Origin of the sequence: Paracoccus sp. (in: a-proteobacteria) (genome assembly GCF_030538755.1) — a bacterium.
In the GTDB taxonomy this organism is placed as follows: Bacteria; Pseudomonadota; Alphaproteobacteria; order Rhodobacterales; family Rhodobacteraceae; genus Paracoccus.
Genome location: NZ_JAUNTJ010000021.1, coordinates 1 through 50,347 on the forward strand (window position 1 = coordinate 1; position 50,347 = coordinate 50,347).

At 65.0% G+C, this 50,347-nt stretch carries 52 protein-coding genes; 25 read left to right on the top strand and 27 right to left on the bottom strand.

What is annotated here, in order from left to right; translation table 11 throughout:
- Window positions 1–224: 224 nt before the first annotated feature.
- The 4 genes from Q4G14_RS12200 to Q4G14_RS12215 form a co-directional block, all read right to left on the bottom strand.
- A complete protein-coding gene (locus Q4G14_RS12200) occupies window positions 225–413 on the bottom strand; it encodes a class IIb bacteriocin, lactobin A/cerein 7B family (RefSeq protein WP_303362029.1) in 189 nt (62 codons plus the stop codon).
- A gap of 199 nt (window positions 414–612) precedes the next feature.
- Window positions 613–822, bottom strand: a complete 210-nt coding sequence (locus Q4G14_RS12205) for a hypothetical protein (protein ID WP_303362030.1) — start codon at window positions 820–822, stop codon at window positions 613–615.
- Between the two features lie 59 nt (window positions 823–881).
- The gene (locus Q4G14_RS12210) at window positions 882–1,043 is read right to left on the bottom strand and encodes a hypothetical protein (protein ID WP_303362031.1); all 162 of its coding nucleotides are present in this window, start codon (window positions 1,041–1,043) and stop codon (window positions 882–884) included.
- 10 nt (window positions 1,044–1,053) lie between these two features.
- Window positions 1,054–1,188: a bacteriocin gene (locus Q4G14_RS12215; protein ID WP_303362032.1), complete on the bottom strand. Its 135-nt coding sequence runs from the start codon at window positions 1,186–1,188 to the stop codon at window positions 1,054–1,056.
- A gap of 335 nt (window positions 1,189–1,523) precedes the next feature.
- Between Q4G14_RS12215 and Q4G14_RS12220 the strand changes: the two genes are divergently transcribed.
- Together Q4G14_RS12220 and Q4G14_RS12225 are read left to right on the top strand one after the other, a co-directional pair.
- The gene (locus Q4G14_RS12220) at window positions 1,524–1,919 is read left to right on the top strand and encodes a LuxR C-terminal-related transcriptional regulator (protein ID WP_303362033.1); all 396 of its coding nucleotides are present in this window, start codon (window positions 1,524–1,526) and stop codon (window positions 1,917–1,919) included.
- 118 nt (window positions 1,920–2,037) lie between these two features.
- The gene (locus Q4G14_RS12225; RefSeq protein WP_303362034.1) at window positions 2,038–2,262 is read left to right on the top strand and encodes a hypothetical protein; all 225 of its coding nucleotides are present in this window, start codon (window positions 2,038–2,040) and stop codon (window positions 2,260–2,262) included.
- Here Q4G14_RS12225 and Q4G14_RS12230 read toward each other — a convergent pair.
- Window positions 2,247–2,519, bottom strand: coding sequence for a hypothetical protein (locus tag Q4G14_RS12230; RefSeq protein ID WP_303362035.1), 273 nt, complete (start codon window positions 2,517–2,519; stop codon window positions 2,247–2,249). The genes Q4G14_RS12225 and Q4G14_RS12230 overlap by 16 nt on opposite strands.
- 201 nt (window positions 2,520–2,720) lie before the next feature.
- Here Q4G14_RS12230 and Q4G14_RS12235 point away from each other — a divergent pair, with 201 nt between their 5' ends.
- Window positions 2,721–3,167, top strand: a complete 447-nt coding sequence (locus Q4G14_RS12235; RefSeq protein ID WP_303362036.1) for a hypothetical protein — start codon at window positions 2,721–2,723, stop codon at window positions 3,165–3,167.
- A gap of 50 nt (window positions 3,168–3,217) precedes the next feature.
- Here Q4G14_RS12235 and Q4G14_RS12240 read toward each other — a convergent pair whose 3' ends face one another.
- Window positions 3,218–3,571 carry an Hpt domain-containing protein gene (locus tag Q4G14_RS12240; RefSeq protein ID WP_303362037.1) on the bottom strand — a complete coding sequence of 118 codons (354 nt, stop codon included), beginning with the start codon at window positions 3,569–3,571 and terminating at the stop codon, window positions 3,218–3,220.
- A gap of 120 nt (window positions 3,572–3,691) precedes the next feature.
- Here Q4G14_RS12240 and Q4G14_RS12245 point away from each other — a divergent pair, with 120 nt between their 5' ends.
- Complete coding sequence (locus Q4G14_RS12245) at window positions 3,692–4,957, top strand: PP2C family protein-serine/threonine phosphatase (protein WP_303362038.1); 1,266 nt, start codon at window positions 3,692–3,694, stop codon at window positions 4,955–4,957.
- Between the two features lie 344 nt (window positions 4,958–5,301).
- On the opposite strand, the gene Q4G14_RS12250 is transcribed toward Q4G14_RS12245, so the two are convergent.
- Window positions 5,302–6,096, bottom strand: a complete 795-nt coding sequence (locus tag Q4G14_RS12250) for a VOC family protein (protein WP_303362039.1) — start codon at window positions 6,094–6,096, stop codon at window positions 5,302–5,304.
- A gap of 20 nt (window positions 6,097–6,116) precedes the next feature.
- Window positions 6,117–6,539, bottom strand: a complete 423-nt coding sequence (locus tag Q4G14_RS12255) for a DoxX family protein (RefSeq protein ID WP_303362040.1) — start codon at window positions 6,537–6,539, stop codon at window positions 6,117–6,119.
- Window positions 6,540–6,664: 125 nt separating this feature from the next.
- Here Q4G14_RS12255 and Q4G14_RS12260 point away from each other — a divergent pair, with 125 nt between their 5' ends.
- The 9 genes from Q4G14_RS12260 to Q4G14_RS12300 all read left to right on the top strand — a co-directional run bounded on the left by Q4G14_RS12260 (window position 6,665) and on the right by Q4G14_RS12300 (window position 13,766).
- The gene (locus Q4G14_RS12260) at window positions 6,665–7,573 is read left to right on the top strand and encodes a LysR family transcriptional regulator (RefSeq protein ID WP_303362041.1); all 909 of its coding nucleotides are present in this window, start codon (window positions 6,665–6,667) and stop codon (window positions 7,571–7,573) included.
- A 171-nt stretch (window positions 7,574–7,744) separates the two neighbouring features.
- Window positions 7,745–8,503 (top strand): tonB-system energizer ExbB, encoded by a 759-nt coding sequence (exbB, locus tag Q4G14_RS12265; protein WP_303362042.1) that lies wholly within the window; start codon window positions 7,745–7,747, stop codon window positions 8,501–8,503.
- Window positions 8,504–8,505: 2 nt separating this feature from the next.
- Window positions 8,506–8,925, top strand: a complete 420-nt coding sequence (gene exbD, locus Q4G14_RS12270; protein ID WP_303362043.1) for a TonB system transport protein ExbD — start codon at window positions 8,506–8,508, stop codon at window positions 8,923–8,925.
- A complete protein-coding gene (locus tag Q4G14_RS12275; protein WP_303362044.1) occupies window positions 8,922–9,755 on the top strand; it encodes a TonB C-terminal domain-containing protein in 834 nt (277 codons plus the stop codon). The genes exbD and Q4G14_RS12275 overlap by 4 nt, the downstream gene beginning before the upstream one ends.
- Window positions 9,756–9,883: 128 nt before the next feature.
- The gene (locus tag Q4G14_RS12280; RefSeq protein ID WP_303362045.1) at window positions 9,884–10,777 is read left to right on the top strand and encodes a siderophore ABC transporter substrate-binding protein; all 894 of its coding nucleotides are present in this window, start codon (window positions 9,884–9,886) and stop codon (window positions 10,775–10,777) included.
- Entirely contained in the window at window positions 10,774–11,730 is a 957-nt protein-coding gene (locus Q4G14_RS12285; protein ID WP_303362046.1) for an ABC transporter permease, read from the top strand. Before Q4G14_RS12280 ends, Q4G14_RS12285 begins: the two co-directional genes overlap by 4 nt.
- A 103-nt stretch (window positions 11,731–11,833) precedes the next feature.
- Complete coding sequence (locus Q4G14_RS12290; RefSeq protein ID WP_303362080.1) at window positions 11,834–12,721, top strand: iron chelate uptake ABC transporter family permease subunit; 888 nt, start codon at window positions 11,834–11,836, stop codon at window positions 12,719–12,721.
- Complete coding sequence (locus Q4G14_RS12295) at window positions 12,718–13,476, top strand: ABC transporter ATP-binding protein (RefSeq protein ID WP_303362047.1); 759 nt, start codon at window positions 12,718–12,720, stop codon at window positions 13,474–13,476. Before Q4G14_RS12290 ends, Q4G14_RS12295 begins: the two co-directional genes overlap by 4 nt.
- Before the next feature lie 11 nt (window positions 13,477–13,487).
- The gene (locus Q4G14_RS12300; RefSeq protein ID WP_303362048.1) at window positions 13,488–13,766 is read left to right on the top strand and encodes a DUF2218 domain-containing protein; all 279 of its coding nucleotides are present in this window, start codon (window positions 13,488–13,490) and stop codon (window positions 13,764–13,766) included.
- A 57-nt stretch (window positions 13,767–13,823) separates the two neighbouring features.
- Here the strand turns inward: Q4G14_RS12300 and Q4G14_RS12305 are convergent, their stop codons facing one another.
- Window positions 13,824–15,137, bottom strand: a complete 1,314-nt coding sequence (locus tag Q4G14_RS12305) for a short-chain fatty acid transporter (protein WP_303362049.1) — start codon at window positions 15,135–15,137, stop codon at window positions 13,824–13,826.
- 196 nt (window positions 15,138–15,333) lie between these two features.
- On the opposite strand from Q4G14_RS12305, the gene katG reads away from it, so the two are divergent.
- The 3 genes from katG (at window position 15,334) to glpK (ending at window position 20,681) form a co-directional block, all read left to right on the top strand.
- Window positions 15,334–17,493, top strand: a complete 2,160-nt coding sequence (gene katG, locus Q4G14_RS12310) for a catalase/peroxidase HPI (RefSeq protein WP_303362050.1) — start codon at window positions 15,334–15,336, stop codon at window positions 17,491–17,493.
- 116 nt (window positions 17,494–17,609) lie between these two features.
- A complete protein-coding gene (glpD, locus tag Q4G14_RS12315) occupies window positions 17,610–19,136 on the top strand; it encodes a glycerol-3-phosphate dehydrogenase (RefSeq protein ID WP_303362051.1) in 1,527 nt (508 codons plus the stop codon).
- Window positions 19,137–19,202: 66 nt separating this feature from the next.
- Window positions 19,203–20,681, top strand: a complete 1,479-nt coding sequence (gene glpK / locus Q4G14_RS12320; protein ID WP_303362052.1) for a glycerol kinase GlpK — start codon at window positions 19,203–19,205, stop codon at window positions 20,679–20,681.
- Window positions 20,682–20,923: 242 nt separating this feature from the next.
- On the opposite strand, the gene Q4G14_RS12325 is transcribed toward glpK, so the two are convergent.
- The 6 genes from Q4G14_RS12325 to Q4G14_RS12350 all read right to left on the bottom strand — a co-directional run bounded on the left by Q4G14_RS12325 (window position 20,924) and on the right by Q4G14_RS12350 (window position 31,388).
- Window positions 20,924–22,066: an iron-containing alcohol dehydrogenase gene (locus tag Q4G14_RS12325; protein ID WP_303362053.1), complete on the bottom strand. Its 1,143-nt coding sequence runs from the start codon at window positions 22,064–22,066 to the stop codon at window positions 20,924–20,926.
- 58 nt (window positions 22,067–22,124) lie between these two features.
- Window positions 22,125–22,694 carry a hypothetical protein gene (locus Q4G14_RS12330; protein ID WP_303362054.1) on the bottom strand — a complete coding sequence of 190 codons (570 nt, stop codon included), beginning with the start codon at window positions 22,692–22,694 and terminating at the stop codon, window positions 22,125–22,127.
- A gap of 32 nt (window positions 22,695–22,726) precedes the next feature.
- Complete coding sequence (locus Q4G14_RS12335; protein ID WP_303362055.1) at window positions 22,727–27,556, bottom strand: ExeM/NucH family extracellular endonuclease; 4,830 nt, start codon at window positions 27,554–27,556, stop codon at window positions 22,727–22,729.
- A gap of 74 nt (window positions 27,557–27,630) precedes the next feature.
- Window positions 27,631–29,766 (bottom strand): peptidase domain-containing ABC transporter, encoded by a 2,136-nt coding sequence (locus tag Q4G14_RS12340; RefSeq protein WP_303362056.1) that lies wholly within the window; start codon window positions 29,764–29,766, stop codon window positions 27,631–27,633.
- Window positions 29,763–30,887 (bottom strand): HlyD family efflux transporter periplasmic adaptor subunit, encoded by a 1,125-nt coding sequence (locus Q4G14_RS12345; protein WP_303362057.1) that lies wholly within the window; start codon window positions 30,885–30,887, stop codon window positions 29,763–29,765. The genes Q4G14_RS12340 and Q4G14_RS12345 overlap by 4 nt, the downstream gene beginning before the upstream one ends.
- 273 nt (window positions 30,888–31,160) lie before the next feature.
- A complete protein-coding gene (locus Q4G14_RS12350; RefSeq protein ID WP_303362058.1) occupies window positions 31,161–31,388 on the bottom strand; it encodes a bacteriocin in 228 nt (75 codons plus the stop codon).
- Between the two features lie 289 nt (window positions 31,389–31,677).
- On the opposite strand from Q4G14_RS12350, the gene Q4G14_RS12355 reads away from it, so the two are divergent.
- Complete coding sequence (locus Q4G14_RS12355) at window positions 31,678–32,079, top strand: helix-turn-helix transcriptional regulator (RefSeq protein WP_303362059.1); 402 nt, start codon at window positions 31,678–31,680, stop codon at window positions 32,077–32,079.
- A gap of 46 nt (window positions 32,080–32,125) precedes the next feature.
- On the opposite strand, the gene Q4G14_RS12360 is transcribed toward Q4G14_RS12355, so the two are convergent.
- Entirely contained in the window at window positions 32,126–33,040 is a 915-nt protein-coding gene (locus Q4G14_RS12360; protein ID WP_303362060.1) for a LysR substrate-binding domain-containing protein, read from the bottom strand.
- 160 nt (window positions 33,041–33,200) lie between these two features.
- On the opposite strand from Q4G14_RS12360, the gene Q4G14_RS12365 reads away from it, so the two are divergent.
- Window positions 33,201–34,433: an aromatic ring-hydroxylating dioxygenase subunit alpha gene (locus tag Q4G14_RS12365; protein ID WP_303362061.1), complete on the top strand. Its 1,233-nt coding sequence runs from the start codon at window positions 33,201–33,203 to the stop codon at window positions 34,431–34,433.
- Window positions 34,433–35,494, top strand: coding sequence for a hybrid-cluster NAD(P)-dependent oxidoreductase (locus tag Q4G14_RS12370; protein WP_303362062.1), 1,062 nt, complete (start codon window positions 34,433–34,435; stop codon window positions 35,492–35,494). Before Q4G14_RS12365 ends, Q4G14_RS12370 begins: the two co-directional genes overlap by 1 nt.
- Window positions 35,495–35,586: 92 nt before the next feature.
- On the opposite strand, the gene Q4G14_RS12375 is transcribed toward Q4G14_RS12370, so the two are convergent.
- Both Q4G14_RS12375 and Q4G14_RS12380 read right to left on the bottom strand, forming a co-directional pair.
- The gene (locus Q4G14_RS12375; RefSeq protein WP_303362063.1) at window positions 35,587–36,417 is read right to left on the bottom strand and encodes an aldo/keto reductase; all 831 of its coding nucleotides are present in this window, start codon (window positions 36,415–36,417) and stop codon (window positions 35,587–35,589) included.
- 219 nt (window positions 36,418–36,636) lie between these two features.
- Window positions 36,637–36,771 (bottom strand): hypothetical protein, encoded by a 135-nt coding sequence (locus Q4G14_RS12380; protein ID WP_303362064.1) that lies wholly within the window; start codon window positions 36,769–36,771, stop codon window positions 36,637–36,639.
- A gap of 39 nt (window positions 36,772–36,810) precedes the next feature.
- On the opposite strand from Q4G14_RS12380, the gene Q4G14_RS12385 reads away from it, so the two are divergent.
- The 3 genes from Q4G14_RS12385 (at window position 36,811) to Q4G14_RS12395 (ending at window position 38,865) form a co-directional block, all read left to right on the top strand.
- Window positions 36,811–37,137, top strand: coding sequence for a hypothetical protein (locus Q4G14_RS12385; RefSeq protein ID WP_303362065.1), 327 nt, complete (start codon window positions 36,811–36,813; stop codon window positions 37,135–37,137).
- 67 nt (window positions 37,138–37,204) lie between these two features.
- Window positions 37,205–38,476, top strand: a complete 1,272-nt coding sequence (locus tag Q4G14_RS12390; RefSeq protein ID WP_303362066.1) for a lytic murein transglycosylase — start codon at window positions 37,205–37,207, stop codon at window positions 38,474–38,476.
- A 140-nt stretch (window positions 38,477–38,616) separates the two neighbouring features.
- Window positions 38,617–38,865 (top strand): GlsB/YeaQ/YmgE family stress response membrane protein, encoded by a 249-nt coding sequence (locus tag Q4G14_RS12395; protein ID WP_303362067.1) that lies wholly within the window; start codon window positions 38,617–38,619, stop codon window positions 38,863–38,865.
- 85 nt (window positions 38,866–38,950) lie between these two features.
- On the opposite strand, the gene Q4G14_RS12400 is transcribed toward Q4G14_RS12395, so the two are convergent.
- The 6 genes from Q4G14_RS12400 to Q4G14_RS12425 all read right to left on the bottom strand — a co-directional run bounded on the left by Q4G14_RS12400 (window position 38,951) and on the right by Q4G14_RS12425 (window position 47,068).
- A complete protein-coding gene (locus tag Q4G14_RS12400; protein ID WP_303362068.1) occupies window positions 38,951–39,445 on the bottom strand; it encodes an RNA pyrophosphohydrolase in 495 nt (164 codons plus the stop codon).
- Window positions 39,442–40,875 carry a S41 family peptidase gene (locus tag Q4G14_RS12405; protein ID WP_303362069.1) on the bottom strand — a complete coding sequence of 478 codons (1,434 nt, stop codon included), beginning with the start codon at window positions 40,873–40,875 and terminating at the stop codon, window positions 39,442–39,444. The genes Q4G14_RS12400 and Q4G14_RS12405 overlap by 4 nt, the downstream gene beginning before the upstream one ends.
- A 12-nt stretch (window positions 40,876–40,887) precedes the next feature.
- Window positions 40,888–42,072 carry a murein hydrolase activator EnvC gene (locus Q4G14_RS12410; protein ID WP_303362070.1) on the bottom strand — a complete coding sequence of 395 codons (1,185 nt, stop codon included), beginning with the start codon at window positions 42,070–42,072 and terminating at the stop codon, window positions 40,888–40,890.
- Window positions 42,069–43,586 (bottom strand): 2,3-bisphosphoglycerate-independent phosphoglycerate mutase, encoded by a 1,518-nt coding sequence (gpmI, locus tag Q4G14_RS12415; RefSeq protein ID WP_303362071.1) that lies wholly within the window; start codon window positions 43,584–43,586, stop codon window positions 42,069–42,071. Before gpmI ends, Q4G14_RS12410 begins: the two co-directional genes overlap by 4 nt.
- A 395-nt stretch (window positions 43,587–43,981) precedes the next feature.
- Window positions 43,982–45,655 (bottom strand): PAS-domain containing protein, encoded by a 1,674-nt coding sequence (locus tag Q4G14_RS12420; RefSeq protein ID WP_303362072.1) that lies wholly within the window; start codon window positions 45,653–45,655, stop codon window positions 43,982–43,984.
- A 78-nt stretch (window positions 45,656–45,733) separates the two neighbouring features.
- A complete protein-coding gene (locus tag Q4G14_RS12425) occupies window positions 45,734–47,068 on the bottom strand; it encodes an ActS/PrrB/RegB family redox-sensitive histidine kinase (RefSeq protein ID WP_303362073.1) in 1,335 nt (444 codons plus the stop codon).
- Window positions 47,069–47,158: 90 nt separating this feature from the next.
- On the opposite strand from Q4G14_RS12425, the gene Q4G14_RS12430 reads away from it, so the two are divergent.
- The 3 genes from Q4G14_RS12430 to Q4G14_RS12440 all read left to right on the top strand — a co-directional run bounded on the left by Q4G14_RS12430 (window position 47,159) and on the right by Q4G14_RS12440 (window position 48,800).
- Window positions 47,159–47,791 carry an SCO family protein gene (locus Q4G14_RS12430; RefSeq protein ID WP_303362074.1) on the top strand — a complete coding sequence of 211 codons (633 nt, stop codon included), beginning with the start codon at window positions 47,159–47,161 and terminating at the stop codon, window positions 47,789–47,791.
- 66 nt (window positions 47,792–47,857) lie between these two features.
- Window positions 47,858–48,412, top strand: coding sequence for an ActR/PrrA/RegA family redox response regulator transcription factor (locus tag Q4G14_RS12435; protein ID WP_303362075.1), 555 nt, complete (start codon window positions 47,858–47,860; stop codon window positions 48,410–48,412).
- A 76-nt stretch (window positions 48,413–48,488) separates the two neighbouring features.
- Window positions 48,489–48,800: an H-NS histone family protein gene (locus tag Q4G14_RS12440; protein WP_303362076.1), complete on the top strand. Its 312-nt coding sequence runs from the start codon at window positions 48,489–48,491 to the stop codon at window positions 48,798–48,800.
- Window positions 48,801–48,836: 36 nt separating this feature from the next.
- On the opposite strand, the gene Q4G14_RS12445 is transcribed toward Q4G14_RS12440, so the two are convergent.
- The 3 genes from Q4G14_RS12445 to Q4G14_RS12455 all read right to left on the bottom strand — a co-directional run.
- Complete coding sequence (locus tag Q4G14_RS12445) at window positions 48,837–49,454, bottom strand: HD family hydrolase (protein WP_303362077.1); 618 nt, start codon at window positions 49,452–49,454, stop codon at window positions 48,837–48,839.
- Window positions 49,455–49,466: 12 nt separating this feature from the next.
- A complete protein-coding gene (gene secB / locus Q4G14_RS12450) occupies window positions 49,467–50,003 on the bottom strand; it encodes a protein-export chaperone SecB (protein WP_303362078.1) in 537 nt (178 codons plus the stop codon).
- A 73-nt stretch (window positions 50,004–50,076) separates the two neighbouring features.
- On the bottom strand, window positions 50,077–50,347 hold a 271-nt coding region (locus Q4G14_RS12455; RefSeq protein WP_303362079.1), incomplete at its 5' end, for an FxsA family protein.

Here is a 50,347-nt window from a genome sequence, read left to right on the forward strand (position 1 = left end):
ACACAATCAAAACCCGCATCCGAAGCGACAGTGACAACAAAACCTCGCCATCCAACCCACGCGACTGATGCAAAACAGCCGCGCGGCGGAAAAGGGGAATCGGCTTTTTGCCTTCCTCTTGATCGCTCATTGAAAATCCATCCCTGTTGTGATAGAGGTGGCGTCAGAGGATGCACCCTCTGACGCCTTGAGGGCGGGTCGGCCCGCTTTGGTGGGCCGACTGATTAGCGGCGACCGCGATTGGCCAAGTCTTTGCCAAACGTGTAACCTGCGGTAAAACCACCGCCAAATACAGCGGAAAGACCGAGCCCAATGGCCCACGCTACCGGCAAAGCCGCACCCGACACCTGCTCGATCGCATCATCGTTCATTTCAACGCAAAGCGCCTGATCTTCTTTGTATTTATCATACATATTTCAGTTCCTTTCTTTTGCCAATGTGGCACATGATTTCACCGCTGCTGATGTTCGATCTGAGACCGATCCCGCTTTGATTTATCTGCCAGGTCAGATCCAAAGATGTATCCCTGCCAAAACCAAAATGCGAAAACCAGAGTCAATCCTGCGGTGATAAAGGCTGACGTCGAGGTCATCTCAAATCTCCTCTTTAAGATTAGCGATTGGCGAACCAACTGGCCAGGGCCCCCGCGCCAAACCCGGCAGCACCAGTCCCGATGATAGCTCCGGCCACCTTCACGCCAAGCGGGATCGCAACCCAGGCAATACCGCCCGACACTTCTTCCACGTCACCAGCACCCAGTTCGACGATAGCGTTCTCGTTCAGGTCTTCGACCAGTTTCAGCTCAGTTTTTTCAGCAAACATGATATCCTCCTTTGTTGCTGTGATTTGCCCGGAATGGGCGGTTTTGCCCGAATGGGCATTCAGCGTGCGCGGAGCGCAGCCCAAGCTGCACGCAGAATTTGATATGGGATTATGGGCACGATAAAGCGCACACCACCGGAAACATCTTCGACCTGCCGGTCATTCAGCGCAACGACAGAACTTTCGTCCATGTGATGCGCCAGCATTTCTTTCCGCTGCATGCTGCACCCCTCAGCGCTTGAGTTTACCGGCCAGCCAGGCAGCAAGGCGAACCACAATCGGGTTCGGCACGACAGGGCGGATAATGCACCCACCCGAAACCTGATCCAGTTCCTTCTCGTTCAGTTCTTTCATATCAGTATTCATCACAGTCCTCCTATGGATGATTTTGGTTACGCCGAAAATCTTTCGACATCTTCATCAAACCACAACATCGCACATCTGAAAATCAGGACAGATAGCTTAAAAGATAGAACACAGGGGCTAAACACACGCGGTTTTTCGCCGATCACACATCCAAAAGGCATGCGCCTCGATTCGAATCATCGCAAGGCTAAACATAACCCCCGCTTTTTCGACCCACACAAATGCGGGGGCCACATCCCGCCCCATCTGATGGGCGGTTATTCACACAGGCGATTTCGGAACAGGCTTTCACCGTTACCATCAGATCGCGCCCGGAACCGGAGGAGACCGAAGCCATGACCGCCGATCATATGCAGGACATCAAAACCAGAATTATCGTCACCAATGCCAATCCGGCCTATCAGGACGATATGCGCCACATTATCCGGCAGCTTAACCCCGGCGCGGATATCGTCATCATGACGGCGCCGCCCTCACCCGAATCACCACAGACGACAACGCCGGACAATCCGCTGCAAAGACTGTCGGTGCGGCAGAAAACCGTGCTGAAACTGATCGTAGAAGGGCGCACGAACAAGGATATTGCGCGCGACCTGGCCATTTCGCCGTCCACCGTGCGCGTTCATGTTTCCGCCGTGCTGCGCGTGCTGGGGGTCAGTTCGCGCACGGCGGCTGCGGTGATGGCCGCGGGTGCGATGACCACCGCTGCCGCGCGAATCGCTGCGGAATAGGCGGAAATTCGGTGCGTTTGGTCGATGTTTAGCACATCCGACCGAATTGCCGCGCCGGCCCTGCCCACCGATCATCAAGGCTGCGCACATCCGCGCTGACAAAAGAAAGGCTGACACAATGACGAAAGAAACCAATGACATCCGCGCGCTCTCGCCACAGGAATGCGATCAGGTCGGCGGCGCGCTGCGCGGCTCTGGCTGGGCCACGACCCTGGCCGTCGGCGAAGAGGACGGCGGCTGGCGCGGCCCGATCATGACCACCATGGCCATCGGCGAAGAGGATTCGGGCCGCCAGACCCACATCAAACTGCCGCTGGATGCGGCGTTTCACAGCCGCGCCTGATCTGGCGCACAGAGCGGGGCACCTTGGCGGGTGCCCCGGCCATAATCTGAAAGGGGGGTCAGATGATCTTGATGACAGGCGGACAGGGCGACCCCAACATGGCGGTTCTGGTCAACCGGCTGCACCAGCGCGGGATTGATTATCACGATCTGCTGCTGGGGCCGGACAGCAATTTTCATATTAATATCGACATTCAGGAAAACAGTTTTTCGATAGATGGCAATGCCATTTCCCCAACCGGATTTTTCGGTCGCCATGATGTATTTCTATATCAAACTGCTGACCCCGAACTTGCCCAGACAGCGGCCCTGAACTGGTATCAGGCGATTCGCGGCTGGGTCAGCGCACAGCCCTCCATCCGTATTTTCAACCGGCATACGCATTTGCGGGAAAACAACAAAATTGAAAACCTTCTGCTTGCGCAGCAGATCGGCCTGCCGGTTCCGCAAACGCGCGTTATGACCGATTTTTCCGGCCTTTCCGCATATGATACCCTGATTCAAAAGCCCGTCGCAGGCGGAGAATATACGGCCCTGATCGCAGACCTGCCGCAGGGGGCGCATTATCCGCGCTTTGTTCAGCGGCGGCTGAACCGGCCTGAACTGCGGGTCTATCGGATCGGTGATGCGGTCATGGGGTTCTGGCTGAATTCGCCCGATCTTGATTACCGGCGCGCCCAGACGGCGGAACTGACCGTCGCCGAAGTGCCCTGCGATCTGGCGGATGGTCTGGTCGCGCTATGTGACCGGCTGGAACTGGACTTCGCCGCAGCCGATTTCATGGCCGACGACGCGGGCGAACTGCTGTTTCTAGAGGTAAACAGCCAGCCGATGTTTGCCGCCTTCGACCGTGTGGCCCAAGGGCTGTTGTGCGACGCGATCATCGACCATTTACAGGCGGGCTGAACGGCACAACCCATGCCACCCGGCTGGCGGCATGGGAAACGCCGCACCCGTCAGGCAACGCCGGTTTCGTCCAGATCCTCCCCCACCGCGCAGGCCAGATCGCGCATGAAGATCTGCTTGGAAGTGGAATAGCAGGCCACGAAATCTTCGGGCTTCAGTTCATCCATCCGGCCCCGCACGGCCAGCGTTTCGCCGCGCTGGCACAAGGCGCCGAATTCGGAAAAGCCCAGATTCCATGCGCTGCCCTTGAGAAAGTGCATATCGCGCGCCATCCGGGCCGGATCGCTGGCGTCAAGGCGCATGACGATTTCTTCCACCTCGTCCATGAACAGTTCCAGAACCGGGCCGAATTCATCAGGCCCCACTTCGCTGCGCAGTTCGATTACGCGATTCCAGTCAATCATCCTTGCCCATCCCGAGAATCTCTTTCCGGCACGATAGCACCCATCGCTTACGAAAACCTTAAACCATGAGAATTTGTCCTATTTACCTGATCTTTACGCCCGCCGGGTTACGTTCGGCCCATGAAAAACACGAATCGTTCCTTTGACATACCGGCAGATTGCGCCCCGGTGCGGGCGTGCCGGCAGGTTTTGCTGGTAGATGACAGCCGCGCCCAGCGACGCACGCTGGCGATCCAGTTGCGCCGCGCCGGTTACGAGGTGGTCGAGGCCGCATCCGCGTCCGAGGCGTTGGCCATCTGTCAGGCGCGTCAACCCGACATGATCCTGTCGGATTGGGTGATGCCGGGCATGTCGGGGCCGGAATTCTGTCAGGCATTCCGGGCAATGAAGCGTGAAGGTTACGGCTATTTCATCCTGCTGACCTCGAAAACGGACAAGGCCGACATCGCCTATGGGCTGGCCGCAGGGGCCGACGATTTCATGACCAAGCCGGTTGCGGGGGCCGAATTGCTGGCCCGTCTGGCCGCTGCCGAACGCATCCTGCGATTCGAGGAACAGTTGCGCGCCACAAACGCGCAACTACTAAGCGCGTGGGAAAAGCTGAACGCCGCGCAAGAGGCGATGGACCGCGACCTGATCGAGGCGCGCAAGCTGCAACAGGGGCTGGTGCGCGAACGCAGCGGCCGGTTCGGTGCCTTTGACATTTCCCTGATGCTGCGTCCTGCCGGCCATATCGGCGGCGATCTGGTGGGTTTCTTTCCCATCGACGCGGATCGGGCGGGCATCTTTGCCATCGACGTGTCGGGGCATGGCGTCACGGCGGCTTTGCTGACGGCGCGGCTGGCGGCGCATCTGTCGGGGTCGGCGGAACAGAATCTGGCGCTGCGCCATACGCCCGGTGGAGTCGATGCCGTTCCGCCCAAGCGGCTGGCCCGCATCTTTAACGCCATGATGCTGGATGAAATGCAGACCGACACCTATTTCACCATGGTCTATGCCGAACTGAACCACCGCACCGGCAGCGTGAATCTGGTGCAGGCCGGGCATCCGCATCCGGTGCTGCAACGCAGCACGGGCGAGGTGGTGCCGCTGGGTAATGGCGGCATGCCGATCGGGCTGTTTGCCAAGCCTCAATTCGACGAAATCTCGGTGCAGCTTGGGCATGGCGACCGGCTGCTGATTACCTCGGACGGCATCACCGAGGCTGAAAACCCCGATGGCCGCCTGCTGGGCGAGGAAGGGATGTCGATGATCCTGCGCACCAACCAGATGCTGCGCGGCCATAACCTGCTGGAATCCATGTCATGGTCGATTGCCGAATATACCAAGGGCAAATACGGCGACGATATGTCGGCGGTGCTGATCGAATGCGGCGCGACGCCATAACCCGCCGGGGGTGCGCAAACGGCTGGGCATCCGGGGGCGGCGATACGGAATAATGGCGGGCATTCATCGCCATATACGGGCCGGACTGGCGGGCGCGGCGGCATTCATCTGACAGCCTGCCCTGCGCCTGCCGGTATCACTGACAGCAGAACCGGGGGGTATCAAACGCGCCCCCTATGCCCGACCGGTCGGCACAGCAACATGGCCCGTCTGACCTCCGCCTGCCCCCCGCGCTTGCCGGCCAGACCATTCCTCGGGTCCAGCCGAACAGGCTACGGTTTACCGGCCCCGCACCGCCCGAGCGCCAGACGGGCTTGCGCCCGCCCGGCGGCAGGTGGCCGCGCTCAGCCCGCGCGGGGCGCGATCACGATCCGGTTGCCCCATGGATCAGACGTTTCGCGGCGGTCGATCCGGGCGATGCTGTCGGCATCGGCGCTCAGCACCAGTTCGGCCAGACCGGCGGTATCGGCACCGCGCGGGCCTGCGCCACGGCTGTTCCAGATATTCGTCGCCAGATGGTGATGATAGCCTCCGGTCGCATAGAAACTGGCCCCGTTGACCCGCGACGTCAGGTCAAAGCCAAGTTCCCCGGCATAGAACGCCTCGGCCTGCGGGATGTCGCCGACTTGCAGGTGGACATGGCCGATCACCGTGCCATCCGGCGCGGCGGTCCAATCGCCCGGCGCACGCATCAGGCCGGGCACGTCCAGCGCAACCGTATCCATCTGCACCCGCACCCCGTCGGTTTTCCACGCGGACCGGGGGCGGTCGGCATAGATCTCGATGCCGTTGCCTTCGGGGTCGCGCAGATACACCGCCTCGCTGACCAGATGATCGGATGCACCGTCCAGCCGCAGGTCCAGCGCCATCGCATGGCGCAGCCAGCGGCCCAGATCGTCGCGATGCGGCAGCAGAAAGGCGTTGTGGAACAGCCCCGCCCCACGCGGCTGCGGGCGCGCATGGGGATCGCGGCGCAGCTCCAGCAGGCGGGTGTCGCCCTGCCCCAGCGTCAGGCTTTCGCCGTCCGAGGCCAGGTCGTTCAGCCCCAGCACGCGGCGATAGAAATCGCCGCTGCGGGTCAGATCACGGACGGTCAGTGCCACATGGCTGATCGAAACGGGGGCATCACTGGTTGCCATCTCTTGTTCTCCTTTCAATGTCAGTTGCGGGTCAGCGCCATCGCGCCGCCACCCAGCATCGCCTGCACCAGCAGGGTCACGGCCCAGAATGCCGGGTATTCCCAGCCGCCGCCCGGATTGTTGAACCAGAAGCCGTTGCCGCCATGGCCCAGAACAGCCGCCCCCAGCAGCACCGGGATCAGCATCAGCGCGACAAGGCTGGTCTGGAACCCGGCGATCAGCGCCAGCCCGCCCAGTGTCTCGGCGGCGATGGTCAGATAGGCCACCGCCCCCGGCAACCCGAGCGAGGCGAAATAGCCCGCCGTTCCCGAAGGGGTGAACACAAAGATCTTCAGCCCGGCATGGGCCAGAAACAGCGCCCCCAGCGTGACGCGCAAGATCAGCGCCGCATGGGCGGTGGCATTGGCGCCGCCAAAGCCGAAAGAGGACAGCAGATTCGTCATCGGTCATATTCCTGCAAGCAAGGCGCCCAAAGCGGCGCGATCTGTGATGCCCCGCAGATAGGTCTGTTCTTTATGCCGGTTAATGGGCAATATTTGCGCCATACTGTCGCAAAAATGGGGATAATATGGATTTCATCGACGGGATGCGCACCTTTGTGGCGGTGGCGGATGCCGGTTCGTTCACGGCGGCGGGGCAGAGGCTGGGTATCTCGAACAAGCTGGCGGGCAAGCATGTTTCGGCGCTGGAAACCCGGCTGGGCCATGCTCTGCTGTATCGCAGCACGCGGGCCTTGTCGCTGACGGCGGCGGGTGAACGCTGGCTGCCCCATGCGCGCGAGGTGCTGGCCGCCGTCGAGGCCGCCGCCACCGCGCTGGATGGCGATGGCGCGTTGTCGGGGCGGCTGCGCATCGCCTGCGGCACCACCATGGGCGAGCTGATCGTGGCCGATGTCGTGCGCGATTTCACGGCCCGGCATCCGGCGGTGCAGGTTGATCTGGTGCTTGGCGACAGCCCCGCCGATCTGACGGCGGGGGGCTTTGATCTGGCGGTGCGGCTGGGGGTGCCGCGCGATTCCAGCCTGCGGATGCGGCGGCTGTGCGCCACCCGCATCCGAATCGCCGCCAGCCCTGCTTATCTGGCCCGCGCGGGCACCCCGCGCCAGCCCGCCGATCTGGCGGCGCATCAGGCGATCATCGACCTGAACGAGGAAACGCCGGGCCGCTGGCCGTTTCGCGTGAACGGACAGGACATCACCGTCAGCCCGCAGACGAATATCGCCGTCAACAGCGCCTCGGTCACGATTCGCGCCGCCGTGCAGGGGCAGGGGCTGGTGCGTGCGCCCGACATTTTCCTGGCCCCGCATCTGGCCAGCGGCGCGCTGATCGCGGTGCTGGATCAGGCAGCAGTGATCGAACGGCAGGTCTATCTGCTGAGCCATGCCACCAGCTTTCGCCAGCCCCGGATCGCCGCTTTTGCCGATTTGTTGCGCCACCGCTTTGCCGCGATGGCCGGGAATCACCCCGCTGTTAGTTGACAAATTTGATCTGAATTCTTAACAGCCCCCTGATTGCGCAAGCCTTCGCCAGCGCACACGCCTGATTCTGACACTGCGGATTTCATCCGGGGATCGTGTCGCCGCGCGGATGGCCTGACCCTTCGCCCCGACAGATCGCCCGCCCCGCGCCTGCCGCCGAAAGAGATTGTAATGACACCGACCCGCACCGCCGTTCCTGCCCTTGCCCTGCTGATCCTTGCTGCCGCCGCCCCCGCGCAGGCGCAGGTCGCGATCGACAGCGGCCTGCCGCATGACCTGTCACCCATGGGCATGTATCGGCAAGCGGACATCGTGGTGAAAGGGGTGATGATCCTGCTGCTGGCGGCTTCGGTCGTGACATGGACGGTGCTGGTGGTCAAAGCGGCCGAGATGTTCGGCGCCAACCGCCGCGCCAGCGCCAGCCTGCGCCGCATCACCGCCGCACCCAGTCTGGATGCCGCCGTCAGCGCCGCGCAGGGCAAAAGCGATCCGGCCAGCCATATGCTGCGGCTGGCGCAATATGAACGCAACATCGCGGCGGGCGCTGCCACCGGCGGGCTGAAGGATCGTGTGGCCTCGCAACTGGATGGCGTCGTCGGGCGCGCGGGCCGCGCCGCCGGGATCGGCACCGGGGTTCTGGCCACCATCGGTTCGACCGCCCCCTTTGTCGGGCTGTTCGGCACCGTCTGGGGCATCATGAACAGCTTTATCGGCATCGCCGAGGCGCACACCACGAACCTTGCCGTCGTCGCCCCCGGCATCGCCGAGGCACTGCTGGCGACCGCGCTCGGCCTGGTGGCGGCGATCCCGGCGGTCATCATCTATAACCTGTTCGCACGCACCATCACCGGCTATCGCCTGCGGCTGAACGATGCCGCGCAGGCGGTGATCCGGCTGGTCAGCCGCGATATCGACCGGCGGGGGGTGTAATCATGGCGGGCGGTCTGCACTCTGACGAGCTGGACGAAAGCCACGATATCAACGTCACGCCCTTTATCGACGTGATGCTGGTGCTGCTGATTATCTTTATGGTCGCCGCGCCTTTGGCCACGGTGGATGTGAATGTCGATCTGCCGGTATCGGGCGGGGCGGCCTCGTCTCGGCCCGATCAGCCGGTCTGGCTGACCGTTGGCCCGGATCTGGCGATGAGCCTTGGCAATGATCCGGTGGGCGAGGGTGCCCTGCCCGCCGCGCTGGAAACCGCCACCAGCGGCGACCGCGAGGCGCGGATCTTTCTGCGCGCCGACCGCAGCATCGCCTATGGCGAGGTGATGGAGGTCATGAACCGCGTGCGCGACGCGGGCTGGACCCGGATTGCGCTGGTCGGGCTGGATCAGGGGGCCGCACCATGAGCGCGGCGCGCTTTCTGCAAGACACCGCCCGCTGGGCGCTGGCCGCCGGGGCGGTGATCGCCGCGCATGGTGGCGTGGCTTGGTGGGCGATGGCGCAGGAACGTCAGGTCGCCAGCATGTCGGCGCCGGTCTTTGTCGAACTGCTGGACATGGCCCCCCCCCCCGGCCTGCCGGGCGAAGCTGCCCCGGCACAGGCCGAGATGCCGGAAACCGAAACCGCCGAGGCTGATCCAGAACCGGAACCCGAGCCGGAACCCGAACCCGAACCGGAACCCGAATTCGCGGAACAGCCGCCCATTCCGCTGCCGCCCATGCCCGAGATGCTGACTCCGCTGCCCGATGCGGCGCTGTTGCCGCCTCCGCCGCCGGAAAATGCGCTGGCCAGTTCCGAGCGCCCCGAACGCCGGCCCGAACGCCGCACCCCGCCGCGTGAAACCGTGCAGCGGGAACGCCCCCGGCAGCAACAAACCCAGCAACCCACACGCACACAGTCGCAGCCCCGGCAGGCGCAGTCTTCGCGCGGAGGGGGCGGCGGTGGTCGCGGGGCGCAGCCCTCGGCCAGCCCGCAGCAGATGGACCAGTGGAAAGCGCGCGTCGGCGCACAGATCACCCGCCACATGTCGCGCGCCCGCGGGCGTGGCGGCTCGGGGCAGGTGCAGGTCGCCGTGACCATTTCCCCCAACGGCTCGGCCAGCGGGCGGCTGGTCAGTTCGACCGGCGATGCCCGCACCGATCAGGCGCTCAGCCGGCAGGCCGCGCGCCTGCCGCGCATGTCGCCGCCCCCCAGCGGGCGCAGCGAAAGTTTCATCCAGCCGATCAGAATCAGGTGATCTCTGGCACCCTGATTTCCGACTTTTTCGCACGGAAATCTGGCCATTCCCCGGCAAAAGGTCTAAACACGCCGGGGCGTGACGCCAGTCGGACAACCTCACGCCCCATATCGCGAAAGGATCTTATCGTGCGACATCTCATGCTGTCCGCCGTTGCGGCGATCGCCTTGGCCGCGCCCGCTCTGGCCGAAGACGTCACCATCGCCACCGCACAGGGCGATGTCACCCTGCCCGCCAATCCGGCAACCGTCGCCGTTTACGACATTGCCGCGCTGGATTCGCTGACCGCGCTTGGCGTGCAGGTGCAGGGCGTGCCCGACAACCTGTATCTGCCCGCGCTGAAAGAGACGGTGACGGCGGAACCTGTCGGCACGCTGTTCGAACCCGATCTGGAAAAGCTGGCGGCGCTGAACCCCGACCTGATTATCGTCGCGGGCCGTTCGGCCACGCAGAAACAGGCGGTCGAGCGGGTCGCAACCGCCATCGACATGACGCTGGGCACCGATGTGCTGGCTGCGGCGAAAGATCGCATCACCGCCTATGGCACCCTGTTCAGCCGTCAGGATCGCGCCGCCGAACTGAACACCGAGCTGGACGGCAAGATCGCCGCCCTGCATGCCGCCGCCGAAGGCAAGGGCACCGCGCTGGTCATCATGACCAACGGTCCCAAGATGGCGGCCTATGGCGAAGGCTCGCGCTTTGGCTGGCTGCACAGCGTCACCGGGATGCCGCAGGCGATCACCAGCCTTGACCCCACCGCCAATCACGGCAGCGCGCTGTCGCCGGAACTGATCGCCGATGCGAACCCCGACTGGCTGTTCGTGCTGGATCGCGGTGCCGCCATCGGGGAAACCGGCCAGTCGGCGCAGGCCACGCTGGACACGCCGCTGATTCAGGGCACCACGGCATGGTCCAACGGGCAAGTGGTCTATCTGCCCTCGTCTGAAATCTATGTCGCGGCCGGCGGCTATCACGCGCTGAACACCGTCATCGACACCCTGACCGAGGCGCTGACCAAGTGAGCCGTGGCGCGCGTCTTGTTCTGGCGGTTCTGGCCGCCCTTGCACTGCTCAGCCTGTGGACAGGCGCGGCCAGTGTTGACGTGACGCGCGCATGGCAAGACCCCGGTGCCGCGATGATCCTGATGGAATCGCGGCTGCCGCGCACTTTGGCGGTGATGCTGACCGGCGCGGCGCTGGCCGTGGCGGGGGTGCTGATTCAGGCGCTGGTGCGCAACCGCTTTGTCGGTCCCGACACCGTGGGCACCAGCGAAAGCGCGGCTCTGGGGCTGCTGCTGGTCACGCTATGGGCGCCCGGCGCACCGATCTGGGCCAAGATCGCCGTCGCCGCCATCACCGCCATGGCCGGGACAGCACTGTTCATGGCGGTGATCCGCCGCCTGCCCGTGCGCGAGGTGATGCTGGTTCCCATCGCCGGGCTGGTGCTGTCGGGCGTTATCGGCGCGGTCGTCACCTTTATCGCCTGGCAGGCCGATCTGATGCAATATATCGGCACCTGGCTGATGACGGGCGAGTTTTCGGGCATCGTCGCCGGGCGCTATGAATTTCTGTGGATCGCGGGCGGGGCCGCCGCACTGGCCTTTTTCGCCGCCGACCGCTTTGCCATCCTGTCACTGGGCGATCAGGTCGCCACCGGGCTGGGGCTACGTCGCGCCGGCGTGATGCGGCTGGGGCTGGTGGTGATCGGTATCGTGTCCGCGATGGTCGTCACCACGGTCGGCATGATCCCCTTTGTCGGGCTGGTGGTGCCCAATATCGTGGCACGCCTGATGGGCGACAACCTGCGCCAGACGCTGCCGGTCGTCGCGCTTGGCGGAGCGGCGCTGCTGATGGCCTGCGATATTCTGGCCCGCACACTGGTTCACCCGTTTGAAATTCCGGTGGGCACCGTCATGGGCTTTGCCGGGGCCGGGATTTTCTTGTGGCTTCTCTATCGCAGGCCCGCGCATGGCTGACGTAATGAACACATCCACCCCGGTTTCCGCCCCCGCATTGTCGCGCCCGGACCTGCTGATCGGCGGGCTGGCACTGTTGCTGGCCGGGCTAAGCTGGCTGTGGATGTTTCAGGGCATCGGCGGCGGCAACCGCGCCTTCATCCTGGAACTGCGCGCGGTCAAGCTGGCGGCGCTGATAACCGTGGGCGCGGCGGTCGCTGTTTCGACCATGCTGTTCCAGACCGTCGCAGCCAACCGGGTGCTGACCCCTTCGATCATGGGCTTTGACGCGCTGTATGTGCTGTTACAGACGGCGCTGGTTGCCGGGCTGGGTGCCTCGGCGGTGGCGGCGCTGCCGCTGGCGGGCAAGTTCATCGGCGAAATCGCATTGATGAGCGTGCTGGCCGCGCTGCTGTTTGGCACGCTGCTGGGTCAGGGCAGCCGCGATATTCCCCGCACCATCCTGACCGGCATCATTCTGGGGGTGATGTTTCGTTCGGCCAGCGGGCTGATCGCGCGCGTGATGGACCCCAACGAATATGCCGTGGTGCAGGCGGCCAGCTTTGCCAGCTTTGCCCGCGCCAATACCACGCTGCTGCCCTGGGCGGGGGCGATCTGCGCCACCGCCATCGTGATCGCGCTGCGCCTTGCGCCGCGTCTGGATGTGCTGGCCCTGGGGCATGATGCGTCAATCTCGTTGGGGTTGCGGCGGTCGCGCATGGTGATCGGCACGCTGTGTCTGGTGGCGGTGCTGGTGGCGGTTTCGACCGCGCTGGTCGGGCCGGTGGCCTTCTTTGGCCTGATCGTGTCAGGCGTGGCGCATGGGCTGGCGCGATGCCACCGCCACGCCGTTCTGCTGCCCGCCGCGGCGCTGATCGGGGCGGTGATCCTTGTCGGCGGGCAATTCCTGTTCGAGCGCCTGCTGGGCCAGCAGGCCACGCTGTCCGTCGTGGTCGAGTTCGGCGGCGGGCTGTTTTTCCTGTATCTGCTGTTGAAGGGGCGCATCCGATGATTCGGCTTGACCATCTCAGCCACCGGATCGCAGGCACGACGATCCTTGACGACATCACCGCCACCCTGCCCAAAGGCGGCGTGACGGCACTGATCGGGCCGAACGGCGCGGGCAAATCGACGCTGCTGCGCCTGATCGGGCGGCTGGAGCCGTTGCAGACCGGCAAGATCAGCATCGACGGGCTGGACGTGGCCAGCACCCCCACCGAAACGCTGGCCCGCACCGTCGCCATTCTGGGCCAGCAGACGCTGATCGCCAGCCGGTTACGGCTGCGCGAACTGGTCGGCTTTGGCCGCTGGCCGCATCATCAGGGCCGTCCCGGCCCCGCCGATCTGGCGGCGGTCGATGAGGCGCTGAACTGTTTCGGGCTGATGCCGCTGGCCGACCGCTTTCTGGACGAGCTGTCGGGCGGGCAGGCGCAGCGCGGCTTTCTGGCGATGACATTCGCGCAGGATACCGACTGGCTGCTGCTGGACGAGCCGCTGAACAATCTGGACATGCGCCACGCCCGCGCGCTGATGGGCGAACTGGCCGGTCTGGTCCGGCGCACCGGCAAAAGCGTCGTCGTCGTCGTCCACGAGGTGAACTATGCCGCCGCATGGGCCGATCATATCGTCGCGCTGAAAGATGGCCGCATCACGCTGCAAGGCACCCCCGACGAGGTGCTGACCGAAACCGCGCTTGCTGCGCTGTATGACACGCCGATCACCGTGGCGCGGCACAATGACCGCCCGCTGGTGCTGCATCACCACTGAAAGGATCACCGATGGACGCGCAGGCATTTTACCCGACTGAACATGCAGCGAAATATGTGCGGCAACTGGCCAGCCATTTCGCCCACAAGATCGAGGTGACGGACACCGAAGACGGTGCCTCTTTCGCGCTGAAAGCCGCGCAGGTCCGCCTGACCGCCCGCCCCGACGGGTTGCACGCGGCGATGACGGCCGAAAGCGCCGGCGATCTGATCGAGGCGCGCTTTGTCATCGACAAGCATCTGGTGAGTTTCGCCTTTCGCGAAAACTTCATCGGCATGAACTGGGTCTGATGCCTGCCCGACAGACCCGGCGCGCCCACAGGCAGCGCCGGGTCTGCGCTGCTCAGGTCAGATCACCCACAGGATGCCGCCGATGATAAGCCCCGAAATCAGCAGCACCACCACGCAATAGCCCATGATGTCGCGCGGCTTCAGCCCCGCGATACCCAGCATCGGCAGCGCCCAGAACGGTTGCAGCAGGTTTGTCCAGGCATCGCCCCAGGCTACACCCATCACCACTTTGGACATGTCGGCACCCAGTTCCTGCGCGGCGGGCAGCATGATCGGGGCCTGAACCGCCCATTGTCCGCCACCTGACGGGATAAAGATGTTGATGATCCCGGCTGAAATAAAGCTCCAGAACGGCAGGGTGCGGTCGGTGGAAATGGCGACGAACCATTCCGACATGGTGGCCGCCAGGCCGGTGCCGGTCATGATCGCCATGATCCCGGCATAGAACGGGAACTGGATCACGATCCCCGCCCCGCCCTTGACCGCATCATCCAGCGCCGCCAGCAGGCTGCGCGCGGTGCCATGCAGCACCAGCCCAAGGAACAGGAAACCAAAGTTCACCACGTTCAGGTTGATGCCGCCGCCGCTGGCCGCATACATCACCAGCCAGACCAGCCCCGGAATGCCGATGGCCCACATCAGCAGGCGCGAATGCTCCATCCTCTGGGCCGGGGTGGCATCGGCGGGCAGCGGCGGGATTGGCGTATCGTCGCCCAGTTTCGCCGGATCGACCAGCACGGTTTCGTCGCGCGGCGGCATCATCATCAGGTTGGCGATGGGGATGGCCACGACCAGCGCCGCACAGATCAGCAGGTTCCAGCCGGCAAAGATCGTCTCGCCCGTGGGGATGACGCCGATGATCCCGGCGGTGAAGTGGTCAGGCGTCGCCACCGTCAGCGGGATCGACCCCGACAGCCCGCCATGCCAGATCACAAAGCCCGAATAGGCGGATGCCACCAGCAGCCGGTAATCCACCCGCACCTGCCGCGCCAGCTCGCGCGCAAAGATCGCGCCGACGACCAGACCAAAGCCCCAGTTGATCCAGCTTGCCAGCAGCGACACCAGCGTAACCATGAGGATGGCCGCGCCCGCCGATCCGGCCCGCCCCGCCAGTGCCCGCAGCAGCCGCTTGACCGGCGGCGAGGACGCAAGGATATAGCCCGTCACCAGCACCAGCAGCATCTGCATGGAAAAGGACAGCAGCCCCCACATGCCATCGCCCCAGATGCGGATCAGCTCGTCCGGGCGGGTGCCCTGAATACCGATGGCGGCCAGCATCGCCACCAGCGTCAGCACGATCACAAAGATGAATGCGTCCGGCAACCACCGCTCCATCAGGCGGGTGGCGGGACGCGACAGGATACGCAGCATGATTTCCTCCCTTTTTTTGGTGATCGTGGGGCAAGCGCGGGGGCGCGGCAAGGCTTGACGGCCTCCATCAGAGTTTCTGATTGGATCGGTCAAAATATCATAATTCCAATGATGACGCAGGGCTGTTACCCTGTCCGGGTCATAATCACTCAAAGACCATATGCGGGGCCACCCCGCCGCCACCCAGGAGGAAGCAATGGACGGAAACGATCTGCCCGCAGGCAAGTGCCCTGTGCTGCACGGTGCCAATACCGAAAACAGGGAATCGGTCACGCGCTGGTGGCCGAAAACCCTGAAACTGGACATCCTTGCCCAGAACGACACCAAAACCAATCCGTTAAGCGGCTTTGATTACCGCGCCGCCGTCAAGACGCTGGATTACGAGGCCGTCAAGCGCGACGTGCTGGCGCTGATGACCGACAGTCAGGGCTGGTGGCCCGCCGATTATGGGCACTATGGCGGCAGCATGGTGCGCATGGCGTGGCACGCCGCCGGCAGCTATCGGCTGGAAGACGGGCGCGGCGGTGCGGGCACCGGCAACCAGCGGTTCGCGCCGCTGAACAGCTGGCCCGACAACAGCGGCACCGACAAGATGCGCCGCCTGCTGTGGCCGGTTAAGAAAAAATACGGCAACAAGCTGTCCTGGGCCGATCTGATGATCCTGGCCGGAACGCTGGCCTATGAATCCATGGGGCTGAAGACCTATGGCTTTGCCTTTGGCCGCGAAGACATCTGGGCACCCGAAATCGACACCTATTGGGGTGACGAAATGGAATGGCTGGCCCCCAGCGACGAACGCTATGGCAATGTCGATCAGCCCGAAACGCTGGAAAACCCGCTGGCTGCGGTGCAGATGGGGCTGATCTATGTGAACCCCGAAGGCGTAAACGGCGTCCCCGACCCGCAAAAGACCGCCGATCAGGTGCGCGAGACCTTCCGGCGCATGGCGATGGATGACGAAGAAACCGCCGCGCTGACCGCAGGCGGCCACACCGTCGGCAAGTGCCACGGCAACGGCAGCGCCGACCTGCTTGGCCCCGCGCCCGAGGCCGCGCCGATCCACGATCAGGGCCTTGGCTGGCTCAATCGCGGCAACAAGGGCATCGTCGTCGGCGGGCCGGAAGGGGCGTGGACGACCGATCCGATCACCTTCGACAACGGCTTCATGTCGATGCTGCTGGACCACGAATGGGAACTGACCACCTCGCCCGCCGGTGCGAAACAGTGGCAGCCGGTCAACATCGCCCCCGAAGACATGCCGCGCGATGCGCATGATCCTTCGGTCAAGCGGATGCCGATGATGACCGATGCCGACATGGCGATGAAGGTCGATCCGATCTATCGCGGCTATATGGAAAAATTCCGCGCCGATCCCGAATATTTCCGCGATACCTTTGCCCGCGCCTGGTTCAAGCTGACCCACCGCGACATGGGGCCGAAGAACCGCTATATCGGCCCCTGGGTGCCGGCCGAGGATCTGATCTGGCAAGACCCGATCCCCGCAGGCCCGGCCGGCTGGGACGTGGATGCCGTCAAGGCCCGGATTAAGGACAGCGGCCTGTCGCAATCCGACCTGATCGCGACGGCATGGGACAGCGCGCGCACCTATCGCGGTTCCGACATGCGGGGCGGGGCCAATGGCGCGCGCATCCGTCTGGCACCGCAAAAGGACTGGGCAGGCAATGAACCCGACCGTCTGGCCCGCGTGCTGTCAGTGCTGGAACCCATTGCCTCGGATGCGGGTGCCAGCATTGCCGATGTGATCGTGCTGGCGGGCAATATCGGTGTCGAACAGGGGCTGCGCGCCGCCGGGTTCGACATTCAGGTGCCCTTCCACCCCGGTCGCGGCGATGCCAGCGACGAACAGACCGACGCCGCGTCGTTCGAACCGCTGGAGCCGCTGGCCGATGGTTTCCGCAACTGGCAGAAACAGGACTATGCCGTCCAGCCCGAGGAAATGCTGCTGGATCGCAGCCAGTTGTTGCGGCTGACCGCCCCCGAAATGACCGTGCTGGTCGGCGGGATGCGGGTTCTGGGCACCAACCACGGCGGCACCCGGCATGGCGTGTTCACCGATCGCGTGGGCGCGTTGACGAATGATTTCTTCGTCAACCTGACCGACATGAACAACGCATGGGTGCCGGTGGATGGCGGGATCTATGAAATCCGCGACCGCGCTTCCGGGGCGGTGAAATGGACCGCGACGCGCGTCGATCTGGTGTTCGGATCGAATACGATCCTGCGCGCCTATGCAGAAATGTATGCGCAGGATGACAGCGCCGAACAGTTCGCCCGCGACTTTGTGGCGGCATGGGTCAAGGTGATGGAGGCCGACCGCTTCGACCTGCGCGCCTGAACCAGACGGCGCGGCGGGTCGCCCCTGCCGCGCCGCATATTGCGGTGACGCAAGGAACCTCGTTGACAGCCGGGCCTGCCCGTGGCCCCATCCGCCCGTTACACAAGGGGCGGCATATGACCGGGATCACCGATCTGTTCATCATTGGCGGCGGCATCAACGGCTGCGGTATCGCGCGCGATGCGGCGGGGCGCGGCCTGTCGGTGCGGCTGGCCGAACAGGGCGATCTGGCGCAGGCGACATCGAGCGCCTCGACCAAGCTGTTTCACGGCGGCCTGCGCTATCTGGAATATCTGGAATTCCGTCTGGTGCGCGAGGCTTTGGCCGAACGCGAGGTGCTGCTGCGCGCCATGCCGCATATCGCCCGGCCGATGCGCTTTGTGCTGCCGCTGGACCCGCAGATGCGCTTTGACAGCGATACGCCGGTGTCGCGGATGCTGGGGCGGGTGATGCCATGGGCGCGCGGGCGGCGGCCTGCGGCGCTGATCCGCGCCGGGCTGGCGCTGTATGACAGCCTTGGCGCGCGCAAGATCCTGCCCGGCACCGCCGCGCTGGACCTGACGCACGCGCCCGAGGGGGCCGTGCTGCAACCACGGCTGACGCGGGCCTATGAATACAGCGATGTCTGGGTGGATGACGCCCGGCTGGTGGTGCTGAACGCCCGCGATGCGGCGCTGCGCGGGGCCGATATTCTGACCCGCACGCAAGTGGTGTCGGCGCAGCGGCAGGACGGGCTGTGGCAGGTGACGCTGGCCGATGGCCGCCGCTTTGCCGCCCGCGCGCTGGTCAATGCCGCCGGTCCGTGGATCGGCGATGTGATCCGCGATGTGGCGCATCTGGCCAGCCGCGAAAGCGTACGTCTGGTGCGCGGCAGTCATATCGTGGTGCCGCGCCTGTTCGACCATGACAAGGCGTATTTCTTTCAGGGCACGGACGGGCGGATCATCTTTGCGATCCCTTACGAGGGCGATTTTACCCTGATCGGCACCACCGATGCCGAACATCACGGCGCTCCGGGCGCGGCGGTCTGCACGCCTGAGGAACAGCAATATCTGTGCGATTTCGCATCCGGCTATTTCCGGGTGCCGGTGACGCGGGATCAGATCGTCTGGACCTATTCCGGCGTGCGGCCGCTGTATGATGACGGCGCAAAATCGGCGACGGCGGCCACGCGGGATTATGTGCTGTCGCTGGATAGCGGCAGCGGCGCGCCCTGCCTGAACATCTTTGGCGGCAAGATCACCACCTATCGCCGGCTGGCGGAATCGGCGCTGTCGCGGCTGGCCCCGTTTTTCGCCGGGATGGGGCCGGGCTGGACAGCGGGTGCCCCCCTGCCCGGCGGCGATTTTCCGGTGGACGGCGTGCCGGGGCTGGTGGCCGACCTGCGCCGCGCCCATCCGGCGCTGGACGGTGCCACCGCGCTGCGGCTGGTGCGCGCCTATGGCACCGAGGCGGCGGCGATGCTGTCGCAGGGGCCGGGCCGCGATTTCGGTGCCGGTCTGACCGAGGCCGAGCTGAGCTGGCAGATGACGCATGAATATGCGCGCGAGGTTGACGACGTGATCTGGCGGCGCAGCAAGCTGGGTCTGCGGATGACGCCGGATCAGGTGGCGGAACTGGGCGACTGGATGGCGGCACGTTAGCGCGGCTTGCGCGGGATCGCCCGAAGGTGCGTATTTAAGCAAACAGGAAGCAGCGGGGGAGCGCAGATGAGCATTCTGGCCATGGATCAGGGGACGACCTCGTCCCGCGCGCTGGTCTTTTCCGAGGATCTGCGGGTGCTGGGGCTGGATCAGCAAGAGTTTGCGCAGCATTTCCCGCGCTCGGGCTGGGTCGAGCATGATCCGGGCGACATCTGGGCATCCAGCGCCGCGACCGCGCGGGGGGCGTTGGAAAAGGCGGGCAACCCGGCGATTGCCGCCATCGGCATCACCAATCAGCGCGAAACCGTGCTGGTCTGGGACCGGCGCAACGGCAAGCCAATCCATCGCGCCATCGTCTGGCAGGACCGGCGCACCGCCGATAGCTGCGCCGCGCTGCGCGAGGCCGGGCACGAACCGGCGGTGACAGCGACAACGGGTCTGTTGCTGGACCCCTATTTCAGCGCCACCAAGATCGGCTGGATTCTGGATCATGTGGACGGCGCGCGGGATGCGGCGCAGGCGGGGCATCTGGCCTTTGGCACCGTGGACAGTTTCCTGATCTGGAAGCTGACCGGCGGGCGGTCCCATGTCACCGATGCGACCAATGCGGCGCGGACCTTGCTGTATGACATTCACGCCGGGTGCTGGTCGGACGAGATGTGCGACCTGTTCGGCATTCCCCGCGTCATGCTGCCCGAGGTGCGCGACAGTGCCGATGCGTTCGGCATGACCCGCGCCGATCTGTTCGGGCGCGAGATCCCGATCCTTGGCGTGGCGGGCGATCAGCAGGCCGCGGCCATCGGGCAGGCTTGTTTCCAGCCGGGCATGATGAAGGCGACCTATGGCACCGGCTGTTTCGCCCTGCTGAACACCGGCGATCAGGCGGTGGTTTCGGGCAACCGGCTGTTGACGACCGTGGCCTATCGGCTGAACGGGCGCACGACCTATGCGCTGGAGGGGTCGATTTTCATCGCCGGGGCGGTGGTGCAATGGCTGCGCGACGGGCTGGGGCTGGTGCGCCATGCCGCAGACACCGGCGCGCTGTGGGACAAGGCCGATCCGGGGCAAGAGGTCATCATGGTGCCCGCCTTTACCGGGCTTGGCGCGCCGCATTGGCAGCCGCAGGCGCGTGGTGCGGTATTCGGCCTGACCCGCGCCACCGGCCCGGCCGAGATGGCCCGTGCCGCGCTGGAAAGCGTCGGCTTTCAGACCCGCGATCTGTGGCAGGCGATGGCCTCTGACTGGTCGGGCGCGGGCGATACGGTGCTGCGGGTGGATGGCGGCATGACGGCATCGGAACCGGCGATGCAGTTTCTGGCCGATATTCTGGGCGCGCCGGCAGATCGCCCGGTCAACACCGAAACCACCGCGCAGGGGGCCGCATGGCTGGCAGGCTGGCGCGCGGGCATCTGCCCCGGACCCGATGAATATGCGGCGATGTGGCGGCTGGACCGCCGCTTTGATCCGCAGATGGACGCGGCCGCCCGCGATGCCCGTTACGACCGCTGGCGCCGTGCGGTGCAGGCGGTCATCGCCATGGGCTGACGCAAAAGCCCGCGCTGTATCGCAACCTGTGGCGGCGGCAGGTCGAAATGCGCCTGCGCGGCGGCCTTTTGCCGTTTGATACGCCAGCCTGACCATCGGCTTGCGCACCAGAGATCACGGCAGGCAGGAGCCGCCGATATGGCCATCACTACCCCTGGCGCCCGTGCCCAACTGACCGCGCGCGGGGGCAGGCAGGGGCAATCATCCCATCAGCGCGGCAGGTTTGGCGGCAGGGCGCGCCCCTATCCCGCCGCTGCCATGATCCGTTCCAGCGCATCGGCATCCAGCGCCGCCGGATTGGCCCTCATCGAGGATGACGCCGCCGCCGCATCTGCCGCAGCCCGCCGTGTGGCCTGATCCAGCCGCAGCGGTGGCAGGCCCTGCGCCCGCGCCCATTGTGCCAGATGCGCCGCTGCCTGCGTCAGCCCGATCTCGGCGGGCAGGCCGAAGGCCGCCGCGATCCACGCGCCCACCTGATCCAGCCGCGCAGCCAATGCCGGGTCGGTCACACCGGCGCGGTTGGCGGTCAGCACCGGGGCCAGCAGCGCGCCGCAGATCGCCCCATGCGCCGCGCCGGTCAGCCCGCCCAACGGCCCGGCCAGCCCATGCACCGCCCCCAGCCCGGAATTGGCCAGTGCCAGCCCGCCGCACAGGCTGACCCAAGCCAGTTCGTCGCGGGCGCGGGTGTCGTCCTGAACCTGCATCAGCCGGATCAGCGCCGCCAGCCCGCGCGGGATCGCATCGCGGCACAGCGCATCGGTCAGCGGATTGGCACGGGTGCAGCAGAACGGCTCGATCACCTGCGTGACGGCATCCAGCCCCGAGGCCAGCGTGACGCCGCGCGGGCAGCCATCGGTCAGTGCCGGATCGACGATGGCCAGACGCGGCAGCATGGCGGGGTCGCGCAGGCTGACCTTGCGGCGGTGGTCGGGCACGGTGATGACGGCGTTGCGCGTGACCTCGGCCCCGGTGCCGGCGGTGGTGGGGATGGCGACAAAGGGCAGCGGCGGGCGATCCAGAGGCAGGCCCGCGCCCACGACCTCAAGATGATCGGTGATCGGGCGGGTGGCGGGGATCAGCGCCGCAATCGCCTTGCCCGCGTCAATGGCCGAGCCGCCGCCAAGCGCAACCACCGCCACCACCCCCGCCGCACGGGCGGTTTCGGTGGCGGACCGGATCAGCGGCAGGTCGGGTTCGCCCGGCACGGCCAGCCGCAGCGGCGCATCCAGCACAGCGGCCAGCCAGTCGGCCCGCCGCCCGTCCGCGCCGTGAACCAGCAGCACCCGCCCGCCGCCCGCCATGGCGCGGATACGGTCGGCCGCGGTCAAGGACGAACCGCGACCAAAGGCAATCTCGGTCGCGGTCATAAAGCTGAACGGTGTCATCGGCGCCCCCGGCAGGTTTGCCCCCTGATGCCGGGCGCGCCGTTCTTGTGCAAGCCTCTCAGGCAGTCTGACGACGGCGGCGCAGGACCAGCAGCCCCAGCCCCGAGGCCAGCAGCACCCCCCCGGCAGGCAGCGGGATCGGCGCGGGAACCGCCATGATCGCCACGTCATAGCTGTTGCCCGCCGTCAGCGCGCGCAGCGGATCGGTGCCCATCGGGTCAAAGAAGAACATCTCGACGCTCAGCCCGTTCAGGAACTGCGCCGCCAGCGGGCCGGTGATGCCGCCAAAGCCAAGGCTCAACTGATCCGCGCCCGCCGTCACCGAGGTCAACAGCCCCGACAGCAGTTCGCCCGTGCCATCTTGCAGGGTGAAAACGCCGTCCACATCGGCATAGGGGGCATCCTGCGCAAAGGTGATCGCCAGATTGACGAACAGATCGCCGCTGTGGGCAAAATCCATGCCGGTGGCCGGGGCATCGAAGATCAGCAGATCGCCGGTGCCGCCAAAGGCGGCGTAATCCGCCGTCGCGGCAGGCACGTCGATCACCGGCACGGTCGCCGCCGTGGCCGGCTGGGCCAGCAGCGGCAGCAGGGCGACCAGCGCGGCGGGCAGATATTTCTTGAACATGGTTTTTTCCTTTTTACGTTTCACAGGGTCGCTCAGGCCAGCAGCAGCGGGTTTTCATAATCGGTCAGGAAGGTCAGGTTATCCACCGTCACACCGGCACCGCGCACATAGATCGCATCATGCGCGCCCGACGGATCGTTCAGATAGACCACGACCTGCGCCCCCGCCTGCTGGACCGAGGCGACGCCGACCCCAGAGCCAAGCGCGATGGCATCGACGCCGGTTTCGTAATCCATGATCGTCGCCCGTTCGCGCATCCCGTTCAGGGCGGCATCGCCAAAGAAGAACACATCCGCCCCGGCACCGCCGGTCAGCACGTCGAAATTGCCGCCCGCGCCGACGATCAGATCATCGCCATCGGTGCCGGTCAGGTTGTCGCGCCCTGCGGTGCCGACGATCAGGTTCAGCGCCGGTTCGGGCAGTTCGTCGATGACGGTATCTTCGCGCCAGGTCAGGTTCTGGATGCGGTCATCGCTGCCATAGCCGCCATCGGCCTTGTCATAGGCGGTGTCGGGCGTGGCAAAATTCGCGGCCAGATATTCGGCAAAGGCATCCTGTTCGGTGCCGTTATCGGCAAAAGTCGCCGCGCCGCTGCGGTCGCCCGCCATCGCCTGCGCCAGATCGACACGATCAATGCCTTGGTGCTGCGGGAAGGGATAGCCGTCGCCACCATCGGCCATAAAGCCAAGCGTGACGATGCGCACCGGACCATCGGCATTGCCGGCCAGCTCGCCACCGATCACCAGCACATCCAGATCGCGGCCATCGGCATCGGTGATCGCCGCGCTGACGATGCGATCCCCCGCCGGACGCGACGGATCAAAGCTGAACTGGATGCCCGAGACCTGCGCAAACTGCCCCGCCGCCGCCGGAGCCGCCGCGACGGCATGTTCCAGCACCGCGACCAGTTCGGCGCGGGTGACGGTTATCAGCGACAGATCGTTGTTGAACGCCAGCGCGGTCTGAATATCGGCCTGACTGATACCGCCCTGCGGTTTGACGACATTGCCCTCGCTGTCCAGGATTTCGCCGTTGGGCAGGCGCTGGTAATCGGTCGCCCCGGCCGGAACGGTGATTTCCCCGATAGATGCCCGGATGCCGCCGCCGTTCTTGATCGACACCGTAACCGTTTCATCGAACGCCTGCGCATAGGCAAGGTTCGCATCCGCCGTCAGGTTGCCAAGATTGGTTTCCTGCGTGCGCACGCCATCGGGGTTGCCATCCTCGGCCACGCCGGAACGGTTGCCGTTCAGATAGACGCTGGACACGCCGAACACATTGCTTTGGGTGGCGATGATATGGCCCTCGATCGCATCGACGATAGCCTGAATTTCCGGGTCGGCCATATCCTGCGCGCCCAGATCGGCCACGCCCTGATCGTCGGTGGCATAGGCCCCCGACACCGTGGCGTCATAGCTGTCGGGGATGATCCGGCCATCGGCGTCGAAATCCAGCACCAGACGGCCGACGTATTTATAGTTGCCATCGGTGTTGACCACGGCGGTCGTGTGACCATCAGCGCCGGTGACAAGGATCGGATACGGACCCTGCGCCACATCGCCGTCAATCGCGCGGTCGGTTTCATCCATCAGCCGCGTGTTCGAGCCGCCCGCGATGATGACATCCACATCCGTCAGCCGCGAGGCCAGCTCCAGCTCGATGTTCAGCACCTGCATATGGGTTTGCAGAACGATCTTGTTCAGGCCGGGGTTGTCGGCCAGCAGGCTGTCCACCTCGGCCTGAATGATCGCGGCCAGCGCGTCCAGTTCGGCGGCGGTCGGCGTGGTGCCCTGCCAATAGGGCGAGATGGTCACATCGCCCGAAGACGAAATCCGCGCCAGCGTCGGCGTGGTCGCCCCGATGATGCCGATCTGTTCGCCCTGGTTTTCCACCACCACCGACGAAGTGATGCTGCGCGGCATCGGGGCCTGACCGCCCTCGACCGCCAGACCGGCCATATAGGGATCGGTCGTCACATCCAGATTGACCGACAGATAGGGCATGTCGGTGCCGGTGAACGCCTGCCCCGCCAGCGTGCTGCCCGTCAGCACGTCGAAATTGCCGCTGACGGTGCCGCCGATCAGCCCGGCCAGTGCCGCCGTGCCCTTGTCGAATTCGTGGTTGCCAAGGGTGATGGCGGCAAAGCCCAGCTCGTTCTGGATCTGGATGTCGGCGATCCCGCCCGCGCCGAACAGCGCCTCGGACGCATCGAAGAACACGCCGGGAATGAACGCATCGCCCGAGGACAGCCGGATCGTCCAGTCGGCCACGCCCTGCGATTCCAGCGCGTTCATCACCGCCGAGGCATTGGGCGCATAGCGAATGGACGAACCATTGCCTTCCTGATCGGCCAGATGCAGGATTTCCAGCGTATAGGTCATCGGCGCGGTGCCGAAATCCATCCCGACGACAATCGGATCATGGTCCGAGGCGCGATAGATGTCGGCCGTCATCAGCGAACCATCGCGGCCGAAATCCAGATTGTAATCGAACGCATCCGCTTCGTCGGCATTGATGGGCACATAGCTGGCCCCGGTGACAAAGCCCGTCAGCGGCGCGGTGCCAAAGGCATAATCCAGCGTGCCGGTCATGCCGTCGAACACATAGCTGATCCCCTGACCATCGAACATCGCGCCCAGATCGGTCAGATCGTCATCGGTGCCGATAATGCCATCCGCGCCCGCGATCAGGTTCTGGATCGCGTCCTCCATCCGGTAGGCGTTGAAATCGCCCAGAACCAGCACCTTGTCTTCGCCGGTGCCAGTGGGGTCGCTGGAAATCCATTCGGCCAGCGCGATGGTGGCATTGGCGCGGATCGTGGCGCTGTGGCCCTGCCCGTCGCCCTGATCGCTGTCACCCATGGCCGCCGAGCCTTTGGATTTCAGGTGGTTCACCACGGCGGTGAAACTTTCGCCGCTGGCCTTTTCGGTGAAGGTCTGCGCCATCGCCGGGCGCTGAACGCCGGTGGTCGGGAAACGCGCATCCACCGATTCATCCAGATAGGCCACATCGCCGTTCAGGCTGATGGTTTCATGGTTGTAGATAAAGGCGTTCTTGATCGCGTCACCGCCGACCGGACCGCCCTGCACATTCAACATCGGCCCGGCATCGACATAGGCCCAGGTGCCGCCCGCCGCATTCAGCGCCGCCGTCAGCGCCATCAGCGAGGCAGACCCCGACGGGTCGTTCTCGATTTCCAGCAGGCCGACGACATCGGCCCCAAGGCTGTTGATGGCGGCGACGATCTTGGCCTCTTGCCGTTCGAACTCGGCCAGACTATCGGCGCCGCGCGGCGACAGGTTGTTCGCCGGGCCGGTGGTGCCATTAAGGGTGGTGAAATAGTTCAGCACGTTGAACGCCGCCACCTTGACGGTGCCGCCCACATCCGGCGCGCTGTCGGGGCGGGGATTGTTCTGGATCAGGTCGCCATCGCCGGGCAGGTGGATGCGGTATTCGGGTTCCTCGCTGCTGGCGGCGCTGTCATGGGAAAAGGACAGAACCCCGGTCAGCCCGCGATAGGCATCGCCCATGCGGAACTCATCGCCCGCGCGCAGCACGCCATCCTCGCCCAGAAACGGCACCAGCAGTTCCGCCGGGTTCTGCGCATTCGACCCGTCGTCGATCACCAGCGACCGCGCGGCGACCTGTTTCAGAAATTCCTGATACCCCTCGACGCTGGGGGCATTGGTCTGGGTAAAGGTCGGAATCCGCCCGTCCGAGGTCAGCCGCATGGTGCCGAACCGATCCAGCTGGAACAGCTCGCTGACGGTCATATCCTGCGGGATCGTGACCAGCATCCCTTCATACATTTCCAGATTGGCGACGTAATCGCCCTTGGAATCCAGCAGAACAGAGGCGGTCGGGAATTCGATCACCGCCGCCGTGGGCAGCGGATTGCCACTGGAATCGACGCTGACATCATCGGCGGTGATGCGGGTTTCACCGCCCACCTCGGCCACCCGGCCCTGAACCGTGACCAGATCGCCAACAGCCACCGGCGCCGATGACGCGATGAACACCCCTTCCGAGGAATAGGGGTTGTCATCGGCATCGCGGTCTTCTTCCTGAATATAGAACCCGCCCAGACCGGGCAGAACCTGCGTGACGATGGCCTGCACGCGCACCTGTTCGTTCAGCATCGGGCTTTCATCGGCGGCACCGGGCACGCCGACCAGCGTGCCATCGGCCAGATTGGTCTCGCCCTGCACCTCGTGGATCCTGACCGACTGATAGGCATCGGGGTCAACGGCATAACTGCCCGCGCGCGGATTGTTGATCTCGGCGCTGTTGTTGAAATCGGCAAAGGTGAAATCCGTCGCCTGCCCGGTGGATACGCCGTCCTGCACCCGGATCACACCGGCAGGCAGGAACGCCCCCTCTGGCCCGACGACCGGCGCATCGAAGTGGAAATATTCGGCCCCCTCGCCATCGCTGACACCGATGGCATCCACCGCCGTCAAGGCGTCGGTCACGCGATTGCCGCTGATCCCGGCGGTCGGCACCAGCGCGATGGTATAGCTGGAGTTTTCGATGAAATTATCGGCAAAGGTCGCATTGGCGGTCACGCCATAGGTGGTCTGCGCCAAAGCGTTGGCGATCAGGAAAAAGCCGTTATCCCCGATCACATGTTCGGCGGTGAAATCGAACCGGGCGTCGATCATGCCGTTCTGGGCGATATTGTCTGATTCCACCACGATCAGGCTTAGCCCCGCCAGCGACTGACCGGGCGCGCCGATCAGCTCCACGAACTCGCTGTCCGGGCCGACGGTTGATCCCAACACCTTGTTAATCAACAAGGATTGTTCGGCCAGGGCATTCAGCGGATTAACGTTCAGGTCAGCGGGGTTGATCTGGATGGTCATCTGGGGTGCCTGCTTTGGTTAACAAGGATCACCCCCGGTTAACCGCCGCGCGTAACAGCCCTGTTACAGCCCCCTCACCCGACTTTATGTATATTCTTATGTTTATTTTGTATTTCGGTTATTTTTGCGTTTTGGATGCGGATGTTTCGTTTAGCCCTGTTGATGAGGGCTGGTCTGTGGGCGATGATGATGCGGGTTATGGGCAGTTGGGCGATCAGGTCTGCGATGGCGCTTTCGGTCTGTTCGTCCAGGTTGGCGGTGCCCTCGTCCAGCAGCAGCAGGCGCGGCTGGCGGTAAAGGGCGCGGGCCAGCAGCACGCGCTGGCGCTGGCCGCCCGACAGGGCCGAGCCCATATCGCCCACCAGCGACAGGTATTGCATCGGCATCCGCAGGATGTCCTCGTGGATCTGGGCGGCGGCGGCGGCGGTGGCCACGCGCTCCATATCCATGTCGGGGTCGAAGAAGGCGATGTTATCCGCGATCGAGCCGGACAGCAGCTGGTCATCCTGCGCCACCACGCCGATCTGGCTGCGCCAGGCGCGCCACAGTTCCGGCGTGGCGGGCTGGCCGTCCAGCAGGATCTGCCCCGATTCCGGCGCGTTCACCCCCAAAAGCAGCTTGGACAGCGTGGTCTTGCCCCCGCCCGAGGGGCCGGTGATCGCCACGAAATCCCCCGCCTCGATGTCCAGCGACACGTCATCCAGCACCAGCGGGCTGGCATCGCCATAGCGGAACGACACGCCGCGCACCGAAATCGCGCCCTGAACGTCGATCATCCGCGCCGGGGCGCCGCTGTCGCGGATGTCGGGTTCCGCCGTCACGATGTCGGACAGGCGTTCCAGATGCAGCCGCAGCAGCCGGAACTGCATCACCTCGCCCACCAGCGACAGCGCCCGGTCGCTGAAGGTCTGCCGGAACGACAGGAACGCCATCAGCATCCCCACCGAAAACCCCTGCGCATCCAGGATCATCACCGCGCCCAGATAGATCACCAGCACGGTCTGGATGCCGATCACCGCGCTTTGCAGAAACGACAGGGTGATTTCATATTTGCCGACCCGGACCGAACTGTTGATGACCGCGGCATAGCGGCTGCGCCATTTGCCCTCGCGCCCGGTTTCCCCGCCCATCAGCCGGATGGTGGGCATGGCGCGCACGGTTTCGATCAGATGCGACTGTTCGGCAGCCATGTTGACGATATTGTCCTCGGTCGCGGCGCGGGTGACGGGGTAAAAGGCAAAGCCCAGTCCCAGCACGATCAGCAGCGAGGCGACCACCACCGTCCCCAACAGCGGCGAATACAGAAACAGGATCGCCGCCGCGATCACCGCCATCAGCCCGTCCACCATGGCCGAGATCATCCCCCGCGTCAGCGCGTCCTGGATGGCGTTGGTCGATTCGATCCGTGACATGATGTCGCCGACGTGGCGTTTCTCGAAAAACGACACCGGCAGGCGGATCATGTGGCGCACGATATTGCCCACGATCTGGAACGACATCATCGAGCCAAGCAGCCGCAAGACCCAGTTGCGCAGCGCCTCGAGCCCCGCATGCAGCAGCGTCAGCGCCCCAAAGCCAAGCGCCAGCACCACCAGCAGGTCGCGATCGGATCGCCCGATCGCCTCGTCCACCACCAGCTGGATGTGAAACGGCAGCGCGAAGGTGGCGATCTGGAACACCAGCGACAGCGCCAGCACCTGAAAGATCGCCGCCCCCATCCCCTGCGTCCGCGACCACAGGCTGGACAGCCTGACCGACACCCGCGCCGTGGCCTTGCGGAAATCGCCCGCCGGGGTCAGTTCCAGCACCACCCCGGTGAAATGGTTCGACAGCTCCGCCATCGACAGCTTGCGCGCGCCCCGCGCCGGGTCGTGGATCACCGCCCCGCGCCGGCTGATGGATTTGAGCACCACGAAATGGTTCAGATCCCAGTGCAGGATCGCCGGCAGCCGCACCTGCCCCAGCGCATCCAGCCCCACCCGCAAGGCGCGCGGCGCCAGCGACAACTGTTCGGCCAGCTGCATCAGATGCCGCAGCGTCGCCCCGGTCAGCGACAGCGAAAACCGCTGCCGCAACCCGTTCAGATCAATGTCATGGCCGTAATAGCGGCCCACCATCGCCATACAGGCCAGCCCGCATTCCGCCGCCTCAGCGGCGCGGATTTCCGGCAGGCGGCGCAGCCCGGAAAAGTTCAGATCGGTAATGCTCATCCCAGACGCCCCACAGCATAGATCGGATCCAGAAGCCATTCGACCAGCGTGCGCCGGTCGATCACGATACCCGCGGTCAGCAACATGCCGGGCTGGACCTGAATGTCCTGCCCGTAGGCGCGCACCTGATCGCTGGCCAGTTCCACCTTGACCCGGAACACCGGCTCCTGGATCTCCAGCCCCGGTATCGCCACCTCGGACGGGGCCAGCACCGTGCGCGACACGCTGCGCACCACGCCGCGGGCGGTGCCGAATTTTTGATACGGGAAGGCCTGATACATCAGCTGCACCTCTTGCCCGGCCTTGATGAACCCGGCCGAGCGCGACGGCACATAAAGTTCCGCCTCAAGCGACGAGCCTTCGGGCGTCAGCACCGCCACCACCGATTGCGGCGCCACCGTCTGGCCGCGCGACACCGGCACCGCCACCACCCGGCCCGCCACCGTGGCCCCGGCGTGATAGACGTTCTGGGTTTCCATCTCGGTGCCCTGCAAGGCCAGTTGCGCCTGCCCGGCACTGGCGCGGGCATCCGCCGCCCGGATCGACAGCGGCAGGCTGCGCAACTGCGCGTCGATCTCGCTGATCTGGCGGTCCATCGCCAGCACGCTGCTGCGCACGCCCGACAGTTCCTGCTGCGCCACCAGCACCGCCATCTCGCTTTCCTCGACGGTCTTGCGGCTGGCGATGCCGCGCCCGGCCATCGCCCGCACCCGTTCGGCATTCGCCTCGACCAGCGCCAGCCGTTCGGCGGTGGTCTCGATCCGGGCGCGGCCCTGATCGCGTTCGGCCACCAGCCCCTCGCGCTGGGTTTTGAGGTTGGTCTCGTCGGCGACCAGCATCTCGCGCTCGGCCTCGGCCTGCGCGCGCGCCGCGTCGATCTGGGCGTGCAATTGCGTCAGCAGCGCCTGCCCGGCACTGCCCCCGGCCAGATCCGCCGACAGCCGCAGCTCTGCCAGAGACTGCCCGGCCGAAACCGTATCGCCCTCGGAGACCGTCAGGCTCTGGATCACCCCGCCACGCGGCGCCGTCACCCGGATCAACCCACCCTCGGGCACAACCCAGCCCGCAACCGTCTCGATCCGCGCATAAGACGCCGTGGACGCAAACGCCAGGGCCCCCACAACGACACAAACCGCCAACACAATCAAAACCCGCATCCGAAGCGACAGTGACAACAAAACCTCGCCATCCAAACCACGTGACTGATGCAAAACAGCCGCGCGACGGAAAAGGGGCGTGGGGGATTCGTTATCATCGCTGGGACGCTGATCGGTCATGGCTGGCCTTGCTTGTCAGGGTCGGGCTGCGCAACCGCCCGGCGCCAACTGCGATCAGATCGGTTGCGGGGGAAACCGCGACGATCGGGCGACCGTCGCGGGGATGTCATGCGTCAATCAGCAACGCGGCTTGACCGGGGCGCAGCCCGTGTCGCAGCCGGTGTCGCAGCCCGTGCTGCCGCCGGTTTTGCCGCCCCAGGTCTTGGGGTTAAAGATCGACAGGATACCGCTGAGAATATTGACTTTGGTGTTGATGACGGTGCCCAGCAGGCAACCACCAAACAGGAAGCCGCCGGCGACCTGATCCAGTTCCTGTTCGCTCAGTTCTTTGATGTTGGCGTCCATTGTCATGCTCCTATTGATTTGCACATGTCGCACAGGCGACGCCATCATCAGGACACAGGCGCAGGCAGCGAGCCATTAGGGCAGTTGGACTAAACGCTTAGAACTTCTGAATTAAACAATTGAAAAACGCAATTATCGGCAGTAGCCTGCCGATACGCGCCTGCAACCATGGCGCGTTTTTCGCCCGCCCATAAACCCCTCGTCTCAAGGGTAGCAGATCAGACAAACGCGCATCTCACCCCAGATGTCGCCCGATGAGGACCAATCCGCGAAGGACATGAAGGATTTGATGACGCTCGATCAAACCGACAAGGCCCGGACCAGAATCATCATTGCCAATGCCAACCCAGCCTATTGCGAGGACATGCAGGAAATCATCCGAACCCTGAACCCCGAGGCCGATGTGATCGTGATTCCGGTGGCGGAACACACGGCCCGGCCACCCACCGCCGCAGCACCGGACACCGCCTGCCTTGACCGGCTGTCCACCCGGCAGCGCGATGTTCTGGCGCTGATCGTCGAAGGGCGCTCGAACAAGGATATTGCCCGCAACCTTCAGATCGCGCCTTCGACGGTGCGGGTGCATGTGTCGGCCTTGCTGCGGATATTGGGGGTCAGTTCGCGCACGGCGGCGGCGGCACTGGCCGCCGGGGTGATCGCGCGGCGAACAGGGGATCAGCCGGCGCAATAGGGCGGCGCGGCGGGGCTGCCCCCTTGCCCGCCCCCGCCGGGACGGATCAGCCGTTCAGGCGGGCGATCAGCCAATCCAGAAATGCCTGCGCCTGCGGCGTGGGCACGCTGTCGGCGGGAATGATGACGTGATAGCGTTCCTCGGTCGTCAGGCTGTGCTGGCCCAGTGGAATCAGCCGCCCCTCGGCCAGATGGGACGAGATCAGCGTTTCCCAGCCAAGCGCCACCCCCTCGCCGTTGACGGCGGCGTGGATCGAATCGGTGTAATGGTTGAACCGCAGCCCGCTGCGGTCGGATGCGCGGCCCAGATCGCCGCCCAGCCCGACCCGCTGCGCCCATGATCGCCACGTCAGCCAGGACGGGTTCACCGTATCCGAGGCGATCAGCGGCAGGCGCGCCAGATCGGGCGCATCCCCAAGGGACAGCTTGTCCCGCAGCGCGGGGCTGCACACCGGAAACACCCGGTCGGCGCGGCTGGCCAGACTGGTGGCCTGCGGAAACGGCGCCCGGCCATAGCGGATCGCCACATCCAGCCGGTCGCGGCGCAGATCGGTGATGCCATCCTCGGCCACCAGTTTCAGCTTGATCTGCGGATGGGTTTCGCGGAATTCGGCCAGACGCGGCAGAATCCAGAAATGCGTGAACCCCAGCGTCGCCGCCACCGCCACCGTATCCGAACTGGCGGGGCGGCGGATGGTGTCGATCATTTCAGCCATATTGGTAAATGACAGCGACACCGTGGCCGCCAGTGCCGTGCCGGGCGGGGTCAGCACCACCCTTTTATGCGCGCGGGTGAACAGGCTGGTGTTCAGATCCTGTTCCAGCAGCTTGATCTGACGGCTGACCGCCGCCTGCGTGACGCCCAGTTCCGCGGCAGCCTGCGTGAAACTGCCCAAACGCGCGGCAGCCTCGAAGGTGGACAGCGCGGCAAGCGAGGGAAGGCTGCGGCGAAGGCTTGTCATCGGCGATCCTTTCTGCTGCGCCATACATAATCTGAAGTTATCAATGCGTCGAGAATTTCTGCCGTTGCGCCCCACCGTCAATTTCCCCGAGATGAGACGATATGACACAGCACCGTAACGGATTCGGCGCAATCCATTGCTTTTTACAGGAACCAAGGCCATGATCGACCAAGGCAATCTCGCTTCGCTTCTGGACGCCCATCAGTCGGGGCGCTCTCTTGCGCGTCCGTTTTATACGGATGCGGATGTGTTTCAGGCCGACCTGGACCTGATCTGGTATCGTGAATGGATCTTTGCGGCACCGGCGGCGGAACTGCCCAAGGCGGGGTCTTATGTCACGCTGCAACTGGGGGCCTATCCGATCCTGATCGTGCGTGGCGGCGATGGCAGCATCCGCGCCTTTCACAATTCCTGCCGCCACCGGGGCAGCCGGATCTGCTCGAAACCCTCGGGTCAGGCGGCCAAGCTGGTCTGCCCCTATCACCAATGGACCTATGAAACCGATGGCCGCCTGCTGTGGGCGCGCGACATGGGGCCGGATTTCCAGATGGGCGAACACGGCCTGCGCCCGGTGCATTGCACCATCGCCGCCGGGATGGTGTTTATCTGCGTGGCCGATCAGGCACCCGATTTCAGCGCCGTGCAACAGGCCGCCGACCGTTATGCCGCGCCGCACGGGCTGGCCGATCTCAAGGTCGCGCACCAGTCGCGCATCATCGAGAACGGCAACTGGAAGCTGGTGATGGAAAACAACCGCGAGTGCTATCACTGCGCCGGATCGCACCCCTCTTTGTGCCGCACCTTCAACGACGATCCCAATCTGGTCGGCGGCGACGACAGCCTGTCATCGCCCGCCGGGGCCGCGCATGTGCAACGCTGCGAAGATGCGGGCCTGCCGTCGCGCTATCTGATCGCGGATAGCGAACAATGGCGGCTGGTGCGCATCCCCTTTGTCGGCGATGCCGTCAGCTATACGATGGATGGCAAGGCCGCCGCGCCGCTGCTGCCGGGGATGCCCTTTGCCAATGCCGGATCGCTGCTGTTCTTCCATTACCCCAACACATGGAACCACTTTCTGTCCGATTCCGTGCTGAACTTTCGCATGATCCCTGTCAGCCCCACCGAAACCGAGGTCGTGACCACATGGATGGTGCGCAAGGATGCGGTCGAGGGCAAGGATTACGACCTGTCCCGCCTGACCGAAGTCTGGATCGCCACCAATGACGAAGACCGCCGTGTGGTCGAGGAAAACCAGATCGGCATCAGCTCGCCCGCCTATCGGCCCGGCCCCTATTCGGCGGCGCAGGAAAGCGGCGTGATCCAGTTCATCGACTGGTATGTGCGCGCCATGACCGGCGCCCTGTCCGGCCCCGCGAAAATGGCGGCGGAATAATGCCCCGCCCGCGCCAGAACTGGACCGCCGAGCCATGGGACGACAGCGAATTGCTGGAATGCGCCATGGTGATCCCGGAAACGGCGGATACCTGGACCTTTGCGTTTCGCGCGCCGTCGGGGGCGTGGTTCGACTATCAGCCGGGGCAGTTCCTGACACTGGACCTGCCGCTGCCCGGCGGGTCGGTGCAGCGGACCTATACCATCTCGTCCTCGCCCTCGCGGCCCTTGTCGATCTCGGTCACGGTCAAGGCGCAGGACGGATCAAAGGGCAGCCGCTGGATGCTGGATCACCTGAAACCGGGGATGCGGATCAAGGCCTTTGGCCCGACGGGGCAGTTCACCATGCTGCGCCACCCGGCACCGAAATACTTGTTCATCTCGGCCGGGTCGGGCATCACGCCGATGATGTCGATGACGACATGGGCATGGGATTCGGGCGAAATGCCCGACATCGTATTCGTCCATGCCGCGCGCCGGCCCAGCGACATCATCTTTCGCCGCAGGCTGGAACAATTCGCCGCCCGCGTGCCGGGGTTGCAGCTGCACCTCACCGTCGAAGAGGAAGAGCCCTTCAGCGCCTGGCCCGGCTATCGCGGACGGCTGACCCAGATCATGCTGGGCCTGATGGCCCCCGACTATCTGGACCGCGAAGTTTTCTGCTGCGGCCCCGCCCCCTTCATGGCCGCCGTGCGCGACATGCTGGAATCGCTCGGCTATGATCTGAACCGCTATCACGAAGAAAGCTTCAGTGCCCCCACCCCGGTCGAAATCCCGGTCGAGCCATCGCCGCCGCCCGGCGACGCCACCATCCGGTTCGAAGGCGCAGACCTGACCATCAACTGTTCAGGCGACGACACGGTGCTGGCCGTGGCGAAACAGGCCGGGCTGAACATCCCCTCGGGCTGCACCTTCGGCCTGTGCGGCACCTGCAAGATCCGCAAGATCTCGGGTGATGTGAACATGATCCACAACGGCGGCATCTCGGACGAAGAAATCGACGAGGGCTATATCCTCGCCTGCTGTTCGAAACCGCAAGGCACGGTGGTGGTGGACATCTGAACCAAACCGGGCAGGCCACACCTGCCCGGCCCATCTTTGGTCTGCAAATATCCCACCGGGGTCCGGGGGTGTGAAACCCCCGGTCGCAACCGTCACATCATCGCAAAGGTATCAGGATCAGGGCCAGTCCGGTGGCCGCTGTCCAGCGCGTTCAGCGCGGCCATATCCTCATCGCTCAGCACCAGATCCAGCGCGGCAAGGTTTTCGCGCAGGCGTTCGGGCCGTTCCGATTTCGGGATCACCGACAGCCCGTTCTGAACATGCCAGCGCAGGATCACCTGCGCGGGCGTGGCCCCCAGCCGCCCGGCAATGGCGACCACCTCGGGCGCGGCGAACAGATGCCCGCGCCCCAGCGGTGTCCAGCTTTGGGTGACGATGCCCAGCCTGTCGTTATGCGCACGCAGCGCCACCTGCGGCAACGAGGGGTGCAGCTCGATCTGGTTCAGCGCCGGGGTGACGCCGGTTTCGGCGATCAGCCGGTCCAGATGCGCCTGATGGAAATTCGCCACGCCGATGGACCGCGCCCGGCCCTCTTCGCGCAGACGGATCAGCGCCTTCCATGTTTCCACATACAGATCGCGCGACGGCACCGGCCAGTGGATCAGATACAGATCGACGTAATCCAGCCCCAGCCGCCCGATGCTGGCATCAAAGCCGCGCAGCGCCGCGTCATAGCCCTGCGCATCGTTCCACAGCTTGGTGGTGACGAAAATATCCTCGCGCGGAATGTCGGTTTCCCGGATCGCCTGCCCCAGCCCCTGTTCGTTCTGATAGGCAGCGGCCCCGTCGATCAGGCGATAGCCCGCCGCCAGCGCATCACCGACGACGCGCGCGGTATCATCGGCGGGCACCAGCCAGATCCCGGCGCCCATTTGCGGCATCCGGCGGCCATCGTTCAGCCGCAAGGTGGGGTGGTTGGCCATGCTCGGTCTCCTGTTTTGTCAGGCGATAAAATCAGCCTCGCATAAGCGGGTTATCGCCAGCAGACGGTCCGGGGCAATCGCAAAAATACGCCGATGGCTGCCCTCGGCAACCCAAACCCGTGAAAAATAACGCAATCCGGGATCAAAAAATGCTGTGATCGGGTGTAGATGACCCATCGGCACAACTTTGCCGATAGTAAAACCCGCCCCTGCGCGGATTCATGCCGCATCGGCCTTGCCCAGCGGCTGACCGGCCAACTGCACCGCCCTGCCCGGATCGACGCGGTTGTCGCCCGCCGTCAGGCTTTTGCTCGTTTCGTGCCCCTGCACCTTGCTGCTTGCGATACGCGCCATTCTGCGGCAGGTCTGAACGTCATCGCAAAGGGGAAAGAGATGCAGGTTTTCATGCTGCTGGTTCAGGTGGGGCGCAAACAGGGCGACGGCCTGCCCGATGGCAGCACGGGTGCCGGGCTGATCTGTTACGCCGCCGGCAAGGACGAGGCCGAGGCGGTGCGCGAAACCGTGGCGATTCTGAAACAGGCCGACATGGCACCGCTGGATGTGACCGGATACGGCACTCTGGCCGAACGGCAGGCCGCCGGGCAGGACATCAGCGATGAAGAACGCGCCCTGACCGACCGCGCCCTGGCCGATAATGCCGTGATCGTCGCCGCGGTCGAGCCGTTCTTTGGCGACGGCCCGGATGCTGGCGAAGGCTAGGCAGGCCCGGCGGCTTGGTCTAGGATGCAGACAACGAAAACCAAAGCAGTCCAGAACAGGCAAACCCATGACCCGACCCGTTATCCGCTTTTTGATGTCCACCGCCGTGATCGGCACGCTTGCATCCTGCGGCGCTGCCGTGGTGCAGGTGCCCGGCGCGGGCGGCCCGCCTGCGGTGTCGGGCGGCCAGACCCCGGCGGCAATCCCCGCCGCCACCCCCGGAGACGAGGCCGGGCTGCAACGCTGGATCGCGCAATTCCGCCCGCGCGCGCTGTCGTCGGGCGTGTCCGCCGCCACCTATGACCGCGCCATGGCCATCGCCCGTTACAACCCCGAGGTGATCCGGCTGGACCGGCGTCAGGCCGAGTTCTCGCGCCCGGTCTGGCTGTATCTGGACAGCGCCGTATCGGATAACCGCATCACCACCGGCCGGCAGATGCTGTCGCGCCATGGCCGCACGCTGGCCGCGATCGAGGCGCGCTACGGCGTCCCGCGCGAAGTCGTGCTGGCCGTCTGGGGCATGGAGTCGAATTTCGGTGCCAACCGGGGCCGGATGCAGATCATCCCCTCGCTGGCGACGCTGGCCTATGACGGCCGCCGGGGCGAGATGTTCGCCGGGCAGTTGATCGCGGCGCTCAAGATCATTCAGGCGGGCGACATCGACCCGGCGCATATGCTGGGATCATGGGCGGGCGCGATGGGGCACACGCAATTCATGCCCACCTCTTATCTGCAATATGCGGTCGATTTTACCGGCGATGGCCGCCGCGACATCTGGTCGGACGACCCGACCGACGCGCTGGCATCGACCGCCGCCTATCTGGCGCGCAACGGCTGGGTGCGCGGCCAGCCCTGGGGGGCCGAAGTGCAACTGCCCGCCAATTTCAACATGGGCCTGATCGGCAAGGGCACCCGCCGCGCCGACTGGGGCAGCATGGGCGTGCGGCGCATCGGCGGCGGCGCGGTGCCCGCGGGCAGCGGCTCGATCATCATGCCGGCGGGGGCACGTGGCCCGGCCTTCCTGATTATGGACAACTTCCGGTCGATCCTGCGCTATAACAACAGCGACAACTATGCGCTTGGCGTGTCCTATCTGGCGGAACGCATCGCCGGACGCCCCGGCATTCAGGGCAACTGGCCCCGCGCCGACCGCCCGCTGTCCACGTCCGAGCGCGAAGAAATCCAGCGTCGTCTGGCGCAGCGCGGTTTCTATCAGGGCGAGATCGACGGCCTGTTCGGCTCGGCCACGATGGAGGCGGTGTCGGCGTTCCAGCGGTCCATCGGCGTCACCCCGGACGGCTATCCGACCTCGATCCTGCTGGGTCAGTTGCGGGGATAAGCGGGCGCTGGTGGCGCGTCCCCTGATTCGCCACCCCGCCTGCGCGTCCACCGGGAAACGGCAGCGAAATTCCCGCCCGCGTTGAACCTTTCGCGCGGGCGCGGCGTTACCCCGGCAAAGGAATGGACAGGAGCTTTCCGATGCAGGGATTGGGTTGGCTGGCAGCGATCATTGTCGGCGGCATTGCGGGCTGGATCGCCAGCAATATCATGAAGGCCGATACCGGCGTTCTGGTGAACATCATTCTGGGGATCGTCGGCGCGGTTCTGGCCAATGCGCTGTTCGCGATGGTCGGCATCAACGCGCAGGCCGGCAGCTGGATCGCGCAGGGCATCGCCGGGCTGGTCGGGGCGGTGATCCTGATCTGGCTGGGGCGGCGATTGTTCTGACCCCGCCCCCAAAACACACCAAGGCCCGCTGCGACGCGGGCCTTTTTCATGGCATCTTGTTGGTATCTTGCGGCAGTCGCGGCGCTCAGCCCGCCAGATGCGGGGCGAATTCGGCCATCACCTGCCGGTAAACATCGCGCTTGAACGGCACGATCCCGGCGACCAGATCATCCGCGCGCACCCATCGCCAGGCGTCGAATTCCGGGTGGTCGGTGTCGATGCGCACATCGCTGTCCTGCCCCAGAAAGCGCATCAAGACCCATTTCTGCCGCTGGCCGCAGTATTTGCCCTTCCACACCTTGCCCAGCAATTCCGGCGGCAGATCATAAAGCACCCAATCGGCGGTTTCGCCGATCACCTCGACCAGATCGGCCGAAACGCCGGTTTCCTCGACCAGTTCGCGCAGCGCGGCCTGTTGCGGCGTTTCGCCCTTGTCGATCCCGCCCTGCGGCATCTGCCAGGCGTTGCTGTCGCTGTCGATGCGATGGCCCGCAAAGATCAGACCATCGCGGTTCACCAGCACCACCCCGGCGCAGGGGCGATAGGGCAGGCCGTTGGCACCTGCGGGTTGGCCGCTCATTCCGCGGCCTCGCTGCTGTCACCCTGCGCGGCGGACCCTTCGCCCGTGACCGCAGGCGTCGCCTCGGCCCGCACGTCACCGGCGCGGAAATCGACCGCCGACAGACCTTTGAGGATGTCCACCGCATAGGCAAGCTGGTAATCCTGTTCGCGCAGCCGTGCCGTCGCCTCGACCTGCGCGGCTTCTTCTTCGATCTGCTTGCGCTCTTCCTCGCTGATGGAATCGTTGTTCAGCGCGCCGCGCAGATCCGCCTCGGACCGCGAAAAGCTGGAATTGCTGCGCGGGCCGTTTTCCTCGGACTCGGCTTCGGCCGCCGGGCGCGAAGGCGGTTGCACCACGATGATGTCGGGGTTGATGCCCATGGCCTGAATCGACCGGCCCGAGGGGGTGTAATAGCGCGCCGTGGTCAGCCGGATGCCGCTGTCAGCCGTGACCTGCATCACCGTCTGGACCGAGCCTTTGCCAAAGGATTTTTCGCCCACCACGATGGCGCGGCGGTGATCCTGCAAGGCGCCGGTGACGATTTCCGATGCACTGGCCGAGCCGCCGTTAATCAGCACCACCATCGGCTTGCCCTGCGCCAGATCGCCGGGTTCGGCATTCCAGCGTTCGCTTTCTTCCGGGTCGCGGCCACGGGTAGAGACGATTTCGCCCGCATCCAGAAAGGCATCACTGACCGCGATGGCCTGATTCAACAACCCGCCGGGGTTGTTGCGCAGATCCAGCACAAAGCCGCTGATCCTGTCCATGCCGCCCGCTTCTTCGACCGCCTTTTCCATTTCGGCCTGCAAGGTCGAATAGGTTTCGTCGTTAAAGGTGGACACGCGCACGACAACGGCATTGCCTTCGATCTGGGTGCGCACCACGGTCAGCTTGATCGTGTCGCGGGTCATGGTCAGGTCAAAGGGTTCCTGTTCGCCCTGCCGCAGAATGGTGATCGTCACCTCGGACCCGACCGGGCCGCGCATCCGGTCCACCGCCTGATCGACGCCCAGACCCATCAGCGATTCGCCGTTCACATGGGTGATGAAATCGCCCGATTTGACCCCCGCCTTGGCCGCAGGCGTATCGTCGATAGGCGAAACCACCTTGACGATGCCATCTTCCTGCGTGACCTCCATCCCCAGCCCGCCAAAGCTGCCGCGCGTCTGGGTCTGCATGTCTTCGTAATCATTGGCCGACAGGAAACCGCTGTGCGGATCAAGCGAGGTCAGCATCCCGTTGATCGCCGCCTCGATCAGTTTCTTGTCGTCGGGGCGTTCGACGTAATCTGAACGGATGCGTTCGAACACATTTCCGAACAGTTCCAGATCCTGATACAGCGCGGCATTGCCATCCGTCTCTTGCGCGATCAGCGGGCCTGCCAATTGCGTCGTTACCAGAACCCCGGCCAGAATGCCGCCGACCCCTGCCATCATGTAATGCTTCATCTGGTCTCTGCCTTAATCCTGCGCCTGCTGCGTTCCGGTCAGCGCGTTCATCACGAACCAATCCGCCGGGTTCAATGTTTCCCTGCCCTTGCGCAATTCAAGATACAAGGTTTGGGACTGCCCTGCATCGCCGCCTTTGGTGGCATCGGCCACGAATTGCGCACCGAATTCCTGTGCTGGCGGCTCGGTTCCGCCCATAAGGCCGACCGGATCACCGGCGGCCAGCACGTCGCCCACCTCTCCGAACACCTGACCTAGCCCTGCAAAGACCAGAAGATAACCGCGCGCGGGTTCCAGGATCATCACATTGCCGTAATCAAGCAAGGGGCCGCGAAAGCGGATCGTTGCGGGCCACGGTGTCGTGACCAGCGCGGCGGGGGCCGATGCGATCACCAGACCGGGGCGGCTGACGCCCGCCGCATCGGCCTGACCATAGCCGCGCATGACGGTGCCCGCGACCGGCAGCGGCAGGCTGCCCTGCGCACCCTCGAAGTCGGTGATCGGCGGGCCGACATCCAGATCCATGCGCGACACCCCGGCGGCAAATTCATCCAGGCTGGAGGCGCTGCTTTCCAGCGCCTGCAATTCCGCCGGGTTTTCGGCATAGCGCACCGGCATATGCGAACGGTCGGTGACGGCACTGGCCAGCAGGCGACGCGCCTCTTGCACGGCGATCAGGCCGCTGCCTAGCACCTGCGCGGTGCTGTCTTGCAATTCGCGCACGGTGGCGATCTCGTCCAGATCGGATTGCAGCGCCTCGGCCTCGGCCCGCAGACCGGGGGCGATGTCGGCGACGATCATGGCCGAGCGGGCGGTGGCCGTCGCCCCGCCGGGATGCAGCAGCAGGGCGGTTTCGGGCGATTGCTGCATGGCAGTCATCGCCCCCAGCACCCGCGACAGCCGGTCATGCTGCGCCTGAAACCGCGCGCGCAGATCGGTTTCGCGCTGCGCCGCTTCGCGCAGACCGGCACGCAAGGCGGCAAGGCCCTGTTCATAGCCGTGGATCACCTCGGTCAGCGCCGTCACCTGATCGTCGGCCCCAAGCGCGGATTCCAGCCGCGAGATGGAATCGCGCAACTGATCCGCCGCCAGTTGCGCGGCCTGCGCTGCCTCGGACGCCGGGGTGACGGCAGTGGCGGGCGCGGACAGCGCAGCGATCAGCGCCAGCGCGGCAAGGGGACGGGTGCCGGGGATCATGCGCGGCAGATCAGGCTTTGGCCGGTCATTTCCGGCGGCAGCGGCAGGCCCATCAGATCCAGCACCGTGGGCGCCAGATCGGCCAGCCGCCCCTCGCGCAGCGACGCGCCGTCGGGGCCGCCAAAGACGATCACCGGCACCGGGTTGGTGGTGTGCGCGGTATGCGGGCCGCCGGTGGCCGGATCGGTCATGGTTTCGCAATTGCCGTGGTCGGCACAGATCACCGCCGCCCCGCCGGTATCGCGCAGCGCCGCGATCATCATGCCAAGGCCGCGGTCCACCGCCTCGCAGGCGCGGATGGCGGCGGGCAGGCTGCCGGTGTGGCCCACCATATCGGGGTTGGCGAAATTGACCACGATCAGGTCATAGCCATCACGGATCGCCTGCACCAGACGGTCACTGACTTCGGCTGCGGCCATTTCCGGGGCCAGATCATAGGTCGCCACCTTGGGGCTGGAGGGCATAAAGCGATCCTCGCCCGGTTCCGGCGTTTCCTTGCCGCCGTTCAGGAAAAAGGTGACATGCGGGTATTTCTCGGTTTCGGCCAGCCGGAACTGGCGCAGCCCCTGCGCCGCGACCCAGGCCCCCAGCGTGTTGACCACCTGCCGTTTCGGATAGGCGGCGGTCATAAAGGCATCGTGATCGGCGGAATAATCGACCATCCCCAGCATCGCCGCCCATTGCGGGCGGATGCCGGTGTCAAAGGCGGCAAAATCAGGCGCGGCCAGTGCGGCCAGAATCTCGCGCGCGCGGTCGGCGCGGAAATTCAGGCAGAAAAAGCCGTCGCCATCGCGCACCCCGGTATAGCCGGGCAGGACGGTCGGCTGAATGAACTCATCCGTTTCGTCGCGGACATAGGCGGCGGTGACGGCATCGGGGGCATCGGCGGCGGTCAGCCCCTCGGCCCGGATGATGGCGGCAAAGGCGCGCGACACCCGATCCCAGCGGTTGTCGCGATCCATCGCGTAATAGCGGCCGATGACGGTGCCGATCCGCACCCCTTCGGGCAGGTTTCCGGCCAGTTCGGTGACAAAGCCAAGCGCCGATTTCGGCGGCACGTCGCGCCCGTCGGTGATGGCGTGGATCACCACCGGCACCCCTGCCCCGGCCACGGCCTGCGCAGCGGCGATCACATGGCTGATATGGCCATGAACCCCGCCGTCGGAGACCACGCCCATCAGATGCGCCGTCCCGCCGGTTGCCTTAAGCCTGGCGACGAATTCACCCAAAGCGGTATTGGCCCAAAAGCTGCGGTCCTCGATGGCAAGGTCGATCTGGCCCAGATCCATCGCCACCACCCGGCCCGCGCCGATATTGGTGTGCCCGACCTCGGAATTGCCCATCTGGCCACGGGGCAGGCCGACGTCGGGGCCAAAGGTGGTCAGCGTCGCATGGGGGCAGGTCGCCATCAGCCCGTCAAAGACCGGAGTGTTCGCCTGATCGGGGGCGGATTGTTCGGGCCGATCGGATATGCCCCAGCCGTCCAGAATGCACAGGATCACAGGTTTCGTCATCGCCGCCCTCTTGTCTTGATCTTGCGTCTCAATACGCCCCTGCGGGCCGGGGGGCAACCAAAGCCGGGGTGCCGCAGCCGCTGAAATTTGCCGCAGGGATGGCGGCAGGGGGCCGCAAGGGCGCGGTCGCGTGGCTGATCGGTGATGCTGGCGGTTGCAGGGGGAAAGCCAGCTTGCTGATGGCGGGGATCGCGGTGCCATCGGGTGACGCCGTGCAGGGGCGCGACGCGCCAGCCGTATCCTCTGCCGGTGAAGCAACGCAGATGCCGGGGGCGCAGCGTTGGTTGCCGCTGCCGGGTGAGCCGGCACGGGATGCAGCCAGCCACGCTGCCCCGAACGGCAGGGCGGGGTTGACCGGGGCCGATCCCGCCGCCAGACCCCATTCGCCCAAGCGATCAGCCCGCGATCGCAGCGGCCCGAACAGTCGCCGGTTCCGGTGGCTGCGCCGCTGCGGCACCCGCACCTGCGCCAGAGGTAACGGCAGTGGCAGCACCTGCTCCAGCGTCATCGACACCAGCGGCTGCCGCACCGTCTTCGCCAAGAGGGGCCGCAACCACCGATTGGCGAAAGCGGATCATCAGCCGGCCGCCCGACAGCCGCGTGGCCGTCCAGCCCAGCAAACGCCCGCCCGGCCCGATCAGCGCCCCTTCGTCGCGGGCATCGGTCATGCCCCGAACCCGGTCACACAGCGCGCCAAGGCCCGGACCGGCCTGATCCGCCTCGTCCTGCCACAGCGCAAGCGCCTGATCGGCGCGGCTGCTGCGCTGGCCCCAGATGTCCACATAGGCCTTGTTGGTGGTCTTGACCGCACCGTTCGAGCCAAAAACGATCAACCCGTCGTCGATCCCGTCCAGCACCATCGCGCCAAGCGACAGTTCGGCGCGGTATTTGCGGTTCAGGGTGATTTCCGAGGTAATATCCTCGAACAGGAACGCCACCGCGCCATCGGGATGCGGGCGCCCGGTCACGCGATAGGTCTGCCCGCCGGGCAGCGACCATGTTTCGACATGCCGCCCAGTGGCGGCGGCGCTTTCCAGATTGTTCATCTGCTGGCGCCAACTGCGGTAATCCTTGGGTTCGGGCACCATCCGCGCCTCGCGCAGCTGATCGAGAAAATCGAACAGCGTCGGGCGCGCGGTCAGAAAGCCGGTCGGCAGGCCCGTCAGGTCGATCAGTGCCGGGTTGAACAGTTGCAGCTTGCGTTCGCGGTCAAAGATCGCCAGCCCGGTCGGCAGGTCGGCAAAGGTCTTGGTCAGCGTCTGCACGAATTCGCGCAAGGACCGTTCGGCGCGCACCGCCGCATCAGCGGGCAGCGCGAACATCATCGTCTGATCGCCCGCGCGATGGCTGTGGCAATCATACCAAAGCACCGATCCGCCGCTGTCCAGCCGCGCCCGGCGCGGGGCGGCGATGCCGCCCGGCTGCGTCCGGGGCACATCCAGCAGACGCGGCAGCGGCCAGGCGATCTGGCCGTCGGCCCCCGCCTCGGCCCGTTGCAGATAGGCGGCATTGGCCCATGTGATCCGGTCATCGGCATCCTGCCGCCAGACCAGCATCGGGGTCTGATCCATGGACAGGCGCAGCAGGTCCAGTTCTTCCTCCATCGCCTGAAGCACCAGCGAATCGACGGTGATGCCCGCATGTTCGGCGGAAGGATCGGTCAGGGTCAGGCGCATCAACCCGCTGCCCAGATCCTCGGCCGCCAGCCGCAGGGTGGCATTGCCATGCCCGTCAGGGCCGCGCAGATCCTGACGCGGGTTGTCGGCCAGCCGGTCCAGCGCACCGGCGGCATCGGGAAAACGCCCGGCGATCCAGCCGTCCAGCCGCGCCCATTCGCCGCCGGTGCCGGTCACGCTGTCCAGCAGCGCACGGGCGGGCGGCGTGGCGTCGATCAGCATCCGGTCGCGGAACAGAAAGACCATGGGCTGCACCGCCGGTTCCAGCAGATCCAGCCGCCGCGCCACGGCAACAGAGCCGCCGCGCCGCCGGTCCCACAACCGGATGGCTGCCACCGCCAGAATCACCGATAATATGCCGGCCCCAAGCGCGATCAAAAACGTCTGCAACACGGACAGTCTGCCCCCGGATTCCCACTATTGCACAGACATTATGTCACAAGACGTTAAGGGAAGGTTAACAAAACCGCTTCAGCCGGTAATCTCGGGGTTTTCGCCCAAAGCCTGCCGCGTATCCGCCGCGATCAGCGCCAGCGGCCAGCGCAGTGTGACCTGCGCACCGGGCCGCAGATTGGCAAAATCAACGGCGGCGCCCGACCGTTCCAGCAGAGTGCGGGCGATGAACAGGCCAAGGCCCATCCCCTCGCCATCCTTGCGCGTGGAAACGGATCGCGGTCCCAGCGGATAGCTTTCGCCCAGACGCGGCAGCAGCCCGGCGGGAAAGCCCGGCCCGTCGTCGCTGATCGTCACCGTCAGGCTGTCGGCATCCTGAAAGGCCGTGATCTCGATCCGGGTTGCGGCATAATCGACCGCATTCTGGATCAGGTTGCGCATCGCGTGAATCACACCGGGATCGCGCCGGATGTCGGGGCCATCAGCGTCGATCTGAATGATAACGCCGCGATTCTGATGCGGCTCGGCCGCTTCTTCCAGAACGACGCGCAGAGGCCCGGCGCGCAGCAGCAGATCATCCTTGCCCGCCCGCCCCATGGATCGCAGCGTCGCGGCGCACCGGTCGGCCGACTGACGCAGCGTGGCCAGATCGGCGGCCAGATCGGGGCGGTCGGACAATTCGTCCTCCAGTTCGGCGGCGATCAGCTTGATGGTGCCCAAGGGGGTGCCCAGCTCATGCGCGGCGGCGGCAACCACGCCGCCCAGATGTTGCAGCCGGTGTTCCCGCGCCAGCGCCAGCTGGGTGGCAAACAGCGCGTTGGTGGTGTCCGAGATTTCAGCCGTGACGCGGCGGGCATAGATCGCGAAAAAGCCGATCCCCACCAGAATCGCCAGCCAGTGCCCCAGCGCCAGCAAGGGCGGCAGTTCCAACCGCACCCCGGTCGCATCATGGATCGGCCAGCCCCACAGTGCCGCCGCCGTAATCAGCGCCGCCGCCAGCAGGCCCAGCGCCACCGTCAGCCGCCGACCCAGCACCGTGGCCGATACGGTGACAGGCGCCAGCACCAGCAGCGCAAAGGGGTTGGCAATGCCGCCGGTCAGCGCCAGCAGCGCCGAAAGCTGCACCAGATCAAAGCCAAGCTGCCCCAGCACCGCGCGCGGCGACATGCGCTGCGGGCCGCGCAGCATCAGCCACAGGTTCAGCAGCCCCCCCGCCGCAATCAGCAGCGCGACCGGCACAACCGGAAAGCGCACCCCCAGCATCAGCGCACCCGCCAGCGCCGCCGCCTGCCCCGCCGTCGCCATCCAGCGCAACAGCGTCAGGGTGCGCGCGCGGATCGGCTCGGCCTGAATGGGGGGCAAGGGCGGTGCCGCAGCGGCGGTGGTGGCAGCGGCGGGTTGCGGTCGGATCATGGCGGGCACCGGGTTGTGACGATGCGTCGCTTGATAACCCCGGCTTTCTGGGCGATCAATGCGCGCCCATCTGTCAAACCGAGGATCGCCATGACTACCGAACGCCGGATCATCATGCTGGGAACCGCCGCGACCGCATTGTTGCTGGTCAGTGGCTGGCTGTGGCTGTCACGCGGACCTGCGGGCGATCCTTATGCGGGGTGCCGTCAGTCGGTGGTCAGCGGCGGAATGGACAGTTTCGGCACCGATTTCACCCTGACCAATCAGGATAGTCAGCGGGTCAGCTATGCCGATGTGTTCACCAAGCCGTCGCTTTTGTATTTCGGCTATACCTTCTGCCCCGATGTCTGCCCGATGGACAGCGCCCGCAATGCCGAGGCCGCCGATCTGCTGGCCGGACAGGGCAAGGATGTGCAGACGGTCTTTATCACCGTCGATCCCAAACGCGACACGCCCGAAGCTCTGCGCGATTTCACCGGGCTGTTTTCCGACAGCATGATCGGCCTGACCGGCAGCGAGCAGGAAATCGCCGATGTGAACCGGGGCTGGCGCAATTACTATCGTGCGCAGGATGCGGATGGCGACGATTATTATCTGGTCGATCACATGACCAATACCTTTCTGATTCTGCCCGGCGATACCGGCACGGTCGAGTTCTTTGGCCGCGACATTGCCCCCGCCGATATGGCCCGGCGCACCGCCTGTTTTGTGGATGCCGCATAGGGCCATCGTCTAACTGTTTGACCAGACAGACCCGGACAGCTTAAATCGCATCAACAAGGAGGCGATATGGCTGACATACCCGGCGACCGGATCGGCAGTGACCCCAGCTTGCTGCTGGTCGATGATGATGAGATTTTCGTAACGCGGCTGGCCCGCGCCATGGAAAAGCGCGGCTTTCGCCCCACCGCCGTTTTCAGCGTGGCCGAGGCGATGAAAGCCATCGCGCAATCCGCCCCCGCCTATGCCGTGGTCGATCTGCGGCTGGAGGACGGGTCGGGGCTGGATGTGGTCGAGGCGCTGAACGAAGCCCGCCCCGATTGCCGCGCCATCGTTCTGACAGGTTATGGTGCCATCGCCAGCGCCGTGGCTGCAGTGAAAATGGGCGCGACCGATTATCTTTCCAAGCCGGCGGATGCGAATGACATCACGCTGGCGCTGCTGGCCAGTGGTGACATATTACCCCCGCCGCCGCAGGACCCGATGTCGGCCGACCGGGTTCGCTGGGAACATATCCAGCGCGTTTTTGAACAATGCGACCGGAATGTCAGCGAAACGGCACGCCGCCTGCATATGCACCGGCGCACCTTGCAGCGCATTCTGGCGAAACGCAGCCCGCGCTGAATATATCTTTTGACCTCTTGCAAATTCTGCTAATATTAATATGTGGCAGAAACTGTTTGTTTGGGGAAACCGATCAATGACCATCGAAATCGAAAAAATGGACCTGAAAGAGCTGCGCGAACTGCGCGCCAAGCTGGAACGGGCCATCAATTCCTATGAAGACCGTAAACGCCGCGAAGCTCTGGCCGCCGTCGAGGAAGCCGCGCGCACCTATGGCTTTAACCTGGCCGATCTGACCGGCGGCAAAACCCGCCGTGCGGGCACCGTGGCGCCGAAATACGCCAATCCGCAAGACCCGACCATGACCTGGACCGGCCGTGGCCGTAAACCGCGTTGGGTTCAGGAAAGTCTGGATTCGGGCAAATCCCTGGAAGATCTGCAGATCTGAACGATACGGGGCCGTCGCGTCAGCGCCGGCCCTGAATTACCCCCGCCCCTGATCGAATTGCGCCATCAGTTCGTCAAATCGCGCCAGATATGCCTGACGCACCTGCGCGGGCGGGCGCAGCGTTATCGAAAAAGAATCCAGAATATCCGTCTGCGGCACCGGGAACAGCTTTTTCGCCTCGTTCGCGGTAAAACCGGCGATGCGTTCCGCCTCGATCCGGGCGGAAATCCGGTCGGCGGTCTTTATTTGACGGTGTAAACTGCGCGTCAATGTCGCAGGCAGGCCAAAACGGCGATGAATAGCGGCGGAAATCCGCCGATCTATTTCTCCGTATTCTACACCAAGCGCGGATTTAACCGGCGAAATCATGTCGCCGATGACATATTCCGGCGCATCATGCAGCAGGGCCGCAAGGCGTGATCCGGCATCAGATTGCGGCATCAGATAAGAAAATATTCGCTCGACCAGCAATGAATGTTCGGCCACCGAATAGGGCCAGTCGCCCTGCGTCTGCCCGTTCCAGCGCGCGACAAAGGCCAGCCCGTGGGCAATATCGGCGATCTCGATGTCGAAAGGGGTCGGGTCCAGCAGGTCAAGCCGGCGCCCCGACAGCATCCGCTGCCAGGCGCGCGGCGATTTTGCGCGGGGGGGCATTCCGGCCCCGGATTACGACAGCGGCACGCCTTCGGGGCGCTGATTCTGCTGCTGTTGCTGACGGCGGGCGATTTCCTGACGATACAGGGCCACGAAATCCACCGGGTCCATGTTGAAGGGCGGGAAACCGCCGTCGCGCGTCACATCCGAAATGATCCGCCGCACAAAGGGGAACAACATGCGCGGGCATTCGATCATCAGGAAGGGGTGCAACTGGTCTTCGGGCACGCCCTCGACGTGGAAGACGCCAGCATAGTCGATCTCGCACAGGAACAGGGTCTGGCTGTCCACGGTATTGGTCGAGCCGACCTTGAATTTGGTGATGACCTCATACTGGTGATCGACGGGGCGCTTGCGCGCGTCGAGGCTGACCTGCACGTTGATCTCGGGCTTGACCTCGCCGGTCGGGATGCCCTTTTGCACCACCGCGTTTTCGAACGAAAGATCGCGGATGAACTGCGCCAGAATGCGCATCTGAACCTGCGGCGGTTGCTGCTGCGCGTCAGCCGCTGCGTTGTTATCCGCTGCGCCGGTGGTTTCGTCGGCCATGTCGATTCCTCGTGTAAAAAAGACGCTGCGCGTTACCTATCAGGGCTGCGCGCCGGTCTCAATCGTCAAGCGGTCAGGATCGCGTCCAGCCGGACCCGCCGCCGGGCGGCAGCGCATCGGGCGGGCCGGGCGGCTGGCGGGGGGATTCGTCATCCTCGATGGTATAATCGCCGTCGATGACGCCGCCCTGAAACGGCGGGCGATGCGGTTCGCGGGGCATCCCGCCAAAGCCCGCGCTCTGCACCCGCACGCGGCGCCCGATGCGGTGCATCACCAGATCGCGCACCGGCGGGATCAGCAGCAGCAGGCCGATGGCATCGGTGAAAAAGCCCGGCAGCACCAGC

What these genes read in the sequence shown, in the direction of transcription:
- Q4G14_RS12200 (WP_303362029.1), bottom strand. Translation starts at nt 413, where the DNA reads ATGTATGATAAATACAAAGAAGATCAGGCGCTTTGCGTTGAAATGAAC.
- Q4G14_RS12205 (WP_303362030.1), bottom strand. Translation starts at nt 822, where the DNA reads ATGTTTGCTGAAAAAACTGAGCTGAAACTGGTCGAAGACCTGAACGAG.
- Q4G14_RS12210 (WP_303362031.1), bottom strand. Translation starts at nt 1,043, where the DNA reads ATGCAGCGGAAAGAAATGCTGGCGCATCACATGGACGAAAGTTCTGTC.
- Q4G14_RS12215 (WP_303362032.1), bottom strand. Translation starts at nt 1,188, where the DNA reads ATGAATACTGATATGAAAGAACTGAACGAGAAGGAACTGGATCAGGTT.
- Q4G14_RS12220 (WP_303362033.1), top strand. Translation starts at nt 1,524, where the DNA reads ATGACCGCCGATCATATGCAGGACATCAAAACCAGAATTATCGTCACC.
- Q4G14_RS12225 (WP_303362034.1), top strand. Translation starts at nt 2,038, where the DNA reads ATGACGAAAGAAACCAATGACATCCGCGCGCTCTCGCCACAGGAATGC.
- Q4G14_RS12230 (WP_303362035.1), bottom strand. Translation starts at nt 2,519, where the DNA reads ATGGCGACCGAAAAATCCGGTTGGGGAAATGGCATTGCCATCTATCGA.
- Q4G14_RS12235 (WP_303362036.1), top strand. Translation starts at nt 2,721, where the DNA reads ATGACCGATTTTTCCGGCCTTTCCGCATATGATACCCTGATTCAAAAG.
- Q4G14_RS12240 (WP_303362037.1), bottom strand. Translation starts at nt 3,571, where the DNA reads ATGATTGACTGGAATCGCGTAATCGAACTGCGCAGCGAAGTGGGGCCT.
- Q4G14_RS12245 (WP_303362038.1), top strand. Translation starts at nt 3,692, where the DNA reads ATGAAAAACACGAATCGTTCCTTTGACATACCGGCAGATTGCGCCCCG.
- Q4G14_RS12250 (WP_303362039.1), bottom strand. Translation starts at nt 6,096, where the DNA reads ATGGCAACCAGTGATGCCCCCGTTTCGATCAGCCATGTGGCACTGACC.
- Q4G14_RS12255 (WP_303362040.1), bottom strand. Translation starts at nt 6,539, where the DNA reads ATGACGAATCTGCTGTCCTCTTTCGGCTTTGGCGGCGCCAATGCCACC.
- Q4G14_RS12260 (WP_303362041.1), top strand. Translation starts at nt 6,665, where the DNA reads ATGGATTTCATCGACGGGATGCGCACCTTTGTGGCGGTGGCGGATGCC.
- exbB (WP_303362042.1), top strand. Translation starts at nt 7,745, where the DNA reads ATGACACCGACCCGCACCGCCGTTCCTGCCCTTGCCCTGCTGATCCTT.
- exbD (WP_303362043.1), top strand. Translation starts at nt 8,506, where the DNA reads ATGGCGGGCGGTCTGCACTCTGACGAGCTGGACGAAAGCCACGATATC.
- Q4G14_RS12275 (WP_303362044.1), top strand. Translation starts at nt 8,922, where the DNA reads ATGAGCGCGGCGCGCTTTCTGCAAGACACCGCCCGCTGGGCGCTGGCC.
- Q4G14_RS12290 (WP_303362080.1), top strand. Translation starts at nt 11,834, where the DNA reads ATGTTTCAGGGCATCGGCGGCGGCAACCGCGCCTTCATCCTGGAACTG.
- Q4G14_RS12295 (WP_303362047.1), top strand. Translation starts at nt 12,718, where the DNA reads ATGATTCGGCTTGACCATCTCAGCCACCGGATCGCAGGCACGACGATC.
- Q4G14_RS12300 (WP_303362048.1), top strand. Translation starts at nt 13,488, where the DNA reads ATGGACGCGCAGGCATTTTACCCGACTGAACATGCAGCGAAATATGTG.
- Q4G14_RS12305 (WP_303362049.1), bottom strand. Translation starts at nt 15,137, where the DNA reads ATGCTGCGTATCCTGTCGCGTCCCGCCACCCGCCTGATGGAGCGGTGG.
- katG (WP_303362050.1), top strand. Translation starts at nt 15,334, where the DNA reads ATGGACGGAAACGATCTGCCCGCAGGCAAGTGCCCTGTGCTGCACGGT.
- glpD (WP_303362051.1), top strand. Translation starts at nt 17,610, where the DNA reads ATGACCGGGATCACCGATCTGTTCATCATTGGCGGCGGCATCAACGGC.
- glpK (WP_303362052.1), top strand. Translation starts at nt 19,203, where the DNA reads ATGAGCATTCTGGCCATGGATCAGGGGACGACCTCGTCCCGCGCGCTG.
- Q4G14_RS12325 (WP_303362053.1), bottom strand. Translation starts at nt 22,066, where the DNA reads ATGACACCGTTCAGCTTTATGACCGCGACCGAGATTGCCTTTGGTCGC.
- Q4G14_RS12330 (WP_303362054.1), bottom strand. Translation starts at nt 22,694, where the DNA reads ATGTTCAAGAAATATCTGCCCGCCGCGCTGGTCGCCCTGCTGCCGCTG.
- Q4G14_RS12335 (WP_303362055.1), bottom strand. Translation starts at nt 27,556, where the DNA reads ATGACCATCCAGATCAACCCCGCTGACCTGAACGTTAATCCGCTGAAT.
- Q4G14_RS12340 (WP_303362056.1), bottom strand. Translation starts at nt 29,766, where the DNA reads ATGAGCATTACCGATCTGAACTTTTCCGGGCTGCGCCGCCTGCCGGAA.
- Q4G14_RS12350 (WP_303362058.1), bottom strand. Translation starts at nt 31,388, where the DNA reads ATGGACGCCAACATCAAAGAACTGAGCGAACAGGAACTGGATCAGGTC.
- Q4G14_RS12355 (WP_303362059.1), top strand. Translation starts at nt 31,678, where the DNA reads ATGACGCTCGATCAAACCGACAAGGCCCGGACCAGAATCATCATTGCC.
- Q4G14_RS12360 (WP_303362060.1), bottom strand. Translation starts at nt 33,040, where the DNA reads ATGACAAGCCTTCGCCGCAGCCTTCCCTCGCTTGCCGCGCTGTCCACC.
- Q4G14_RS12365 (WP_303362061.1), top strand. Translation starts at nt 33,201, where the DNA reads ATGATCGACCAAGGCAATCTCGCTTCGCTTCTGGACGCCCATCAGTCG.
- Q4G14_RS12370 (WP_303362062.1), top strand. Translation starts at nt 34,433, where the DNA reads ATGCCCCGCCCGCGCCAGAACTGGACCGCCGAGCCATGGGACGACAGC.
- Q4G14_RS12375 (WP_303362063.1), bottom strand. Translation starts at nt 36,417, where the DNA reads ATGGCCAACCACCCCACCTTGCGGCTGAACGATGGCCGCCGGATGCCG.
- Q4G14_RS12380 (WP_303362064.1), bottom strand. Translation starts at nt 36,771, where the DNA reads ATGGCGCGTATCGCAAGCAGCAAGGTGCAGGGGCACGAAACGAGCAAA.
- Q4G14_RS12385 (WP_303362065.1), top strand. Translation starts at nt 36,811, where the DNA reads ATGCAGGTTTTCATGCTGCTGGTTCAGGTGGGGCGCAAACAGGGCGAC.
- Q4G14_RS12390 (WP_303362066.1), top strand. Translation starts at nt 37,205, where the DNA reads ATGACCCGACCCGTTATCCGCTTTTTGATGTCCACCGCCGTGATCGGC.
- Q4G14_RS12395 (WP_303362067.1), top strand. Translation starts at nt 38,617, where the DNA reads ATGCAGGGATTGGGTTGGCTGGCAGCGATCATTGTCGGCGGCATTGCG.
- Q4G14_RS12400 (WP_303362068.1), bottom strand. Translation starts at nt 39,445, where the DNA reads ATGAGCGGCCAACCCGCAGGTGCCAACGGCCTGCCCTATCGCCCCTGC.
- Q4G14_RS12405 (WP_303362069.1), bottom strand. Translation starts at nt 40,875, where the DNA reads ATGAAGCATTACATGATGGCAGGGGTCGGCGGCATTCTGGCCGGGGTT.
- Q4G14_RS12410 (WP_303362070.1), bottom strand. Translation starts at nt 42,072, where the DNA reads ATGATCCCCGGCACCCGTCCCCTTGCCGCGCTGGCGCTGATCGCTGCG.
- gpmI (WP_303362071.1), bottom strand. Translation starts at nt 43,586, where the DNA reads ATGACGAAACCTGTGATCCTGTGCATTCTGGACGGCTGGGGCATATCC.
- Q4G14_RS12425 (WP_303362073.1), bottom strand. Translation starts at nt 47,068, where the DNA reads ATGATCCGACCGCAACCCGCCGCTGCCACCACCGCCGCTGCGGCACCG.
- Q4G14_RS12430 (WP_303362074.1), top strand. Translation starts at nt 47,159, where the DNA reads ATGACTACCGAACGCCGGATCATCATGCTGGGAACCGCCGCGACCGCA.
- Q4G14_RS12435 (WP_303362075.1), top strand. Translation starts at nt 47,858, where the DNA reads ATGGCTGACATACCCGGCGACCGGATCGGCAGTGACCCCAGCTTGCTG.
- Q4G14_RS12440 (WP_303362076.1), top strand. Translation starts at nt 48,489, where the DNA reads ATGACCATCGAAATCGAAAAAATGGACCTGAAAGAGCTGCGCGAACTG.
- Q4G14_RS12445 (WP_303362077.1), bottom strand. Translation starts at nt 49,454, where the DNA reads ATGCCCCCCCGCGCAAAATCGCCGCGCGCCTGGCAGCGGATGCTGTCG.
- secB (WP_303362078.1), bottom strand. Translation starts at nt 50,003, where the DNA reads ATGGCCGACGAAACCACCGGCGCAGCGGATAACAACGCAGCGGCTGAC.